General features: G+C 57.7%; 54 protein-coding genes (1 of these 54 cut by a window edge). 26 read left to right on the forward strand and 28 right to left on the reverse strand.

Going from position 1 to position 55,783, the window contains the following annotated elements:
- Positions 1-261 precede the first annotated feature (261 nt).
- On the reverse strand, positions 262-1,071 hold the full coding sequence (locus H6G07_RS21545) for a glucose 1-dehydrogenase (RefSeq protein ID WP_073610258.1): 810 nt from the start codon (positions 1,069-1,071) through the stop codon (positions 262-264).
- A 184-nt stretch (positions 1,072-1,255) separates the two neighbouring features.
- Here H6G07_RS21545 and H6G07_RS21550 point away from each other — a divergent pair, with 184 nt between their 5' ends.
- Positions 1,256-1,933: a potassium channel family protein gene (locus H6G07_RS21550; RefSeq protein ID WP_073610259.1), complete on the forward strand. Its 678-nt coding sequence runs from the start codon at positions 1,256-1,258 to the stop codon at positions 1,931-1,933.
- Positions 1,934-2,233: 300 nt separating this feature from the next.
- Positions 2,234-2,602, forward strand: a complete 369-nt coding sequence (locus H6G07_RS21555; protein ID WP_073610260.1) for a hypothetical protein — start codon at positions 2,234-2,236, stop codon at positions 2,600-2,602.
- A 79-nt stretch (positions 2,603-2,681) separates the two neighbouring features.
- Here the strand turns inward: H6G07_RS21555 and H6G07_RS21560 are convergent, their stop codons facing one another.
- Positions 2,682-4,307, reverse strand: coding sequence for a cation:proton antiporter (locus H6G07_RS21560; protein ID WP_242026935.1), 1,626 nt, complete (start codon positions 4,305-4,307; stop codon positions 2,682-2,684).
- A 282-nt stretch (positions 4,308-4,589) separates the two neighbouring features.
- On the opposite strand from H6G07_RS21560, the gene H6G07_RS21565 reads away from it, so the two are divergent.
- Positions 4,590-5,198 carry a CPP1-like family protein gene (locus tag H6G07_RS21565; RefSeq protein ID WP_073610262.1) on the forward strand — a complete coding sequence of 203 codons (609 nt, stop codon included), beginning with the start codon at positions 4,590-4,592 and terminating at the stop codon, positions 5,196-5,198.
- A 129-nt stretch (positions 5,199-5,327) separates the two neighbouring features.
- Here the strand turns inward: H6G07_RS21565 and H6G07_RS21570 are convergent, their stop codons facing one another.
- The 3 genes from H6G07_RS21570 to H6G07_RS21580 form a co-directional block, all read right to left on the reverse strand.
- Complete coding sequence (locus H6G07_RS21570) at positions 5,328-6,437, reverse strand: 4-hydroxyphenylpyruvate dioxygenase family protein (protein ID WP_073610263.1); 1,110 nt, start codon at positions 6,435-6,437, stop codon at positions 5,328-5,330.
- Between the two features lie 249 nt (positions 6,438-6,686).
- Positions 6,687-7,487 carry a hypothetical protein gene (locus H6G07_RS21575; RefSeq protein ID WP_073610264.1) on the reverse strand — a complete coding sequence of 267 codons (801 nt, stop codon included), beginning with the start codon at positions 7,485-7,487 and terminating at the stop codon, positions 6,687-6,689.
- Positions 7,488-7,623: 136 nt separating this feature from the next.
- Positions 7,624-8,724, reverse strand: coding sequence for a Gfo/Idh/MocA family protein (locus H6G07_RS21580; RefSeq protein WP_073610358.1), 1,101 nt, complete (start codon positions 8,722-8,724; stop codon positions 7,624-7,626).
- A 149-nt stretch (positions 8,725-8,873) separates the two neighbouring features.
- Here H6G07_RS21580 and H6G07_RS21585 point away from each other — a divergent pair, with 149 nt between their 5' ends.
- Genes H6G07_RS21585 through H6G07_RS21605 form a run of 5 tightly spaced genes read left to right on the forward strand, consistent with a single transcriptional unit; the run spans position 8,874 to position 13,291 of the window.
- Positions 8,874-10,214 carry an efflux RND transporter periplasmic adaptor subunit gene (locus H6G07_RS21585; RefSeq protein ID WP_073610265.1) on the forward strand — a complete coding sequence of 447 codons (1,341 nt, stop codon included), beginning with the start codon at positions 8,874-8,876 and terminating at the stop codon, positions 10,212-10,214.
- A gap of 43 nt (positions 10,215-10,257) precedes the next feature.
- Positions 10,258-10,878, forward strand: coding sequence for a Uma2 family endonuclease (locus H6G07_RS21590; RefSeq protein ID WP_073610266.1), 621 nt, complete (start codon positions 10,258-10,260; stop codon positions 10,876-10,878).
- Positions 10,879-10,891: 13 nt separating this feature from the next.
- Complete coding sequence (locus tag H6G07_RS21595; protein WP_073610267.1) at positions 10,892-12,115, forward strand: ABC transporter permease; 1,224 nt, start codon at positions 10,892-10,894, stop codon at positions 12,113-12,115.
- Between the two features lie 26 nt (positions 12,116-12,141).
- The gene (locus H6G07_RS21600) at positions 12,142-12,816 is read left to right on the forward strand and encodes a VOC family protein (RefSeq protein WP_073610359.1); all 675 of its coding nucleotides are present in this window, start codon (positions 12,142-12,144) and stop codon (positions 12,814-12,816) included.
- Positions 12,817-12,823: 7 nt separating this feature from the next.
- Complete coding sequence (locus H6G07_RS21605) at positions 12,824-13,291, forward strand: GNAT family N-acetyltransferase (protein WP_073610268.1); 468 nt, start codon at positions 12,824-12,826, stop codon at positions 13,289-13,291.
- 75 nt (positions 13,292-13,366) lie between these two features.
- On the opposite strand, the gene H6G07_RS21610 is transcribed toward H6G07_RS21605, so the two are convergent.
- Positions 13,367-14,758 carry an NAD-dependent malic enzyme gene (locus H6G07_RS21610; protein WP_073610360.1) on the reverse strand — a complete coding sequence of 464 codons (1,392 nt, stop codon included), beginning with the start codon at positions 14,756-14,758 and terminating at the stop codon, positions 13,367-13,369.
- Between the two features lie 143 nt (positions 14,759-14,901).
- Between H6G07_RS21610 and H6G07_RS21615 the strand changes: the two genes are divergently transcribed.
- On the forward strand, positions 14,902-15,396 hold the full coding sequence (locus H6G07_RS21615) for an SRPBCC domain-containing protein (RefSeq protein WP_242026936.1): 495 nt from the start codon (positions 14,902-14,904) through the stop codon (positions 15,394-15,396).
- A gap of 105 nt (positions 15,397-15,501) precedes the next feature.
- Here H6G07_RS21615 and H6G07_RS21620 read toward each other — a convergent pair whose 3' ends face one another.
- The 3 genes from H6G07_RS21620 to groES all read right to left on the reverse strand — a co-directional run bounded on the left by H6G07_RS21620 (position 15,502) and on the right by groES (position 20,225).
- Positions 15,502-17,640, reverse strand: coding sequence for a cation:proton antiporter domain-containing protein (locus tag H6G07_RS21620; RefSeq protein ID WP_073610269.1), 2,139 nt, complete (start codon positions 17,638-17,640; stop codon positions 15,502-15,504).
- Between the two features lie 413 nt (positions 17,641-18,053).
- The gene (groL, locus tag H6G07_RS21625; protein ID WP_073610270.1) at positions 18,054-19,685 is read right to left on the reverse strand and encodes a chaperonin GroEL; all 1,632 of its coding nucleotides are present in this window, start codon (positions 19,683-19,685) and stop codon (positions 18,054-18,056) included.
- A 228-nt stretch (positions 19,686-19,913) separates the two neighbouring features.
- A complete protein-coding gene (gene groES, locus H6G07_RS21630) occupies positions 19,914-20,225 on the reverse strand; it encodes a co-chaperone GroES (RefSeq protein WP_073610271.1) in 312 nt (103 codons plus the stop codon).
- A gap of 196 nt (positions 20,226-20,421) precedes the next feature.
- Between groES and H6G07_RS21635 the strand changes: the two genes are divergently transcribed.
- Positions 20,422-21,315 carry a DMT family transporter gene (locus H6G07_RS21635; protein ID WP_073610272.1) on the forward strand — a complete coding sequence of 298 codons (894 nt, stop codon included), beginning with the start codon at positions 20,422-20,424 and terminating at the stop codon, positions 21,313-21,315.
- Positions 21,316-21,387: 72 nt separating this feature from the next.
- The gene (locus H6G07_RS21640; RefSeq protein WP_073610273.1) at positions 21,388-22,866 is read left to right on the forward strand and encodes an SGNH/GDSL hydrolase family protein; all 1,479 of its coding nucleotides are present in this window, start codon (positions 21,388-21,390) and stop codon (positions 22,864-22,866) included.
- Positions 22,867-23,005: 139 nt separating this feature from the next.
- Here the strand turns inward: H6G07_RS21640 and H6G07_RS21645 are convergent, their stop codons facing one another.
- Positions 23,006-23,212: a hypothetical protein gene (locus H6G07_RS21645; protein ID WP_073610274.1), complete on the reverse strand. Its 207-nt coding sequence runs from the start codon at positions 23,210-23,212 to the stop codon at positions 23,006-23,008.
- A 479-nt stretch (positions 23,213-23,691) separates the two neighbouring features.
- Here H6G07_RS21645 and H6G07_RS21650 point away from each other — a divergent pair, with 479 nt between their 5' ends.
- Complete coding sequence (locus H6G07_RS21650) at positions 23,692-24,981, forward strand: Glu/Leu/Phe/Val family dehydrogenase (protein WP_073610362.1); 1,290 nt, start codon at positions 23,692-23,694, stop codon at positions 24,979-24,981.
- Between the two features lie 153 nt (positions 24,982-25,134).
- Here H6G07_RS21650 and aat read toward each other — a convergent pair whose 3' ends face one another.
- Positions 25,135-25,713, reverse strand: a complete 579-nt coding sequence (gene aat / locus H6G07_RS21655; protein WP_073610363.1) for a leucyl/phenylalanyl-tRNA--protein transferase — start codon at positions 25,711-25,713, stop codon at positions 25,135-25,137.
- A 151-nt stretch (positions 25,714-25,864) separates the two neighbouring features.
- On the opposite strand from aat, the gene H6G07_RS21660 reads away from it, so the two are divergent.
- Positions 25,865-26,263 (forward strand): DUF8822 family protein, encoded by a 399-nt coding sequence (locus H6G07_RS21660; protein ID WP_073610275.1) that lies wholly within the window; start codon positions 25,865-25,867, stop codon positions 26,261-26,263.
- Positions 26,264-26,293: 30 nt separating this feature from the next.
- On the forward strand, positions 26,294-26,869 hold the full coding sequence (locus tag H6G07_RS21665) for a Uma2 family endonuclease (protein WP_073610276.1): 576 nt from the start codon (positions 26,294-26,296) through the stop codon (positions 26,867-26,869).
- Positions 26,870-26,995: 126 nt separating this feature from the next.
- On the opposite strand, the gene rpsN is transcribed toward H6G07_RS21665, so the two are convergent.
- Positions 26,996-27,298: a 30S ribosomal protein S14 gene (rpsN, locus tag H6G07_RS21670; RefSeq protein WP_073610277.1), complete on the reverse strand. Its 303-nt coding sequence runs from the start codon at positions 27,296-27,298 to the stop codon at positions 26,996-26,998.
- A 345-nt stretch (positions 27,299-27,643) separates the two neighbouring features.
- Here rpsN and H6G07_RS21675 point away from each other — a divergent pair, with 345 nt between their 5' ends.
- Positions 27,644-28,420: a DUF362 domain-containing protein gene (locus H6G07_RS21675; protein WP_073610278.1), complete on the forward strand. Its 777-nt coding sequence runs from the start codon at positions 27,644-27,646 to the stop codon at positions 28,418-28,420.
- Between the two features lie 2 nt (positions 28,421-28,422).
- On the opposite strand, the gene H6G07_RS21680 is transcribed toward H6G07_RS21675, so the two are convergent.
- Positions 28,423-28,866 (reverse strand): hypothetical protein, encoded by a 444-nt coding sequence (locus H6G07_RS21680; RefSeq protein WP_073610279.1) that lies wholly within the window; start codon positions 28,864-28,866, stop codon positions 28,423-28,425.
- 297 nt (positions 28,867-29,163) lie between these two features.
- Here H6G07_RS21680 and dxs point away from each other — a divergent pair, with 297 nt between their 5' ends.
- Complete coding sequence (dxs, locus tag H6G07_RS21685; protein WP_073610280.1) at positions 29,164-31,071, forward strand: 1-deoxy-D-xylulose-5-phosphate synthase; 1,908 nt, start codon at positions 29,164-29,166, stop codon at positions 31,069-31,071.
- 61 nt (positions 31,072-31,132) lie between these two features.
- Here dxs and H6G07_RS21690 read toward each other — a convergent pair whose 3' ends face one another.
- Together H6G07_RS21690 and H6G07_RS21695 are read right to left on the reverse strand one after the other, a co-directional pair.
- Positions 31,133-31,543, reverse strand: a complete 411-nt coding sequence (locus H6G07_RS21690) for an ExbD/TolR family protein (RefSeq protein ID WP_073610281.1) — start codon at positions 31,541-31,543, stop codon at positions 31,133-31,135.
- Positions 31,544-31,709: 166 nt separating this feature from the next.
- On the reverse strand, positions 31,710-32,174 hold the full coding sequence (locus tag H6G07_RS21695) for a VOC family protein (protein ID WP_073610282.1): 465 nt from the start codon (positions 32,172-32,174) through the stop codon (positions 31,710-31,712).
- 30 nt (positions 32,175-32,204) lie between these two features.
- Between H6G07_RS21695 and H6G07_RS21700 the strand changes: the two genes are divergently transcribed.
- Together H6G07_RS21700 and H6G07_RS21705 are read left to right on the forward strand one after the other, a co-directional pair.
- Positions 32,205-33,179 (forward strand): RluA family pseudouridine synthase, encoded by a 975-nt coding sequence (locus H6G07_RS21700; protein WP_199312334.1) that lies wholly within the window; start codon positions 32,205-32,207, stop codon positions 33,177-33,179.
- Positions 33,180-33,403: 224 nt separating this feature from the next.
- Positions 33,404-34,351: a hypothetical protein gene (locus tag H6G07_RS21705; protein ID WP_073610283.1), complete on the forward strand. Its 948-nt coding sequence runs from the start codon at positions 33,404-33,406 to the stop codon at positions 34,349-34,351.
- Positions 34,352-34,392: 41 nt separating this feature from the next.
- Here H6G07_RS21705 and H6G07_RS21710 read toward each other — a convergent pair whose 3' ends face one another.
- The 3 genes from H6G07_RS21710 to H6G07_RS21720 form a co-directional block, all read right to left on the reverse strand.
- Positions 34,393-34,911 (reverse strand): hypothetical protein, encoded by a 519-nt coding sequence (locus H6G07_RS21710; protein WP_073610284.1) that lies wholly within the window; start codon positions 34,909-34,911, stop codon positions 34,393-34,395.
- A 209-nt stretch (positions 34,912-35,120) separates the two neighbouring features.
- Entirely contained in the window at positions 35,121-35,990 is an 870-nt protein-coding gene (locus tag H6G07_RS21715; RefSeq protein ID WP_073610285.1) for a hypothetical protein, read from the reverse strand.
- A gap of 134 nt (positions 35,991-36,124) precedes the next feature.
- Positions 36,125-36,430, reverse strand: a complete 306-nt coding sequence (locus tag H6G07_RS21720; protein ID WP_073610286.1) for a hypothetical protein — start codon at positions 36,428-36,430, stop codon at positions 36,125-36,127.
- A gap of 290 nt (positions 36,431-36,720) precedes the next feature.
- On the opposite strand from H6G07_RS21720, the gene thrC reads away from it, so the two are divergent.
- Entirely contained in the window at positions 36,721-37,833 is a 1,113-nt protein-coding gene (gene thrC / locus H6G07_RS21725; RefSeq protein ID WP_073610287.1) for a threonine synthase, read from the forward strand.
- A 155-nt stretch (positions 37,834-37,988) separates the two neighbouring features.
- Here thrC and H6G07_RS21730 read toward each other — a convergent pair whose 3' ends face one another.
- Complete coding sequence (locus tag H6G07_RS21730) at positions 37,989-38,942, reverse strand: LysR family transcriptional regulator (RefSeq protein WP_073610288.1); 954 nt, start codon at positions 38,940-38,942, stop codon at positions 37,989-37,991.
- Positions 38,943-39,355: 413 nt separating this feature from the next.
- On the opposite strand from H6G07_RS21730, the gene H6G07_RS21735 reads away from it, so the two are divergent.
- The gene (locus H6G07_RS21735) at positions 39,356-40,162 is read left to right on the forward strand and encodes a DUF4114 domain-containing protein (protein ID WP_084173456.1); all 807 of its coding nucleotides are present in this window, start codon (positions 39,356-39,358) and stop codon (positions 40,160-40,162) included.
- Positions 40,163-40,256: 94 nt separating this feature from the next.
- Here the strand turns inward: H6G07_RS21735 and H6G07_RS21740 are convergent, their stop codons facing one another.
- A complete protein-coding gene (locus H6G07_RS21740) occupies positions 40,257-41,069 on the reverse strand; it encodes a TIGR01548 family HAD-type hydrolase (protein ID WP_073610290.1) in 813 nt (270 codons plus the stop codon).
- 68 nt (positions 41,070-41,137) lie between these two features.
- Between H6G07_RS21740 and H6G07_RS21745 the strand changes: the two genes are divergently transcribed.
- Positions 41,138-41,455 carry a 30S ribosomal protein PSRP-3 gene (locus tag H6G07_RS21745; protein ID WP_280522658.1) on the forward strand — a complete coding sequence of 106 codons (318 nt, stop codon included), beginning with the start codon at positions 41,138-41,140 and terminating at the stop codon, positions 41,453-41,455.
- 156 nt (positions 41,456-41,611) lie between these two features.
- Here the strand turns inward: H6G07_RS21745 and atpC are convergent, their stop codons facing one another.
- Positions 41,612-42,019 (reverse strand): ATP synthase F1 subunit epsilon, encoded by a 408-nt coding sequence (gene atpC / locus H6G07_RS21750; protein WP_073610292.1) that lies wholly within the window; start codon positions 42,017-42,019, stop codon positions 41,612-41,614.
- A gap of 71 nt (positions 42,020-42,090) precedes the next feature.
- Positions 42,091-43,545 carry a F0F1 ATP synthase subunit beta gene (atpD, locus tag H6G07_RS21755; RefSeq protein WP_073610293.1) on the reverse strand — a complete coding sequence of 485 codons (1,455 nt, stop codon included), beginning with the start codon at positions 43,543-43,545 and terminating at the stop codon, positions 42,091-42,093.
- Between the two features lie 253 nt (positions 43,546-43,798).
- Between atpD and ppk1 the strand changes: the two genes are divergently transcribed.
- Complete coding sequence (ppk1, locus tag H6G07_RS21760; protein ID WP_073610294.1) at positions 43,799-45,958, forward strand: polyphosphate kinase 1; 2,160 nt, start codon at positions 43,799-43,801, stop codon at positions 45,956-45,958.
- A 252-nt stretch (positions 45,959-46,210) separates the two neighbouring features.
- Here ppk1 and H6G07_RS21765 read toward each other — a convergent pair whose 3' ends face one another.
- Positions 46,211-47,476, reverse strand: coding sequence for a DEAD/DEAH box helicase (locus H6G07_RS21765; RefSeq protein WP_073610295.1), 1,266 nt, complete (start codon positions 47,474-47,476; stop codon positions 46,211-46,213).
- Between the two features lie 504 nt (positions 47,477-47,980).
- Here H6G07_RS21765 and H6G07_RS21770 point away from each other — a divergent pair.
- Positions 47,981-48,247: a hypothetical protein gene (locus H6G07_RS21770; RefSeq protein WP_073610296.1), complete on the forward strand. Its 267-nt coding sequence runs from the start codon at positions 47,981-47,983 to the stop codon at positions 48,245-48,247.
- A gap of 241 nt (positions 48,248-48,488) precedes the next feature.
- Here the strand turns inward: H6G07_RS21770 and H6G07_RS21775 are convergent, their stop codons facing one another.
- Together H6G07_RS21775 and H6G07_RS21780 are read right to left on the reverse strand one after the other, a co-directional pair.
- Positions 48,489-49,082, reverse strand: coding sequence for a hypothetical protein (locus H6G07_RS21775; protein WP_073610297.1), 594 nt, complete (start codon positions 49,080-49,082; stop codon positions 48,489-48,491).
- Between the two features lie 202 nt (positions 49,083-49,284).
- Positions 49,285-50,769, reverse strand: coding sequence for a hypothetical protein (locus H6G07_RS21780; RefSeq protein WP_139297144.1), 1,485 nt, complete (start codon positions 50,767-50,769; stop codon positions 49,285-49,287).
- Between the two features lie 135 nt (positions 50,770-50,904).
- Here H6G07_RS21780 and H6G07_RS21785 point away from each other — a divergent pair, with 135 nt between their 5' ends.
- The 3 genes from H6G07_RS21785 to H6G07_RS21795 all read left to right on the forward strand — a co-directional run bounded on the left by H6G07_RS21785 (position 50,905) and on the right by H6G07_RS21795 (position 53,345).
- A complete protein-coding gene (locus H6G07_RS21785; protein ID WP_073610299.1) occupies positions 50,905-51,813 on the forward strand; it encodes an alpha/beta fold hydrolase in 909 nt (302 codons plus the stop codon).
- Between the two features lie 213 nt (positions 51,814-52,026).
- Positions 52,027-52,470, forward strand: a complete 444-nt coding sequence (locus H6G07_RS21790; RefSeq protein ID WP_073610300.1) for a BlaI/MecI/CopY family transcriptional regulator — start codon at positions 52,027-52,029, stop codon at positions 52,468-52,470.
- Positions 52,470-53,345: a M48 family metalloprotease gene (locus tag H6G07_RS21795; RefSeq protein ID WP_073610301.1), complete on the forward strand. Its 876-nt coding sequence runs from the start codon at positions 52,470-52,472 to the stop codon at positions 53,343-53,345. The genes H6G07_RS21790 and H6G07_RS21795 overlap by 1 nt, the downstream gene beginning before the upstream one ends.
- 2 nt (positions 53,346-53,347) lie before the next feature.
- Here H6G07_RS21795 and H6G07_RS21800 read toward each other — a convergent pair whose 3' ends face one another.
- From H6G07_RS21800 to H6G07_RS21810, 3 genes are all read right to left on the reverse strand, one after another.
- Positions 53,348-53,932 carry a hypothetical protein gene (locus H6G07_RS21800; RefSeq protein WP_084173458.1) on the reverse strand — a complete coding sequence of 195 codons (585 nt, stop codon included), beginning with the start codon at positions 53,930-53,932 and terminating at the stop codon, positions 53,348-53,350.
- A 170-nt stretch (positions 53,933-54,102) separates the two neighbouring features.
- Positions 54,103-55,275 carry a molybdopterin-synthase adenylyltransferase MoeB gene (gene moeB, locus H6G07_RS21805; RefSeq protein WP_073610366.1) on the reverse strand — a complete coding sequence of 391 codons (1,173 nt, stop codon included), beginning with the start codon at positions 55,273-55,275 and terminating at the stop codon, positions 54,103-54,105.
- A gap of 75 nt (positions 55,276-55,350) precedes the next feature.
- A protein-coding gene (locus H6G07_RS21810) for a M67 family metallopeptidase (protein ID WP_084173460.1) crosses the window boundary here: on the reverse strand, positions 55,351-55,783 show its 3' portion. The gene runs 86 nt beyond the window's last position; only the last 433 of its 519 coding nucleotides appear in the window; its start codon lies beyond the right edge, outside the window; the stop codon is at positions 55,351-55,353.

Genomic DNA, 55,783 nt, shown 5'->3' on the forward strand with positions numbered 1-55,783 from the left:
CCCAGTTGCCGATACAAACCGCGTTGCGCATACACCGTTGGCGTGAGCAGGTCGTTCAGCCGGGCTTTGACTGCTTCGTTCTCCACATACGGTTGGTTGCGTGGACGAACGTGATCTCGATGGCTGGCGCTGCGAGTCATGGCACTATATCCAAAAGGCCCTTGACGGTTAGCCTAGCGTCTTAAATTGTCACCGTTGGGTAGGGGGTGTAGGGTTCACGGCGGCCCCTTGCACCCTACACCCCATACCTCCACCCTTTTTCTAAGCTGACCACGCTTCCCGAAAGTCGGCATAGAGGGTGAGTCCGCCATCAATATAGAGGGTCTGCCCAGTGATGTAGGCGGCTTCGTCAGAGGCCAGAAACGCTACAGCAGCGGCCATTTCTTCGCTGGTGCCCGCTCGCCCCATGGGAATATGGCTCTCGACCTCGGCTTTTTTGGCAGAGTCGTCAGTCCAGTCATCGTTGATCGGGGTAACGGTGGCTCCGGGGCCGATGCCGTTGACGCGAATGCCCTTGGCCGCATATTCCAAAGCCAGGGTGCGGGTCATGTTGCCCATGCCCCCCTTGCTGATGGAGTAGCTGAGGTACTGGGGTCGGGGAATGATTTCGTGCACGCTAGAAATATTGATCACGCTGCCAGGGCGATCGCTGGCCAGCAGGTGCTTAATGGTTTCGCGAGCGCAGAGGTAGGCCCCCCGCAAGTTAACCCCCAGCACCCAATCAAAACTGTCGGACTCTAGCGCCTCTGAGGGACTGTCGGCCTGAACGCCAGCATTGTTCACCAGAATGTCGAGCTGGCCAAAGTGCTCGATGGTCTGCTGTACCAGGGCGATCGCATCGGCCTCCTTTGAGACATCACCCTTGAGCAGCAGTGCCTTAACACCACAGTTCTCTACATCGGCGCAGGCTTTCTCCATAGCCTGGCGGCGAGTGTCTTCGGCGGCGTCGGGGTTGCTGCGGTAGTTGATCACGATGTTGCAGCCTTCCTCGGCTAGGCGAATGGCGATCGCCTGGCCAATGCCCGACGAAGCGCCGGTGATCAGCGCGGTTTTGCCGACGAGTCCTTTCATGGGTTAGCTCCGGAGAATAGATGGTTGGCAGGTAACGGGGCGGGCTGCGGCCTGGGTCAGGCGAGGGGATACATCCCTACAATGGATGCGGTGAGCATACTAAAGGGCTGATTTTTGGTATATCCCCCTAGGAGGGTATATCCACCTCTCAGCATGGCGATTGAATATTAAGGAGTCGTTAACCATGTACGTATTGATTGGCGGCGCTGGCATGCTGGGCCTAGATTTGGCCAAAACCCTGTTGGCAGAAGGGCACACCGTGGCCGTGGTCGACACTGACCCGCTGGCCTGCCAATACGCCCGCGAAAAGATTGGCGTCATGGCCTTTGAGGGCAGCGCTGTAAATACCACCACCCTGCTAGAGGCGGGCATTCGCAAGGCCGACGCGGTGATCGCGGCCCTGCCGGAGGATGCGCTGAATCTAGCGATCGTCACCCTGTCGAAGCACTACGGGGTGCCCCAGACGGTAGTGCGGATGAGCGATCGCGACTTTGCCGAGCCCTACCAACTAGCTGGGGCCACCCACACCGTCAGCACCACCGAACTCACCATCAACCGCATTGTCAGCGCGATCGAATATCCCCAGGTGGAAGCGATGATGCACTTCGAGCAGGGCCAGGTAGAAGTGCTCAAGCTGCCCATTCCCCAGCAGTGCACCATCGTCGGGCGTACCGTGGCTGAAATTGCCCAAGATACTCGCTTCCCAACGGGCACGTTGATTATTGGCTACCAGGCCCACCCCCACGAAGATTTAACCATTCCCAACGGCAGCACGGTGCTGGAGAGCGGCTCCACCATTCTGGCGGTGACCAAGCCCGGTCTGGTGCGACAGATGCTCGACTTCATGGGGCTCTGCGCCTGAGGGCTGAGGGTTAGCGGCGATCTAGCCAGCGCCACAAAGGGAGGAGGTTTTTATTGGTGACTGGCGACAGCTATCCGCCAGTTCGCTACCCCAATCTTGGCTACAGGCGGTCAGTATTGGCTTAAGCACACTGGCCAACACTATATTTAGTAACCCTTGCTACCGGGGTGGGTTCAGGCAGATTATTTTTGGCAAATCTTGACGCATTTGGGCTCAACGCCGGGTACGAGCTTTAAGCCAGCACACCGATGATAGCCGTAGAGCACACCGCACAGCAGCCCCCGCTGCGAGGTTATATCTATGAAAATTCAGCGAGTCTATTGTCCCCGCTGTGACGCTTGGTTTGAATGGGTTGATGCCGATGTCACCCCCGATGACGTCGGTGCCTTAGTCGGCGGTTTGCTAGGGGGCCTAGCGACCCCGATCCTGGCCAGTGGCGGAGGACTAGCCCTGGTGAGCGGCTTGCCGGGTACGCTCTTGGGCTTGGTGCTGGGTGGGGCGCTAGGCCATTTAGCGGGGCGAACTGTTCAGCCCGAGGGGTCGCCCTGTCCGTGCTGCGACTCTAGAACTCACCCGCAAAGGTATAACTCGGCTCCCCGCCCTGACGCCGAAACTGCACCCGAGGGCTGGCGGTGTCAGGCTGAAGGGTTTGGCAGCAGCCTCAGGTGAAATCTAGATTGAGCCGCCCAAAAGGCCAAAATTCAAGCCTGTTGGCCATGGTTCGCTCTTCCATTTCCATTCTTGGAGGTCAGTCATCTTTGAGGGCCAGCAGTTTTTCGTTGAGGGCTCTGACATAGGACTGGCTGGTCGATTCGGAGAGCAATCCCTTGCGTAGGGCGTCATTGACGGCCCCTTTCTCAGCGAGGTAAAGGCGGCGGCGCAGCCCATCGAGGTGGCTTTGGTCTTCGAGGTGGGCATCGTTGAGGGTGCGCTGGTTATAGAACTCGCGCAGGTCGCGATCGGCACTGGCGATCTGGGCTTGGTAGGCGGCGAACAGTTCTTCGTAGAGGTTTTTGGGCAAACTGCCCGATCGCAGCAGGGCGGCTAGCTCTTGCTGCCCTGCTTTGGCGGCAATCAGGTTTAGCTGTAGCGTTTCGAGGCGCTGCTTGGTGGCGGAGGGGGCCGTGAGGCGCAGCCGCTTGACCAACCAGGGCAGGGTTAACCCCTGGCCCACCAGTGACACCAGTACGGTGCTAAACACGAGGGCGACCACCTGCGATCGCCCCGGCAGATCGGCGGGCAAACTCAGCGCCAGGGCCATCGACAGCGACCCCTTAACATTGCCCAAAATCAGCACGTGCTGCCAGCGCAGGGGCAGGGGGCGATCGCAAAAGCCCAGCAGATATAGCAAGGGGTAGGTAGTCAGCACGCGGCCAGTTTGGTAGGCCAGCACCACAAACAGAGCCGCCGGAATAGTTTTTAGTAGCACCCCTGGATCCACCTCAATACCCACCAGCAAAAAGATAAAGGTGTTCACCCCAAAGCCCGCATACTCCCAAAAGTTGAGCAGGGTGACCTTGGTCGAGGCCGAGGTCTGGCGAAAGCCCAGTTCACCAATTACCAGCCCGGCGACCACCACGGCGATCGCGCTCGATACCCCAATCTCGTGGCCAATCTGAAACGTGCCCAGTGACACGGCCACCGTCAGCAAAATATTGCTGAGGGCATCGTCGAGCTGTTGAAATAGCCCCACGCACAGGTAACCCAGGCCTAGGCCTAGCACCCCGCCGCCCACAAAAGCAATAATCATCTGCTGCAACCCTTCCCACACCGTGAACGATCCCTGCCCGTGAACGGTGGTAATAATGCCCAACAGCACCAGGGCCGTGCCGTCGTTAAACAGGCTCTCACCCTCAACAATGGTGGCCAACCGAGGGGGCACAGGCACCGTTCTAAAGGCGGCAATCACCGAAACCGTGTCGGTAATGGTCAAAATCACGCCAATGGCGGCAGCGGTAATCGTCGCCAGCCCCAGCCCCCACTGCAGCAGAGCAGCGGTAATCATCGCCGCCAGCACCACCCCTGGCCCCGCAATCAGGGCAATGGGCTTAATCGTGCTGCGCAACCGGCTGATGTCGGTGTTGATAGCGGCTTCAAAGATCAAAATCGGCAGGAATAGATTCAGAATCACCTCGGCGTTGAGACCTACTGACCCTGGCAGCACCGATGGAGTCAGGCAAAGCCCCGCCAGCACCAGCCCCACCACATAGGGAATACGCAGCCGTCGAGTAATCAGAGCCACCACCGTAGCCACCAGCAGCAGCACAATTAGGGCATTGACCAAGCCGGTAACATCGCTCGTGCTATCTGCTAGAGCCTCCACCCCCGGTGGCGTTTGGGCCAACCACAAACCCATCGCTAACGCTGTACCCATAGGGGCAACTATCCGCAAAACGCCAAAACTCTTTCCCATACTAGGGCTCATCCTGGGGGGCAAGCTCTGTCCTCGCCCGACGCAAACAAAAATTGCGTGGGGCTTTCTCAGTGGGGCTAGGCCGTAAGATATGCCCTAGGGAGATACCCATTTAACCGGGTGTTCCCTATTTGTGGGGTCGCTGGTTACACTGGGTCTAGGCAACTGCCGTGGGGCTTGGGTTAGATTCGGTCAGGGCAGGCTGTTGTTGTCAAGTCGTCTGGGGGTTTTGGAGTTTTGCAGATGAGCGACCAAAATTCGTACGAACTGCTGGGGCTAACCGAAGCCTCAACCTTTGAAGAAATTCAGGCGGCCCGCGATCGCCTGGTCGATCACTATGCCGAAGAGCCCAAGCAACAGGCCGCCGTCGAAGCCGCCTACGATGCCATTTTGATGGAGCGCCTACGCCTGCGCCAAGAGGGCAAAATCAAGGTGCCCGATCGCATTCGCTTTGCCGAAAACGTGCCCGAAACCCCGCCCATTGCTAAAGCCACCCCCTCCCTCCCTCGACCCGACTGGCTAAATGGCCTGGTTGACACCCCCAGTCGCGACGACATTCTCTGGCCCGGCGTGACCTACGCGGGGTTAGGACTGCTTGGTTTTGCTGCGCCGTCGCTATCGCTGGCAGTGGCCATTGGGGCCGCCATCTACTTTCTCAACCGCAAAGAAAACAAATTCTGGCGATCGGTGCTGCTCACCATCGCGGGTCTAGCCGTTGGTCTGGCCCTCGGCCTAACCGTCGGGCAGCTGCTGATTCCTCAGGGAGCGCAGTTTGCCTGGGCCACCCCCGATGCGATCGCAGCCGCAGTCACCTGCCTAGCCTTGTGGACGATCAGCAGCTTCCTACGCTAGCTGCCTGGAGAGTGTTACGGGTTTAAGGTCTCAGGTCTTTCCAGGTCTCAGGTATAAGATGCAAGGCTCAGGCTTAGCCCCATACCCTGCATCCCCCGATATTCTCTGTCATTTCCCTCCAACATGCTCCTAGGCGAGGCTGCCTCGCTTCATCTGTTCGCGCTCAATGGCCTCAAACAAGGCCCGAAAGTTGCGCTCCCCAAACCCCTGGGCCTGGGCCAGATCGCCGTTCACCCGCACTACCTGCCGCTGAATCAGCTCAAAAAAGACGGTGGGAATGCTTAAAAAGGGCTGAGTAAAGGTTTGCAGCAGGCGAGCTTGGGGCAGGCAAGGATCCCAATCCACCAAGATTTGCAGTCGAGCAATGGCGGCTTCGCGTTGGCTGAGCCAGTCTGACGACATATCGCCCTGGCTTTTGTAACCGGGACGTTGCCCTAGGGCTTCGTAATAGCTCTGGGGCACCGGCAAAAAGCTCACGCCGCCACGGCGCAGTTGCTCTACCGTATGGACAATGTCCTCGGTGTGCAGCGCCACGTGCTGAATGCCGCCGCCCCGGTTGTAGTCGAGAAATTCTTGCACCTGGGAGTTGGCGGTGGTCGGTTCATTAATGGGGAGCTGGGCACTACCTTGGGGATGGGCCAACACCTGGCTCCGCAGGCCCGATCGCGAAGTGTCAATGGCAAACTGCTGCCGGGGTTGAAAGCCCAGCTGACTGGCGTACCAAGCCACTGCCTGGGACAGTTCTCCCATGGGTACGTTGACTACGGCGTGGTCAATCGCTGTCACTAAGCTGCTGGGGTAAGCCAACGGTTGGCGATCGCTGGGGGCAATACCCGGCACCCAAGCCTCTCCCTGCCAGGATTCTACCAAGGTGTGACTCAAGGAACCCCAGCCTTGAATCTGCCCCCAGCGCCCACGTCCCCAGGCGTCGGTTTGGCTCGGCTGCATGACTTTGCCCCCCGCTGCCGTCACCTGCCGCAGCGTTTGAGCAAGGTCAGTCACCCGAAAGGCAATATCGCCAATGCCCGGCGGATGGTGTTGCAGGTACTGAGCCACGGTCGAGGGTGCAGCCACAATCAGCAGGGGCACCTGCCCCAGGTAGACCAGAGCCCTATCTGGGGCAGGTTGCGCTGGATGTAGGCCCGATGGCCCCACCCAAACCCCTCCCCAGGCATGGACAAACCAGTCGCGCCAGGGGGCCACCTCATCCACGTAAAAACTCAGATGGTTGAACTCCATAGGGCTATGTCACCGTGCTGATCCCGCTGTTATTGGAGCACAAACCTACCCCTTCAAGCCCTACCCCTGAGAATATTTTCGTTTAGCTCCTTAATATCCTGCTGTTTTGAATAGCTTTTCTACAGCTTCAAGGACTTGCTTCATCTAGGATTCCTTCCTGCCTAATTCCTCAAGCTTGGATCCCTCAGTTCGACCACAGTTAGCCTGGGCCCTTGACAGCTTTTTTCCTGTAGCCGCCCGTTGCTCTGCCTAACCAGCCGGGTTTCCTGCTACGGCGACCACCTGATCTTGGTTTTCGGCGGTGTAGCTGTTGGGGGGGTAGCGATCGATGTGACGAAAGAGGGCAATCGGCTTTTGCACGCGGCAGGTGTAAAACTCGACAATAATCTCGGCATCCTGGCGGAGCACCACTTTGGGCGAAAAGTCTTCGGGAATTTTGGTGCGCCACTGCCACGGAATTTGCTGGGGAGGTGCGGTCACAAAGCGATGGTGTACCCAGCGGGCGTAGCGGTTGAAGCGGCCAAACTCTCGCACTTCCCGAGTAAAAATTGAGGCGGCGAGAAACGACGCCAGCGAGCCATCGCCGTCGATACCGGCCATCAGGTTGGGCAGGGCTCCCATCGGTCTGGGCACCTGGTCGGGGGCCGTCACTTTGCTGATGGCCTCGTCGAGATATTCTGTGGTGCCGAGCAGGCCAGGGAGGGCAACGGTTGAGCCCATGCCGCCGTTGGCGTCTTGGCGCAGGTAGGTCACCAGGCGGATGCCAGGGCGCATCCACAGGCCGGGCAGCTTGACGAGCGCCTCGGCGGGGTCAAGGGTGCTGACAAACCAGCGCCCCTCAGCATTGGGGGCCGGAATGTTGTCCTCGGGCATATCCCCAACGCGAAATAGGTCACCGAGGGCGTTGAGGGAGTCGGGGAGGGGGCCGTCGTCGTCGTCTTGCCCACTGAGCTGACCCGGCTGTTGTTCGTGGGGGGGAAGCACCAGAGTTTCGCGAATAAACTGGCTAACTTTTTGAACCGTAGCTAGGGGATATCTTTGAAACGACATGGATCACCGGGGCGGTGGCTAGGGAGGAGGCGATGGAACTGGCTGGAACTCTGCACCGTTTATAGGTTAAGGATGCCCTGAGGATACCCCTTACCCCCAGCGCTGGAGGGCAGGCATGCCGAAATCAGGAACATTTCTACACTTGAAATAGGCGTTTGGGCACCTCCACCCAGGCGTTTTGGCGGTGGGACTGATGGGCTAAATCCATCAGGTGCTGCGATCGCACCCCATCTGCAATCGACGGCTCGGTGGCATGGCCCCGGTCAATATCATTGACCCAGTGGTTGATGACGCGCACAAAGGGGGCAATGCGGCCATCGCTGTAGGTGGTGGGAAACTGAAGGCGATCGGGAACCTGTAGTTCTGCCAGGGCTGCACCGCCTTGACTGCCCCAGAGCTTGAAGCCGTGAACGTAGTCGGTGAGGTTGTCGCTGCCCAGCACCAGGGTGCCACCGTCACCGTAGACCTCGACCCAGTGGCCCCGCCCAGCGTAGGTGACGGAACTAATCGCCACCTGGCAGGGGGCACCGCTGGCCAAATCGAGCATCAAACTACAGGTGTCGTCGGCATCTACTAGCTGAAGTTCCCCAGTCGGGTCGGGCCGCTGGGGAATGGCGGTGCTGAGGCGGGCGCTGAGCCGCTGGATGGGGCCAAATAGCCAGGTGATGTAGTCAAAGCTGTGGGAGGCAAAGGCCCCCAGGGCACCGCCCCCCTGGTCGCGCTGCGAGTACCAGTTCCAGGGGCGACTGGGGTCGGCGCGGCCCGGCACCGTCCAGGTGAGGTTGACGAAGCGCAGGTTGCCGACGTAGCCCTCGGCCAGCAGCTCGGACAGCCGCTGCCAGGCGGGCACAAAGCGGAACTCAAAGTCCATGGTGGCGATGAGGTTGCGATCGCGCGCCAGCTCAGCAATTTCCTCGGCCTCGGCCCCGGAGAGCGCCGTAGGCTTCTCCAGCAGCAGGTGTTTGCCCGCCTCAAGCACGGTTTTGGCCTGGGAGTAGTGCAGAAAGGGCGGGGTGGCGACGGTCACCGCCTGCACCTGGGGTAGAGCCACGATCGCCTCAACGCTGTCGCAGGCGTGGGGAATGCCGTGGTCGGCGGCGATCGCCTGTGCTTTGGCCAGATCGCGGTGATACACCGCGACTACCTCGGTGCGGTGGTGGGCCTGCAACCCCGGAATGTGAACCTTCAGGCCAAAGCCAGTGCCCACCACCGCCACCTGAATCGGAGTTTCTGCCATAGCGACCTCATCTGTGCCCTTAATCAATGCCGATATCAATGCAGGGGGCGGGCTAGATAGCCAATGCCCTACCCCAGAGTAAGGGGCGAGCTGCGATCGCTACAATTAAACTGAGCAGTTTAGTTCTGGCCAAAATCTAAAAAGTTTTTATGCAGGTTCCCTTAATTGGTAAGGTGCGTCGTCCACTGGTGTGGCTGTTGGCCGGGCTGGCTGCTGCTGCTGTGGTGGCAGGCTCGGTGGGGTTTGGGGTTTGGCGCAGTCGCCAGACTGCTTACGATGTCGAGGACTTTACAACCTCGGCGGCGATCGAGCCCTTGACGGTGCGGGTGGCGGCCAGCGGCACGGTGAGGCCAGTGCAGACAGTGAACCTCAGCCCTGAGAATGCCGGAATTTTAGAAGAACTCTTTGTGGAGCAGGGCGATCGCGTCGAGCAGGGCCAGATCATCGCCCGCATGAAAAGCCGCGACACCGCTACCCAGGTGGCCCAGAACCAGGCCGCTGTGGCCGAGGCCGAAGCCGCTCTAGCCGAGTTGCGCCAGGGTAGCCGCCCCGACGAAATTACCCAGGCCGAGGCGACCGTTGAGGCCAACCGCGCCCAGGTGCGTGACGCCCAAGCGCGACTCGATCTCGCCACCAGCGATCTGGCCCGCCGCCAGCAGCTGTTTGATCGGGGGGCCGTGGCAGCCACCGACCTCGACACCGCCGCCCGCGAGCAGCGCAGCGCCCAGGCATCCCTAGAGCAGGCCCAGGCCCGCGTCACCGAGTCGCAGCGGCGGGTAGATGACCTGCGCAGCGGGCCGCGACAGGAGGCGATCGCCCAGGCCGAAGCCCGTCTGGCCCAGGCCCGCGCCCAGCTCAACGGGGCCCAGATTCGCCAGGATGAAACCCTGATTCGCGCTCCCTTTGGCGGCATTGTCACCCAAAAGTTTGCCACCGAGGGCGCGTTTGTCACCCCGACCACTTCGGCCTCCGAGCTGTCGTCGGCCACCTCGACGGCGATCGTGGCCCTGGCCGAAGATTTGGAGGTGCTGGCTGAGGTGCCCGAAGCCGATATTGCTCTAATCGAGCCGGGGCAGACGGTAGAAGTGGTGGCCGACGCCTTCCCCGAGCAGACCTTTGCCGGTCGGGTCAAGCTGGTGGCCCCCGAGGCGATCGAACGCCAGAGCGTTACCCTGTTTCAGGTGCGCATTGAGCTGATCGACGGCAAAGATATTCTGCGATCGAACATGAATGTCAACGTGAATTTTGTCGGCGATCAACTAGCTGATGCTCTAGTAGTGCCGACGGTGGCGGTTGTGACCCAGGCTGGGGAGAGTGGCGTGCTGGTGCCCGGTGATGACCGCGATATCGTGTTTCAACCCGTGACCCTAGGGCCGCAGGTGGGCGATCAAATTCAAATTTTGGATGGCATTGAGGCGGGCGATCGCGTCTTTGTCGATCTGCCCCCCGGCAAATCCCTCGAAAATATCACCGTCCGCCAAGATCAGTAGCAAGCTGCCAAGTGCTCCAGCCCCGTAGATTAGGATGCCTCTGATGACTACTCAAGTCTCCTTGTCAGTACCTGCTCCATCGCCGACAGAGCAAGCCCTGATTCTGCCGGGCCGCTATCCTTGGAGCCATTTCAAAGGTCTTCAAAATTGGGCTGACCAGACGCCTGGCCTCAAAATTACCTACTTGGATGGCGCGATTGAACTCATGACGGCTGGCAAACCCCATGAGCGCATCAAAAAGTTAATGGCCATCTTGATCGAGGCCTACTGCTTTGAGCGAGGCATTCGCTTCTTTCCCCTAGGAAATGCCACCTGTGAAGCTGAGGAAAAAGGGGCCTCCTTCAACCCCGATGAATCTTACTGTTTTGAAATTGATAAAGACTATCCCGACCTGGGAATTGAGGTGGTTTTTACTAGCGGTGGCCTCGACAAACTGGAGAAGTATCGCCGGTTTAACGTGGCGGAAGTCTGGTTTTGGCAGCGCAATTGCCTTGCAATTTACCACTTCATGTCTCCTGCTGCCGATGCCTCGGCCTATCAGCTTGCCGATCGCAGCCATTGGCTTCCTGATCTCGATATTGCGCTGCTAGAACGCTGTGTTCAGCTAGAAGAAGCCGGAGAAGCCCGGTCTCAATTCTTAGCTGCTTTAAGAGCAAATCCCTAAGCAAATTTTCCCTATGAACCTGCAAGAAAGCCTGACGATGGCGACCAAGACCCTGGCGGCCAACCGTCTCCGCAGCGCCCTCACCATGCTGGGCATTATCATCGGCAATGCCTCGGTGATTACGATGGTGGGCCTGGGCGAGGGGGCGCAGCGGTTTGTCAACGCCCAGCTCGAAACCCTGGGGCCAAACGTGCTGTTTGTGGTGCCGGGCAGCCGCGAAACTCGCGAGCTGGGCTCGCTGGAGGTGCCGCGCACGCTGGTATTGGCTGATGCAGAGGCGATCGCCCAGCAGGTGCCCTCGGTGAGCGCCGTGGCGGCTGAGTCGAGCGGTCGCCAGCTCGTCACCTATCGCAACCGCAACGCCAACGTCAACACAGTGGGCATTAGCCCCGACTTTTTGACCGTGCGCAGCTTTGAGGTGGCCAGCGGTCGATTTATCAGCGATCTGGACATGACTCGCCGGGCTCAGGTGGCGGTGGTGGGCGACACCCTGCGAGAGCGTTTGTTTGACGACGAATCAGCCCTGGGGCGGCAGATTCGCGTTGGCGGCGTCACCTTCGACGTGGTTGGGGTGCTAGAGAAAAAGGGCTCTAACCTGGGCCTCGACTATGACGACGCGGTGATGGTGCCGCTGACTACCAAGGATAGCCGCCTGGCGGGGGGCGAGCGCTCGCCCTACGGCATCGAAGTTTCGTTTATTACCGTGTCGGCCCGCGATCGCGAGAGCATGGCCACCGCCGAGTTTCAGATCACCAACCTGCTGCGCCTGCGCCACAACATTCGCGACGAAGACGATTTCTACATCAGCAGTCAAGACTCGCTGCTCACCATCGCCAACACGATTACCGGGGCGCTGACCCTGATGCTGGCCGCGATCGCCGGGATTTCTCTCTTTGTCGGCGGCATCGGCATTATGAACATCATGCTGGTGTCGGTGCGCGAGCGCACTCAGGAGATCGGCTTGAGAAAGGCGATTGGGGCCTCCCAGGGCGATATTTTGGGCCAGTTTTTAATTGAGGCGATCATTCTGTCGATCGCGGGGGGCATGATTGGCACCGCCGTGGGGGTGAGCGGTATTTTGCTGATTGGGGTACTCACTCCTTTCGAAGCCGGAATTTCCGGGGGGGCGATTTTGCTGACGGTGACCGTTTCGGGCGGTATCGGCCTGTTCTTTGGCGTTTTCCCAGCGCGTCAGGCGGCTAAACTGGATCCGATTGTGGCCTTGAGAACAGCTTAATGGGGAGTGCCACTGCGGATAACGATATGGCATTTGAACTCGATCACCTGTTTATTTGCACCGAGCCCGACGCCCCTGCCGCTGAACAGCTGCTCCAGTTTGGGTTAGTGGAGGGCAGAGCCAACGTGCATGCCGGTCAGGGCACGGCTAACCGCTGCTTTTTCTTCCACAACCTGATGCTGGAGCTGCTGTGGGTGCACAATGCTGCTGAAGCACAGTCTGACGTTACCCGCCCCACTTATCTATGGGCGCGCTGGGCTGGGCGATCGCAGAATGCCTGTCCGTTTGGGGTGTGCTTGCGCCCCATTGAAGGTCAAGTTCATGAAGCTCTGCCCTTCCCCACTTGGAACTACCAGCCCGCTTACTTTCCGGGGGGCGTAGCCATACCTGTAGCGACCAATGTATCGGTGCTGAGCGAGCCGATGCTATTTTATCTGCCCTTTGCCAAGCGCCAGGATAGCTACCCTGAAGCCAAGGCACAACCCCTTGATCATGCCTTTGGGGGGCGCGAGGTGACGCGGGTTAGTCTTACCTTGACCCAACCGCCGCCGCGATCGGCGGAACTAGAGGCGATCGCCGCCACCAACTTAATCGCCATTCAAACCGGCCCCGCCTATCTAATGGAACTCGGCTTTGATGGCGAGACCCAGGCCCAGCACCACGACTTTCGCCCCGCCCTACCGCTGATCGTCCATTGGTAACTCAAGCATGAATCTTCGTACCGCCATCGAAGCCGATTTACCGGCCCTGGCCACCCTATTTAGAGAAACGGTGCTAGTCAACGGCCCGCAGCACTACAGTCCTGCCCAAGTCGAGGCCTGGGCCGCCGTCGATGCCGCCAGCCCTCGGTTTCACCAGTTCATCCTAGGGGTTACCACCTATGTGGCCGAGGATGATGATACCGCCATCCTCGGCTTTGCGGGTATTGACGACAACGGCTATGTGGCTTCTACCTACGTGCGCCACGACCGCCTGCACCAAGGCGTGGGCTCGCTGCTGCTGCAGGCGGTGCTCGCCCATGCCCAGGAGAAGCACATCCAGCGCCTCTACTCCGAGGCCAGCGAGTTTAGCCTGGGGCTATTCCAAAAATTTGGCTTTAGCCAGTACGACACTGAAGTGGTCGATCGCAACGGGGTGCAGTTTACGCGGTACTTGGTAGAGCGGGTGTTGGTCTAGGGTGGGGAGTAGGGAGTAGGGGGTAGGGGGTTAGGACTGCTCCGTACCCCCTACCCCCCACCCCCTACCCCTTGCTTACTTCCTAGCCACTCCATCCACCCGTGCCGCGTGCTTGACCGCTGAGGCGACCGCCGCCGCCACGCGCTCGTCGAACACCGAGGGAATGATGTGCTCGCGATCGATCTGGTGGGGGCTGACCAGGGCCGCGATCGCGTAGGCCGCCTCCAGATACATCGATGGCGTAATCTCCTGCGCCCTGCAATCCAGGGCACCGCGCAGCACCCCCGGAAAGGCCAGCACATTGTTGATCTGGTTGGGGTAGTCGCTACGGCCCGTGGCCATCACCGCCACCTTGCCCGCCACCAGCTCGGGCTGAATTTCGGGGATGGGGTTGGCCATGGCAAATACGATCGGGTCAGGAGCCATCGAGGCCACCATCTCCACCGATACGACCCCCGGTGCGCTGACGCCCAGGAAGATATCGGCCCCCACCATGGCGTCGGCCAGGGTGCCCGATGCAGCTATGGCAAACTCTAGTTTTTGAGGGTTCAAGTCATCGCGACTGGTGGACAGAATGCCTTTTGAGTCGCACAGCACAATGGCGGTGGCTCCAGCCTTTTGCAGCAGCTTGGCGATCGCCACCCCCGCTGCCCCAGCCCCGTTAATTACCACCTTGACCTGGGTGAGGGATTTGTTCACCAGCTTGAGCGCGTTGATCAGCGCCGCCAGGGTGACGATGGCGGTGCCGTGCTGGTCGTCGTGGAAGACGGGAATATCTAGCTCTTGGCGCAGGCGAGCCTCGATCTCAAAGCAGCGGGGGGCGCTGATGTCTTCGAGGTTGACGCCGCCAAAGACGGGGGCCAGCTGCTTCACGGCGGTGACGATCGCGTCGGTATCCTGGGTGTCCAGGCAGATCGGGAAGGCATCCAGTCCAGCAAATTTCTTAAACAGCAGTGCCTTACCCTCCATCACCGGCAGGGCGGCGGCGGGGCCAAGATTTCCTAGGCCCAGCACGGCGCTGCCGTCGGTGACGATCGCCACCGTGTTGCCTTTGATGGTGAGGTCAAAGACGCGATCGGGGTGCTCGGCAATTTCGACGCACACCCGCCCCACGCCGGGGGTGTAGGCCATGGCCAGGTCATCCTGGTTGTGCAGCTCTAGCTTGCTCTCGACGCTGATCTTGCCGCCCTCGTGGATCTTAAAGGTGCGATCGCAGATCTCCAAGATCTCGATATCTTCAACGGTTTTGACCGCCGCGATGATGTCTTCGGCATGGGCCTCGCTAGACGCATCGACGTGCAGCACGCGCACCAGGTCGTGGCGGCTGCGGCTAATCAGCTCAAAATCGCCCAGGTTGCCCCCCGCTTCGGCGATCGCTTGGGTAATGCGCGCCAGCATGCCCGTTTTATTCGGAATTTTGAGCCGTAGACTGAGACTATAACTGGGGTTAGGGGTAAGAGTTGCCATGCCAAAACCTTTGGGCGATCGCCAGCGAAACAAGACTGCTGTCTTGAGGGAATATTAAGACCAGCTCCCTAGTTTAGGCGACTAAGTCACTCCCGTCTGTGTCTCCCCAGTGTGTGTGAAGATAGCAGTAGCGTCTGTTACCTATGCACGGTTCTGGCGTTCGGTTCTTTGGCCACCCCCTCACCGCCATGCCCAGTCTCTATAGCGAAGTCACCATCAACGCCCCCCGATTTGCCGTCTGGGATGCCCTCGTTCGCAAAGAAGAGTGGCACCGTTGGAATACCTTTCTCTACGACTGCGACCCCAACCTGCCCATCCGCCCCGGTGGCGAAATTTTCCTCGCCCTGCGCCGCCTTGAGGGCGAAGACGAAACCGAGTTTCAGCCCCGCATCGTCGTGGTGCAGCCCAACCACTGCCTGCGGTGGATTGCTAAAGGCCCCGGCTTTAAGAGCGAGCACGTGTTTGAACTCGAAGATGTCGGCCCCAACCGCACTAAATATATCCACCAGGAGCGCATTTCTGGCCTGCTTTCCCAGGTGTTTTTGCCCTTCATTCGCCGCGACGAAAAGGAGGGCATTCGCCGCATGGCCCGCCAGATCAAGCGCTACGTCGAGCACCACTACCGGCGGCAGTGGTGACGGCTACAGGGGTGGATGGGTGGATGGGTAGATGGGTGGGTGGGTGTTGTATGCCTCAGCGATCTACTCTCCAGATTGGAGCTTGATCTTGGCTGCAAGCGACCTTTAGGACGAGGCCAAGAGTTTAGAGTTGCGATTGAAGGCCGCGCGATCAGAGCGGACGGGGCGATCGCTACGCAATGGATGGGGTTCGCCCACCAAAATCACCGAGCCGGTCAGCTGATCGACCAGGGAGGTAGTCTGCGAGCCCACGGTCAGCCCATTGCCGACGCGACGGCGCTGGAGGCGCAGCATCACCACGTCAAACTGCGACGCCGTTTTGACAATGGTAGACACCACGTTGTCCCCTGGCATCAGGCGAATGTCGATGTCGATATCGGCGGCGGGAAAGCGATTGACCAGCAGCTCTAGCTGCTTGGCCAACCGGCTGCGCTGAAGTTCTGAAGCTCGCGAACTGTGGACGTGCAGCAGGGTGATTTTGGCCTGATAGGTGCTGGCTAGCACCTGGGCAAAGCGCAGGGTGCGGAGGTTAGCGGGGGAGGGGTTCTCAATCGGCAGCAAAATGGTTTTGCAGGTCGTCGGCGAATCGAGCAGGCGGGCCACCACCACCGGGCAGTGGGCCGACCACAAAATATTGTCTTGAATATTGCTGAATAGTCGGGCACCGAGCCGCGATCGCTGCCCCATGCCCAGCAAAATCAGGTTGGCATTTTCCTCCCGGCTGAGGTGAGAAATGCCCTGGGCCACGTTGTAGTCAATTCTCAATTTGGGGTCAATTTCGGCTTCTAGGGCGGCGCTAATGGCTTGGGTGGCCTCTAGTCGCTGGCGGCTGTGGGCGATCGCCCGAGCTAGCTGCGGCGAATCCATTTGGGGCTGGGCCAGGGCGATCGCCAGGGGAATCACCCGCCCGTTTTCGTGGCGGGCGACCGCCGCCGCCAGCTCGATCAGCCAGCGCTCGGTGTTGGGGTTGTAGATTGGCACCACCACCGTAAACGATTCTGGAATGTCGCTGGGAGCAGGCAACCAATCAAAGGTTTCGGTTTCTCCCAAAGTGTCTACAGCGATTAGCTGTTGACCGGCCCTGGTGGTGACCAGCGGGCCTAAAATAGCCGTCACCAGCATCAGCAGAATAACGCTGTTGAACACCTGGGAGTTGATAATTTCCGCTTCGTAGCCCACCAGTGCCGCCGCCAAAGTCGCCGCCACCTGCGGAATCGACAGCGACCACATCGTCCAGGTTTCAGGCCAACTATAGCCATAGAGCATGCGGGCACCGAGAGAGGCCAGCCCCTTGGTGAGCAACAGCATGCCGACAATGATCAAGGGCAACTCAATCGATCGCAGAATATCGCCAAAGGCATTCAAATCGAGCAGCAGCCCCATGGCCACAAAAAACATCGGAATAAATAAAACGCTGCCCAAAAATTCTGTTTTTTCTTTGACTGGGCCATCGCCAATCACGCTGTTGATGGCCAGCCCTGCCAGAAAGGCACCAATGATGCTCTCTACCCCAATTAGCTGTGCTCCTAAGGCGCAGAGAAACACCGAGAGCATGACAAACAGAAACTGATTGCCTTCGTCTTTACCAGTTTTGCTGAAGAAAAACCTACCGAGCTGTTTGAGCCCCACTAAGACTGCGATCGTATACAGAATCAGTGACCCCAACAGCGTAGCCAGCTTAAGCGCTGAAAAGTCTCCCTGGTTGATACCTAGGCAAATGGCCAGCACCAGCAGCGACCCAATATCGGTAAAAATTGTCGCCCCAACGGTGACCGTTACCGCTTCGTTATTGACAATGCCAAACCGCTGCACGATGGGGTAGGCCAGCAGCGTGTGAGAGGCTAGCAGCGAGCCAATTAACACCGCCGCCAGCCAGCCAAAGTTAAAGAATAAACCAACCGCAATACCACCCAGCATCGGAATTGCAAAGGTCAGCATGCCAAAGCCGAGGGAGCGATCGCGTGTTTTTTGAAATAGGGCCATGTCGATCTCAAGACCGGCCACAAACATGAGATAGATTTTGCCGATTTCTGAAAACAGCTTCATGATGTCAGTGTCGGCATTGAGCCAGCCCAAGCCGCTGCTACCAAATAACACCCCAGCTAGCAATAGTCCGATCAGTCCGGGTAGTTTGAACCGTTCAAAAATGGGCGGCGTGATCAACACAATCGCCAGCAACAGCACAAATGTTGTAATCGGTTCCTTTAACGTTTCGGAGACAGGTTCTACTAAAAAGAGAAACATAGTGCGGCCCTTGGCATAAAGAGAGCCAGGACGGTTAAGACCTGGCTATGGGGGTTGCTTAATATTGACTTTGATGAAGTCGGCTCTCCTAAGGGTCGTACTCCTGGGTTCAGTCTGTCTCTCTGTCCAAAGAAAGAACTTTGCGCTGCTCTTATCGTGTTGGCTACTGCGCTTAGGGCACATGTAACCATCATTGGCAGAAACTGGGGCAGCGCACTAGTGTCTAGCCATCGCTTCAGGGAGTTGTGCAGGATGTCCCAATCGATCTGGCGATGGCTATAGCTGCCAACGCAAAAGCCGCCCCAGGGTTTAGGACGGCTTTTGCGTTAGCGCTATGGAGGTAGAGACCAGCTTTTACAGAGTCACAGACCTAAGGTCTGTGACTCTCCTAGTCTGGTGGTTACCTCAGCGGCTTAGTAGTCGAAGTCGCCGCCCATGCCAGCGCCAGCGGGAGCGCCTTCTTTGGGCTCGGGCAGATCGACCACGATGCACTCGGTGGTCAGCACCATACCAGCGATGGAGGCCGCGTTCTGCAGGGCAGAGCGGGTCACCTTGGCGGGGTCAACGATACCAGCTTCAAACATGTCAACGTATTCGCCGTTAGCAGCGTTATAGCCGACGTTGAAGTCCTTCTCTTTGACGCGCTCGGCGATCACGGCACCGTTTTGACCGGCGTTCTGGGCAATCCGCATCAGAGGGGCGGCCAGGGCACGAGCCACGATCGCAGCCCCAGTGTGCTCTTCAGCGGTGAGGTTGGCTTCGAGCCACTCGGTCAGGGCTGGTACTAGGTGGGCCAGGGTGGTGCCGCCGCCGGGGACGATGCCTTCTTCAACCGCTGCCTTGGTAGCGTTGATGGCGTCTTCGAGGCGCAGCTTGCGGTCTTTCATCTCGGTTTCGGTGGCGGCACCGACCTTGATTACGGCCACACCGCCGGAGAGTTTGGCCAAACGCTCTTGTAGCTTCTCTTTGTCGTAGGTCGACTCGGTTTCGTCGATCTGGCGACGGATCTGCTCGCAGCGGGCCTTGACATCCTTCTCGTTGCCTTCGGCGACGATGGTGGTGGTGTCTTTGGTGATGGTGAGGCGGCGGGCCTGACCGAGCATGTCGAGCTTGGTGTTGTCGAGCTTGAGGCCGGTGTCTTCAGAGATCACCTGACCGCCGGTGAGGACGGCGATGTCTTCGAGCATGGCTTTGCGGCGATCGCCAAACCCAGGCGCTTTCACAGCGGCCACATTCAGCACACCGCGCAGACGGTTGACCACCAAGGTAGCCAGCGCCTCTTTCTCGATGTCTTCAGCGATGATGATCAGGGGACGACCAGAGCGAGCCACTTGCTCTAGCACGGGCACTAGATCCTGCACCAGGGCAATTTTCTTGTCGGTGATCAGGATGTAGGGCTCGTCCAGCACCGCTTCCATACGCTCGGTGTCGGTGACGAAGTAGGGAGAGACATAGCCCTTGTCAAAGCGCATGCCCTCGGTGACCTCCAGTTCGGTGGTCATCGACTTGCCTTCTTCCAGGGAGATGACGCCTTCGCGGCCCACTTTCTCCATGGCTTCGGCAATCATGGCACCCACTTCTTCGTCGTTACCGGCGGAGATGGAGCCCACCTGAGCGATCGACTTAGAGTCGCCAACGGGGCGGGCGTGCTCAGCAATTTTTTCGACTAGGAAAGCGGTGGCTTTGTCGATGCCGCGCTTGAGGGAAATGGCGTTAGCGCCAGCGGCGACGTTGCGCATGCCTTCTTTGACCATGGCGTGGGCCAGGACGGTGGCGGTGGTGGTACCGTCACCAGCGGCGTCGTTGGTCTTAGAGGCGGCCTGACGAATCAGGGCGACGCCGGTGTTCTCGATGTTGTCTTCGAGTTCAATTTCTTTGGCGATGGTGACGCCGTCATTGACAATCTGGGGTGCGCCAAATTTCTTTTCGAGCACCACGTTGCGACCTTTGGGGCCGAGGGTGACGGCTACGGCCTCGGTCAGAATGTCCATACCGCGTTCGAGGGCACGACGGGCGTTTTCGTTATAAACAATGCGCTTAGCCATAGAATCGATGTTCTCCGGAAAGAAGATAAGAAGTGAATGTGAAAACGTGAAGCGAAGGAAATTGAGGAAATCTAGAACTTAGGAAATTAGCTGAGTAGGCTGGGTGAAGCGATAGCGGAACCCAACGGAACTCACTAGAGGCAATGGCAGATAATGCCTTGCAAATGGCGGAGGTCGTGGTGGGCACTGCCCACCCTACGCAGCCAAAATCCCAAATCTAAAATTGGTTTAGCCAAGCACGGCGAGGATGTCTTTCTCAGACAGCAGCACGAACTCGTCGCCGCCTAGCTTGATGTCGGTACCGGCGTACTTGGAATAGAGCACCTTGTCGCCAATTTTGACTTCCAGCGCTTGACGGGAGCCTTTGTCGTCAGTTTTGCCGGGGCCGACGGCGGTGATTTCACCCACCTGAGGCTTTTCCTTGGCGGTATCAGGTAGCAGAATGCCGCCAGCGGTGGTCTCTTCGGACGCACTTACTTTAATCAAAACTCGATCGGCTAGGGGCTTAACGCTAGACGCCGCCAAAGTGATAGCTGCCATACAATGCTTCTCCGGATTTGCTATTAAGACAGCGCCTGGGGGGAATTACACTCGGCCCCATTCAGACGCATTACACAGTTTTTCGAAGCTTAGCACTCGCAAGCTCCGAGTGCTAATTTACGATGCCAGAGGGGCGATCGCAACAAAGCTCTCTGTACGGGTTCCCGAACTGGGTTGCTCCAGATAGGATTGATCGATGCTTAAACTCAAGGTTTTGCTGCCCATTCTCACCAGCTTTCTGTTTGCGGGCAGCTTTGTGGCGGGCAAATATACGACGGTCGATTTGGGGCCGCTGACTACCTCGCTGCTGCGCTACGTCATTGCTATGGGCGTTCTGGGTCTATTTATTACCCGCAGTGCGCAGCCGATTAAAGCCCTCACCGTCGCCCGCGCCGACTGGGGAGCGATGGCGCTATTGGGTCTATTTGGGGTGGTGGGTTATCACTATTTCTTCTTTAGCAGTCTGCGCTACACGGCGACGGCCAACACCGCCATCATCAACGCCTTTAACCCGGTGGTGACGGGGGTGATGGCAGCGCTGTTTATTGGCGAACGGCTGACCCGTCGCCAGTATGGCGGCATTGTGCTGGCGCTGCTGGGGGTGCTGACCCTGCTGACTCGCGGCAATATCACGACCTTACTCACCTTGGAACTCAACCGGGGCGATGGGCTGATGCTGTGCGCGGTGCTGTGCTGGGTGGTGTATTCCTTAATTATTAAGCAGCTCAGCCAGCGCTATTCGGGGTTGACCATTACCTTCTACGCCGCCGTGGCTGGGGTGGGGCAACTGCTGGTGCTGGCTTCGCTAGAGCGCTGGTGGCTACAGTTGGCAACCCTCTCTCTCGCCTCAGCGATCGCCATTCTATATATGGGTGTAGCGGCGTCGGGGGTGGCCTATCTATTGTTTAATCTCAGCATTCAGCAGGTTGGCCCCACCCGCACGGCTAGCGTGGTCTATAGCTTGGTGCCGATCTTTGTGGCGGGGCTGGCCTGGCTGTTTTTTCGAGAACCGCTGACGGCAACGATGGTGGCCAGCATGGGGCTAATTTTGCTGGGTGTAAATGTGGTGCTCAGTCAACCTAAAGTGTGAGCCAGTCAGGTGGGCTATTCGCTACTCTGGGCATAGTTTTTCACTCAACTCACTGCACCCTCTGGAGGCGTTATGGCGTCGCTTTTACCGTCTTTTTTGAATCCGTTTCTTGCTAGTCTCAATCCCCTTGATATTTTGGGCAGCACCGTTTTGGTCAGTGGCTTTGGCGATGATGTGCTCAACGGCGGCACAGAAGACGAAATTTTAGTAGGCCTCTGGGGTAATAAACAGCTGTTTGGGGCCGAAGGCAACGATTGGCTTTTAGGTGGCCTGGGCAATGATGTTTTCGATGGAGGTTTGGGCAATAACCAGTTCTTTACCGGGCCAGGGCAGGATACTGTGGTGCTTAAAAACGATGGCCGGGTCGATACGGTGGCGGATTTTACCCCCGGCGTCGATCGCTTCTTGCTGCCAGGGGGCTTGAGTTTTGGGCAGATTGCGATCGCCCAGCAGGGGGCCAATACAACCCTGCGCTACCTAAACCAGTCAGAACCCAGCGTCATTCTGCTCAATGTGGCCGCGGCCAGTCTGACGCCTGAGAGTTTTGAAACCCAGGCGCTGGTGCCTAGCTTTAACGGCCTGACGATCTTTGGCGATAGCCTGTCAGACCCCGGCAACCTGTTTGAGCTGACGGGCTTTTTTCCGCCCCTTCCCTATTCTGAGGGCCGGTTTTCTAACGGCGATCTCTGGGTTGATTATTTAGTGGATGACCTGAGGTTTGAGCCTAGCCAGGTGCAAAACTTTGCCGTGGGGGGAGCCACTACGGGCCGAGACAATGGCCTCGACCCCTTGATTAGCTCTCTTACAAGTACAGAGGTTAATCTACCGGGCTTGCTCGACGAAGTCGATAGCTATCTGGGCAGCCTGGGCAGTGGTTCTGCCAATCCCAATGGCCTCTATGTGGTGTGGGCTGGGGCCAACGATCTGTTTAATCTGCCCAGCGATCCCGCTGCGATTCCAGCTTTTTTGGCCAATTCGGTGCAGAATATTGCCACGGCGATTAGCAGCCTGGCGGCGCGGGGGGCTGATACATTCTTGGTGCCTAACCTGCCCAACCTGGGCCTGACGCCCCGCACCCTGGGCGATGGCACTAGCCAGCAGGCGACGGCCCTGAGCCTAGGATTTAATACGGGCTTAGCCAATGCGCTGACAGCGCTAGAGCAAACCCTGCCCATCGACATTATCCCGGTCGATCTGTTTGGGCTAACCAACGAAATTATTGGGGCTCCGGCAGAGTTTGGGTTTACCAACGTCACCGACCCGCTATTCACCCAGGGGCTGCTCGACGACCCCGGCTATTTCTGGTGGGATCAGCAGCACCCCACAACCACCGTGCACGAACTGCTGGCGGATGTGTTTCAGACCAGTCTGCTAGAGGCAGGATACTTGCAGCCTGGCGATGGTGCGCTGCCAACGCTGGCAGGCGAAGGGCTGGCACTGTCTGGAGCGATCGCACCCGGTGAAGCTAGAGAAATCGTCAGCGCTGATTGGGAAAGTAGCTGGGCCGCAGATGTCTTCAGTTCAGTTCAGCCTGCGCCAGCGGTGGTTTGACGTAGGCCTGGTAGGGGCGATTGGCCCGGCCACCCTGTGGGAACGCAGCAGCAAAACGCCCGGCAGAGACTTACTCCGCCGGGCATCATTGAGCTAACCCCAGTTGTGAACGATCTGGCTCAGCCGAGGGGATTGAGATCTAGTAGCTGTCTTCGCTGGTGACGGTGTGCAGGGCCAGGTCGTGGTTGGCTCGGTTGAGGCGATCGGCGATCGCCTGTCGCCACTTGAGACTAACGGTGTCGTCTGCGAGTACTTCTTGGGCCTCTTCGCGATATAGAGCGCTCTGTAATGTACCGACCTTTTCGAGCTGCTTGAGGTGCTCAAGCACTTCTTGGGGATTGTTCATAACGATAGTCCTTATACATAGGGGCAGCCAGGCTCGCCTTGGGGCACCAGGCCTGGGTACATGACCCCATTCTCCGAGAACCCACCGCCAACGGCCACTGTTCAGGCTGAACCTTTACGCCTCGATAAAGTTTGTTGTGCTTCGCAACAGGACGTTGCACTTAACGCCAGCGAAAATTCACTAGACCGCCTCCCACCGGAGCTGTAAAGCTAGCTTGAGCCGGTCGGCATTTTCTCGGTGACTGCTTTACTCGCCGATAGGAAATCGTGGGCGGGTTCCGCTTTAGCCCGGCGGCTGAGGGCTGGAGCAGGTCAACCAGTGCGACATCATGGGGGAAGGGAGTAGGGAATAGGGGAAGAAAACGGTAGCTTACAATACAAAATATTGCTATTTGGCTGAGCTGGTTCGCCCTGGCGGCACCTTAATAACAGCAGCCCTATTTGCTGCTCACCAATCCCTTCATCCCCTGGTGTTTGTCTATGGCCTCTATTTTGTCCGATGCCAACCGCCGTCTAGAGCGGGCGCTCAAGTACGTTTCTATCTCTGAGGATGCCTCGGAGCGGCTGCGCTACCCCAAGGCCAGTCTCACCGTGTCGATTCCAGTGCGGATGGATGACGGCAGACTGAAGGTCTTTCAGGGCTACCGAGTGCGCTACGACGACACGCGCGGCCCCACCAAGGGCGGCATTCGCTTTCACCCCGATGTCAACCTCGACGAGGTACAGTCGCTGGCGTTTTGGATGACCTTCAAGTGTGCGGCGCTGAACTTGCCCTTGGGCGGGGCTAAAGGCGGCGTTACGGTGAACCCTAAGGAGCTGTCGAAGTTTGAGCTGGAGCGGCTGAGCCGGGGATATATTGATGCGATCGCCAACTTCATCGGCCCCGATGTCGATATCCCCGCCCCCGATGTCTACACCAACCCCATGATCATGGGCTGGATGATGGATCAGTACAGCATCATTTACCGCAAGCTCAGCCCGGCTGTCATCACCGGAAAACCCCTCAGCATGGGCGGCAGCCAAGGGCGCGACACCGCTACCGGCACCGGAGCATTCTACGTGCTGCAAGCCATGATGGCCAAGTTTGATCGCATTCCCCAAAACACCACCGTAGCCGTTCAGGGCTTTGGCAATGCGGGCAGCGTCATCGCCCGGCTGCTGTTCGATGCGGGATATAAAGTGGTGGCAATTAGCGATTCCCAGGGCGGTATCTATACACCCTCGGGGCTAGATATTCCTAGCATTCAGCAGTTTAAGACCTCCACCCGCAGTCTCCAGGCAGTGTACTGCGAAGGCACCGTCTGCAATACGGTGAACGACCACACCACCATCACCAACGACGAGCTGCTGGCCCTGGATGTCGATATTTTGATTCCGGCGGCGCTGGAAAATCAAATCACCGCTGAGAATGCCAATGCCATTCAAGCCCGCTACATCTTTGAGGTAGCCAACGGCCCCATCACCTCCGAAGCCGACGACATGTTGTCGGCCAAGGGGATTTACGTCTTTCCTGACATTTTGGTAAACGCAGGAGGAGTTACGGTGAGCTACTTTGAGTGGGTGCAAAACCGCAGCGGCCTCTACTGGTCGGTGGAAGATGTCAACGCCCGGCTTAAAACCATGATGGTGACCGAGGGCGAATGCATTTGGAAGATTGCCCAAGATCTTGACATTCGCCCCCGCACCGCCGCCTACGTGCACGCCCTAGAGCGCTTGGGCGACGCCCTCAACGCCAAGGGCACCCGCGACTACTACGTCAGCGGCATCTAAGCGGCTACGGGCACTTGGCTCCAGCGCTCGACGGCGGCAGCAATGCGCTGGCCAAACAACTCGGTGGTGAGGCGATCGCTCAGCTCAAGGGTGACCCAGTGCTGGTATGGCGACTTGCCCAGCTCTGGGTCGCCCCAGGCCCACCCAGATGGGCTAGAGAAAGTTACAGTTCTGCTTTAGAGCAATTTTTAGCAGGCTTTTGTAATCGCGATCGCCCACAACGTAAGCCCCAAACCGCTCCAGGTGGGGGTTCATCATCTGAGCGTCGAATAGGGCAAAGTGGCGCTGGCGCAGGTGCTCAACCAGCTTGACCATCGCCACCTTAGAGCCTTCAGAAATGCGGAAAAACATTGACTCGCCAATAAACGCGCCGCCAATTACCAAGCCGAGAATGCCCCCCGCTAGCTCATCCCCTTGCCAGGTTTCAAAACTATAGGCCCAGCCCGCCCGGTGGAGTTCGGTATAGACCTGTCGGAGTTCGCCCGAGATCCAGGTGGTATCGCGATCGGCGCAGCCGCTGACCACCTCCTCAAAGGCCTGGTTAATGGCGACTCGAAAGCGGTTTTGGTTAAGCGATCGCCGCAGTGATTTGGGATAGCGAAAGCGATCGTCGAGCGGAATCAGCGTGCGCTGACGGCTAGAGTACCAGCCCAGGTCGTCGCCTTCGCCATCGGCCATCAGAAAATACCCCTGGGAGTAACCGCGAATGATGGCGTCTAGGTCGTACTTGATGGAGGTCACAATGGTTTGAGTAGATGGGTGCTCAAGGGGCGGGTGAGTAATGTTTCTTGACGCTCAGCCGCCTTCACTCTAAGGCAGGAATCTGAGACGGTAGTATTGAGTGTACAGAAGGTTTTCCTCGGTTTCCTCACCCCTCACCTCGATGACTGACCCCCTTAGCCCCATTATGCTGCCGCCGCCAGAGGATGCTCAACAGGAGGGGCAGTGGCTCAAGGCCGCGTTGTTGACCTGGCTGAATGCAGAATATTTGCCCGAGCCAGCCAATCGCAAAATCGCCGATCGCGTTTCCCAGGTGTTTGTGCGTCAGCGCATGGAGGGCGAAAACGATGTCGGCTCGCTCGTGATGGCGATCTTGACTGAGCTGCAAGCCTATGATTTTTCTGACAGTTTCTACGGCGAGTTTACTGTCGCAAACGCCGTGGGCGATCTGCTTTTCGACAGCTTGGGGATCGATCGCTGCTGCGGTCGATCCACCACCCTGGAGGCCAGCCGCGTGGGCAGGCTATCCGATGGCGGCGATGCCGAGAGCGATATCCCCTAACCTACAGCGATCAGCCGTTATTCTAGGGCTATGACTTCACTGACCCTAACCCTCGACCCAGTGGTGCGGCTCACCCGCGAACAGTTCTATGCGCTGTGCGAAGTCAACCACGACATTCGCCTCGAACGCAGCAGTACAGGAGATTTAATTCTCATGCCACCGACAGGCTGGGAGTCTGGTAAGCGCAACGCAGACTTGACGACAAATTTGAATGTTTGGAATCGTCAAGCTCGGTTGGGCATCGTGTTTGACTCTTCCACTGGGTTCTCGCTCCCCAATGGGGCCGATCGCTCGCCCGATGTCGCCTGGGTAGCAAAAGCCCGCATCGAAGCCCTGGCCCCCGACCCCGCCCGGTTTTTACCCCTGGCTCCCGATTTTGTGGTCGAGCTGCGATCGGCGACGGATAAACTGGCCACCCTTCAGCACAAGATGTCTGAATACCGCGATTGCGGTGTGCGGCTAGGGTGGCTAATCGATCCCCAGGAAAAACGGGTGGAAATCTATCGCCTGGGTCGCCCTACAGAATATCTGAGCCAGCCAGAACAGCTTTCTGGGAAAGAGGTTCTGCCCGGTTTTGTTCTAGTGATGGCCGAGATTTGGGGGTAGGTAGGTGCGCGATCTCCAGAAACTCCCAATCAAAAGGGGATTGAGCATTGCTCAATCCCCTTTTGAAGAACAGTTCTAAAGCTCTTTGCAGAAACCTTAGGTGGGTTCAAAAAGCGAAAATTTATCTTACCAGCTCGACTTGACAACCCCAGGCAGCAAACCTTGGTGAGCCATCTCGCGCAGCTTGTTGCGGCAGAGGCCAAAGTCGCGATAGTAGCCACGAGGGCGACCGGTCATCCAGCAGCGATTGTGCAGGCGAGTCGGCGCGCTGTTGCGGGGAAGTTGCTGAATTTTGCGGTGGATTGCCACCTTTTCTTGCTGGTTGGCAGCTTTGTCAAACTCTTCTAGCAGGGCCTCACGCTTCTTGGCGTATTGCGCTACAATCTTTTCCCGCTTGCGCTCCCGCGCAATCATGCTTTTCTTAGCCATTTGGTTTCTCTAGCCGTAAGACCTTTTTATCACAGACACAGTCTACTACTATACGCGACTCAACCTAGGAGAGTAAACCCCGACGCCCATTTTTCTTTCTGGCCTTGAATAGCTTTCCCTATGGAGAGTTTTGCGAACGACTCGGCGCAGTGACGAGTTCGGTTTTCTGCCCTCGGAATGGCTTCAGTACCCGACTACATTGGGATGAGAGCTATTTTATTGTCAAGAGAGTTATTTGGCAGGAGTAACGATGACAAGCTTGATCACCTGGATTTTCTTTGCCTGGGCCATTGGCATTATTGTGGTGCAGTTCATCAGCTAGCACCTGTGTTGTAGGGCAACCCTATGTCTGTTTTAGCCTCGGTGGTGGCGACTCCCAGCGATCGCTTCTGCTACATTCCTCCCGCTGCGGCCCAGCAAGCCCAGCGAATCCTAGTTAAACCCAATCTCGGCTATCCCGTCGGGCCACCCGCCACCGTCAGTATGGCGGTGTTATCAGAAGTTATCCGAGGGCTTCAGGAACACAGTCCTAGCGCTGAAATTTTTATTGTGGAAGGGGTTTGCTCTAAGGTCGCCTTCGACACCATCATGGCTCAGATTGGCGTCCACCAGCTTTTGTCGGAAGGCATTCAGCTCCTCAACGCTGATGAGCTAGAGCTAGCCGAATACCCCAACCGCTCCCCCAGCCCAGTGCGGTTCAAAACCATGTGGGCACCCAAACTGCTGCAAGAGGTCGATTGCTGCCTCTCGGTCAGCGCCTTCAAGCGCACCCAGCTCAAAGGGTCGCCGTTGATTTCGGCTTCCCTAAAAAACCTTTATGGCCTCTTTCCCAGAGCAAAGTATAAAGCCCGCAGTGCCAGCTCGCGTGGGCAGCTCCACCGTCCGTCGGTGCCCCTGGTGTTGCAGGACGTCTACTACACCCTGGGCCACTTCTTCGCCGGTGGAGTAGTGGACTGTACCGAAAAATTTGTCAGCCGCGACTGGCAGCCCGATCGCGGCAACGGCATCCCCATCGGCCAAGTGATTTACGGCAACGACCTGCTGGTGGTAGATAGAACCGCCTGCCAGGTGGGGCAAGAAGACATCCCAGACTACATCACTGCCCTGGAGAGTCAGCGCTAGAGCTAGCGAGAAAAAATGAAGGTGGGAACGACATCCTCTGGGCGGTAGCCAGCGGCAATGCACTGGCTCATGGAGTCGGTCACGGCGAGGCTAGCGGCGGTAGCCACACCCACAACACAGTCAGAAAACCGCACGGGCAGCACGCTGCGGCGACAGTTATTCAGCACGGCGGTGGAGTTGGCAACCTCTAGACCCTGGTGAATGTCACTGACGCAGGTGGCCAGCTCTTGGGGGCGGCGATCGCTCTGGCAAGCCACTAGCGCCTGCTCGGCATCGACTTCAGCAACACCGATGACATCAACAGTGCAGCTAGCCAGATCGACGGGGTGTAAGGCTTGACCGCAGGCTCCAGCAGCGGCAGGCCCGGCAATGCCCGCCCCAATTAGGCGGCTAGCGCAGGCTTCAAAATCGTTGGCGATCGCTGGTGGGGCGGAGAGTATCACCATGGAAGTCGTCAGCCCTGTGATCACAGCAAACGGTATTGCAAGGCACTGGCGATGGGTAATAGAAGCTAGAAAATGAACCATAACAGAACGTTAAAGGTTATATCGCTTGGTTAACGGGCGCAATTAGCGGTTACAGTCTGTTGATCAATTAATTACAGAGGATTAGTCCTCTAGATTAGCCTGGGCAGCACTGGCTTTAACCAATGCTTGCCCTCCTCAATGTTTCTGGTCGTTGAATCTTCTACAGTGAAGAGTAGCAGGAAAAACTCAATTTCGTGACGCAGAGGTTAAGGCAGTATGCACCTGAGTGACGTAACTCACCCCAATCAACTCCACGGTCTATCCATTCGCCAGCTCGAAGACGTGGCCCGCCAGATTCGCGAAAAGCACTTGGAAACCGTGGCGGCGAGCGGGGGGCACTTAGGCCCAGGGCTAGGGGTCGTGGAGCTAACTCTGGCTCTGTATCAGACCCTCGACCTCGATCGCGACAAAGTCACCTGGGATGTGGGCCACCAGGCCTACCCCCACAAGCTGATTACCGGTCGCTACCACGACTTTCACACCCTGCGCCAAAAGGACGGCGTGGCGGGCTACCTCAAGCGCAGCGAGAGCAAGTTTGACCACTTTGGCGCGGGTCATGCCTCCACCAGTATTTCGGCGGCGCTGGGTATGGCCCTGGCCCGCGACCTGAGCGGTGATAACTACAAGGTGGCCGCCATCATCGGCGACGGTGCGCTCACCGGGGGGATGGCGCTGGAAGCTATCAACCACGCCGGGCACCTGCCCCACACCAACCTGCTGGTGGTGCTCAACGACAACGAAATGTCGATCTCGCCCAACGTGGGGGCGATCCCGCGCTACCTCAACAAAATGCGCCTCAGCCCGCCAGTGCAGTTTCTCACCGACAACCTCGAAGAGCAGTTCAAGCACCTGCCTTTCGTCGGTGAATCGCTGTCGCCAGAACTCGATCGCGTCAAGGAAGGCATGAAGCGCCTGGCGGTGCCCAAGGTGGGGGCCGTGTTTGAGGAGCTGGGCTTTACCTACATGGGGCCGGTGGATGGCCACAACCTGCAAGAGCTGATCGCCACCTTCAAAGAAGCTCACAAGCACACCGGCCCCGTGCTGGTGCATGTGGCGACTACCAAGGGCAAGGGCTATGCGATCGCCGAAAAAGACCAGGTTGGCTACCACGCTCAGTCGCCCTTTAACCTCTCTACCGGCAAGGGCATTCCTTCCACCAAGCCCAAACCCCCCAGCTACTCGAAGGTGTTCGCCGAAACCCTGATCAAATTAGCTGAAGACAACCCCAAAATTGTCGGCATCACCGCCGCCATGGCCACAGGTACCGGGTTAGATAAGCTCCAGCAGGCGCTGCCCAAGCAGTACATCGACGTGGGCATTGCCGAACAGCACGCCATCACCCTGGCGGCTGGTATGGCCTGCGAAGGCATGCGCCCTGTCGCGGCCATCTACTCCACCTTCCTGCAGCGCGGCTTCGACCAGATTGTCCACGACGTCTGCATTCAAAAGCTGCCGGTGTTCTTCTGCCTCGACCGAGCGGGCATTGTCGGGGCCGATGGGCCAACCCACCAGGGGCTCTACGACATCGCTTACCTGCGCTGCATTCCTAACATCGTGCTGATGGCCCCCAAAGACGAGGCCGAGATGCAGCGGATGATGGTGACCGGGATTGACTATAAAGCGGGTGCGATCGCTATGCGCTATCCCCGAGGCAGTGGCTACGGTGCTCCCTTAATGGAAGAGGGCTGGGAGCCGCTGCCCATTGGTGAAGCGGAGGTGCTGCGCCAGGGTGACGACGTACTGCTGCTGGGCTACGGCTCGATGGTGTACCCCGCCATGCAAACCGCTGAAATCCTCAGTGAGCATGGCATTGAGGCTACTGTGGTCAACGCCCGCTTTGCCAAACCCCTTGACGAGGCGCTGATTTTGCCCCTGGCTCGAGAAATTGGCAAGATCGTCACCCTCGAAGAGGGCTGCCTAATGGGCGGCTTTGGTTCCGCCGTGGCCGAGTCGATTTTGGATGCCCAGGTGCCTGCCTCGGTGCTGCGCATCGGCGTGCCCGACGTGCTGGTGGATCATGCCTCCCCCGACCAGTCGAAGGCGGCGCTGGGGTTGACCCCACCCCAGATGGCTGAGCGCATTCTCGCCACCTACCAGGTCGAAAAACCCGTCCTGGTTCGGTAAACTGCCCAACATTGTCCCTCAGTGAGTCACTCACTGGGGGACGATGCTTTGTGCTGATTTATTATTCGATCGCTAGGGAAACCTGAGCACCGCCCACGGCTCGCATGGGTCCCAGCACTTCAACAATTTGCTGATAGCTCAACTGATAGTCGGCTTTCAAGACAATAACGCCCTTCGGATCTTCAGCGAGATACTGCTGAATTTGCTGAGCCATGGTGGCTGAATCAACGGGCTGCCCCGCCAAGTAAAGCTGCTCTTGTTGATCTAGCTCAACGATCAGCGGGTCTGGTTGGCCAACGGCACTACCGCCCGATTCGGTTGAGGGCAGCTGAACATCGACCGCCTGCTGATTAAACTCAGCCGTCATCGAAATAATGATGAAAAATACCAGGATCGTCATCAAGACGTCCATCATGGGCACGAGGTTGACCTCGGGCAAATCACGCTTGTCAGATTTAGCCTTAAACCGCATGGAATGTCCTTCAGGCGTTATTGAAAGAGTAAACGAGTCAAGTCAACTCCAATCCTGACCGCTTCATCATAGCAATCCTTTAGCTGCCCCAAGGCTGCCTCTAGCCGTGCTCAGTCCTGGCGATCGAGCCAGCCCTACAGGACTTTCTGCTCGATAGTTCCATGCTCTAGGACTCAACCGGGTCGCAGCGAATTTCTACCATAAAGCCGTCGGGGTCGTAAAAGTAGACGCCGCGCCCGGTGGGTCGGGTGACGGGGCCATGGGCGATCGCCACCCCATTCACCTCCAGCACCGCCAAGGCCTGATCGAACTGCGCGGGGTCAATATCAAAGGCCAGATGGTAGGCCCGGGTAAAGGATTTCTCGGGGTCGGGGTCGGGAGGTTCCAAATCGGGGGCTCCAAACAAATCGAGAATCAGGCCATCAGGGGTGACAAAGTTGGCGACCTTGCCCGTAGCTACCAGTTCTTTGAGCGTGTCGTCCACCTCATCCCCGGTTAACTCCTTGAGGCCCAGCAGTCCGCTGTAGAAGCGCCGCGAGGCATCCATATCCTTTACATTCAGCGCCAGGTGGTGAATGCGGCGCAGTTGACCGGGTAGCAAGGCGGCTAACGTTGCAGGGCTGGTGCTCATAGAACGCGTCCGAGAAAAGAGCGAATTATGATGGATTATAGAACTCCTACCGCGCTCAGTCTCTCAGCCATCGCCGACCAAACCCTCGAACTCACCGTCACTGTCCCCGACCCGGATCGGCTCGATCGCTGGCTGACCGCCAATGTGGACGAACTCTCCCGCAACCGCGTCCAAAAGCTGATCGATTGGGAACATGTGCAGATCAACGGGCAGCTCTGCACCAACAAGAAAACGGCGGTGCAGGTGGGCGATCGCATTCGTCTCACCATCCCCGCACCCCGCCCGCTGGAGCTAACGGCTGAGGCTATTCCCCTCGACATCCTCTACGAAGACGAGCATTTAATTATTCTCAACAAGCCCGCTGGACTGGTAGTGCATCCCGCCCCTGGCAACCTGAGCGGCACCCTGGTCAACGCTATACTGGCCCACTGCGGCGACCAGCTGTTGGGCATTGGCGGCGTGCAGCGCCCCGGCATTGTGCACCGGCTCGACAAAGACACCACTGGGGCGATCGTGGTGGCCAAAACCGATCTGGCCCACAGCGACCTGCAAGCTCAGATGAAGGCCAAAACCGCCCGCCGCGAATACCTGGGTCTGGTCTACGGCGCGCCCAAAACTAACTCTGGCACCATTGATGCGCCCCTGGGTCGCCACCCCGCCGATCGCAAAAAGCATGCTGTCGTTCCCCTAGACAAAGGCCGCACCGCCGTTACCCACTGGCAGGTGGAAGAACGCTTGGGCAATTTCTCGCTGCTGCGCTTTCGTCTAGAAACCGGGCGCACCCACCAGATTCGCGTCCACAGCGCTCACATGGGCCATCCCATTGTTGGCGATCCCACCTACGGCACAGGGCGCGATGTGGGAGTGAATCTGCCCGGTCAGGCGCTCCATGCCGAGCGACTAGAGCTGCGCCATCCAGCGACGGGGGAGACAGTGGTGGCGATCGCCCCCCTGCCTGAGCACTTTCTCAAGTTGTTGACTGTGCTCAGGAGCCGGTCGGTTTAGAAAAGTAAATCGGTGAGTTGGCGTTAGCGGCAATTACAGATACAGAACATTTCATGGGCAACAGTGTGGCATCGGTCACAATGGAGTTAAGTGTTGGTCAAGCTAGCCCAACCAGCGGCTCACCGTAGGCTGCCTAAACCATAATCGAGTCGGTCTAGGGCAGCCCGACTGCGATCGCAGTCGGGCTGCTACCAAGTTCTGACAGTTACCCTCCCCCAGTTGTCATGGCTATGCGTCCCCTCCTGTCTCAGCCGCTACGCCCTTTGGGCCATGCTTCAGAACACAACAGCCTAGGCCGTTTGGGTCAGAGGCTCGCCTTTGCGATCGGGTTCATAGCCACCACCGCGTTGGGAACGGCTACAGCCAGCCTCCTCTGGGCGGCACCAGAACCACCGTCTGTCACCCAAGACCTTCAGGGTAAGCAAGACGCTGCACCCAGTTCGCCGCCCCTACCAGCCCTGCTTCCCGAACCCATCATTCCGGAGGCAACGGGCATTATCGGCCTTACCCCAGCCCCCAATGATGCTGTTGGAGTAGGGCATCTGCGCCCCATCAACCGGCTCTCAGCCAATGCCATGGACACCCTCTCGGGTGCTAGCTGGCTGCGAGATGTAGCCCTCCCCATTTATCCCAGCCCAGACAGTGCCCACTGGGGATGGCTGATCAACGGCTGGCTCGTGCCTAACGACGCAGCCCCCCTGGCCATTGGCCGCGATGCGGCATTCTCCATGGTGCAAACCGAGCAGCAGATCTACACCTTTCCGGTCTTAGAAATTCGCCCCGACGGCTGGTTTCGTTTTCAATACACCTCAGCCGGAGCCGCCTGGGCCCACACCTCCCACCTGGAGCTAGGCACCCTCTCTCTCACCGTTGAGACTTGGGAGGCATCTATGCAAGATGCCTCTCGGGTTGAGTTTCGGCGACCGGGATTGGCCCAACCCATGCGATTGGCTCCCAACGGTACTGCCCCACTTCAGGCCCTGGTGGGGTCGAACAGCATTATTCAACCCCTCGATCTCGAAGGCGACTGGCTGCGGGTGCGGGTCACTCAACCAGCCCAAGGATGTACCCCGCTGCCCGGCTCTAGTATCTCAGAGGGCTGGGTGCGCTGGCGCAGCGACGCCGATATTCCCCTGATTTGGTTTTCATCAACCGCATGCCCTGAGGAATGAGAGGCCAATGAGGGCAAGCTACCATCATTTACCCTGGCAAGCTACCCTGGCAAACGTTCGAGCAATCGTTGTAACCGAATTTTAGCCATCACATAGAGCGGAAATTGATAATGTTCGGCAATCAGCCAGCCCACTATGGCACCGTGGGCAGCCAACGTGCCGATCGCCCAAACCAGAGACCAGTTCACTCCCGGCGTAGCCTCTAGCGGCGGAAACACATAGCCCCCTAGGGCCACCAGACCCGCTGGCAGAATGACCAAGGCCAAGCCCACCAACCAGAGGATCAGAGTGATGTCTCCCCGGCTTTGGTAAAGTGGTTGCCAGCGCCAGCCCTGCCAGCGCCAACCCATGGGCTGCACGCTATCGACCACATGCACCGTTTGCTGGTCGAGGTTGACTTCAAAAATGTGGCGGCAAAAGCTACAGGCGTAGGCATCCATTAGCGCCATCGGTTGAATCTGCCCATGGCGACAGACCGGGCATTCGTAGGCGTTGTCGCCGTCAAGCTCCAGCGATCGCGGCGCGCCTTTTTGCCTAAACGATGTCTGACTACCGCCCATGGGCAACCCCCCTAAGCCAACTGACTATCGCTAGGGTGACAGCACCGTCAACCGATCTGATTCGATCGGCGCGATCGGCTCCTAGCCACCTGGCCACCCCTTCTATATATCAACCCTGAATCGAGTGAGCCGCCAAACTTAAGCAAAACTTTGCCTTGCCAGCATCAACAGCTAGGGCCGGGAAGCCATTGTCGGGGGTGCCAAATAAACTAAAGGGCACTCACCATGGGAGCCCCAACAGTACGAGTGTAGTCTCTACCGTCGTAGGTCAGCACAACCATGGGCTCTTGCCCAGACATATCTACCGACTTGAGTTTGATCCGGCCACCCGCCAGCATGTCGCCCTGGGCAACGCGACGGCTGACGGTGCTACCGGGTTCGGTGATAATCACGCTGATGCCGCTGCCGACTTGAACTACGCCGCTAACCACAACCTGATCGACCAGGTTTTGAAAGGCTGGACTGCCGGTGGGTGCAACAGCAAGGTCTGTGGGAATAGGCGGCACGCTACCGGGCAGGAAGGGGGCTGGCAGGTTAGGCAAAGCTACCGTCTGGGTCGCCACTTGGGGCAGCGGCGGCAGGCTCTGGGTCGCCGACACGGGCACCGTTGGCAGTGCTTGACGAGAAGTCGCAGCAGGTGCTGGCGTCAACGCGGCGGCGGCCCTGCTAGGACGCGATACTTTGGGGCCTGGCAGCACCACCGAGGCAAACGGATCAGAACGACCAGCGGCGATCGCCTCTACCCGAGCCTGGGGAGAGGTCGAGCGCAGCAGGCTGGGGTCGGCCAAGCGTAGCGGTGTCGAGGCCGCATAGAAAGGCTTTGATTGAAAGGGAGTAGCGGCTTCACCAGTAGCGGGGGTCAGAGCACCATCGGTGGCTGGGTCAGAGACGACCGCATCGTTGATTGGAGCGACCGCATCGACCTCGTTGCTGCGGGAGTCGGCTGTGGTGAGTCTGATGGTAGCCCCGGCTGCGATCGCCAGCAGCAAGCCCCCCGCGATCGCAGAGTACAGCTTTCGGTTGGCTAGGCCTTTTAGCTTGGGCTCTCTAGCTTGCCCCGGCTTGGCAGAGTAGGTCATCGCAGCATCTCCCCACAAAATCCCCCTAACCATAGCGAATTCTTCAGAAAGTGGCGCATTTTCGCTAGAGATTAAAGAGGCATTACTCACCTGTGATTCCCGCAGGTGAGCAACGCCATTTCATTTAATTAAATTTAGACAGTAGAAGGTTCTATAACATCGTCAAGGGTTCTCTGCCGCCGCTGGTGTTTAGCCTGCAACTGCAACAGTAGAGCCTCAGCCTCGGCCTGCAAGTGCAGCAGCTCCACCTGTTGATTGGGGTGGTAGGGAGCTTGACGCACCTCGAGCCAGCAAATTTTATCGGCAGTGGCGGGGGCTGTTTCACGGGCCATTGGGACTACAGCCGCCAGAGCTTGATGGGTGGCTGCCGCTGGTTGCAGGGCCGATTCATTGGTTAGAGCCGTTGCCTGAACGTTAGCGCGGTCTACGGAGGCGTTCATGGGCGAAGTTGGGTAGAGAATTGTACTCAGTCAGAAAGTTAAGACATTTTAACCATCCTGTCTAGCAACTAATCTTAAACCAGGCGATCGCAAACAGCGGAGCCAGCTTGGAGCAGTTTGCCAACTGGGAGATCCTCCCTGGGACAGAAATCTTAACCTCGTCGGCGCTAAAAGCACGGCTCTTGATCGGTTGAGGTCAAGGCTCACGGTAAACTAGGAAACAAAGGCTGAGCCTTGGGCCAGGTCTCGCTCCATCGTTTTTAGCCTTCCATCCTACCTGTCAACCTACCGTGACCCTAAGCGTAAACCCTGCCGCCACCGCCGTTTCCCGCTCTCTCGTCGCCGGGCTCCAGCCCTGGCCAGGGCTGATTGAAGCCTATCGAAGCTATCTGCCCGTCTCCGATCAGACTCCGGTAGTGACCCTGTGTGAGGGCAACACCCCGCTGATTCCCATGCCCGTTCTGGCCCAGCACATCGGCAAAGACGTCAAGGTGTGGGTCAAGTACGACGGCCTCAACCCCACCGGCAGCTTCAAAGACCGGGGCATGACCATGGCCATCTCCAAGGCCAAAGAAGCCGGGGCCGAAGCGGTGATTTGCGCCAGCACGGGCAACACCTCTGCCGCTGCCGCCGCCTACGCCCGCCGAGGCGGCATGCGCGCCTTTGTGTTGATTCCCGATGGCTATGTGGCCTTGGGCAAGCTGGCCCAGGCATTGCTCTACGGGGCCGAAGTGCTGGCCATCAACGGCAATTTTGACGATGCACTCGCCATGGTGCAGGAATTGGCGAAAGATTACCCCATCACCTTGGTTAACTCAGTCAACCCCTACCGCCTAGAGGGGCAGAAAACTGGAGCCTTTGAAATTGTTGATGCCATGGGCGATGCCCCCGACTGGCTGTGCATTCCAGTGGGCAACGCGGGCAATATTACCGCTTACTGGATGGGGTTCTGTGAGTACCATCAGCAGCGCAAATGCAGCCGCCTACCCCGCATGATGGGCTTTCAGGCCGCTGGGGCCGCCCCCTTAGTCAATGGTCACGTGGTGCGCGACCCGCAAACCCTCGCCACCGCCATTCGCATTGGCAACCCCGCTAGCTGGACTAAGGCCGAAGCCGTGCGCGACGCCAGCCAGGGTGAGTTTAACGCTGTCACCGATGCAGAAATTTTGGACGCCTATCGCCTACTGGCTCTGGAGGGGGTGTTCTGTGAACCCGCTAGCGCCGCTTCGGTAGCCGGGTTGCTGAAAGTCAAAGACCAGGTGCCCGCTGGCATCAATATTGTCTGTGTGCTGACCGGCAACGGCTTGAAAGACCCTGACACTGCGATCGCCCACAGCAACAACCAGGTCAAAGGGGGGCTGAACCCAGACCCTGATATCCTAGCCAAGGCCATGGGCTTTTAACGCTAGCTGATTTTGCTACTGTCCGAAATCGGTAATCGTGCTGCTGTAGTCAACATCTGGAGAATGTGAACCGCGTTCAACGTCCTTCCAGAGCAACAACGACCTGTGTGCCTCGGCCTAGCGCCGAGGCATTTTTTGTGGCGGTGGGCACCGAGCTACCGGCTCCCTGGGGCTAGATCAGAGGCAGGCTGGGCCGCATGGGACTGGAGCCAAACCGCCTTAAGCCGCTCCAAAAAGGCATAGACCGGCGGGGTCAAGAGCGCATCCCGCAGCACAATTACCCCAATCACACGCTCTAGGGGCTGGGGCAACTCCGCTACCCGTAACCCCGCAGGGATAGGCTCTGCTGCCAAGGATGCCATGATGGTAGCCCCCAACCCCCGCTCTACCATGCTGAGAATAGTGGAGTCCTCACGGACGACGTAGGCGGGCTGCAACTGCTGATCCCAGCCGTGCAGCAGGCGATCGAGGTACTGGCGATCGCCGTCATCATTGGGAGTCAAAATCAGCGGATAAGCCGCCAAGTCTTGCCAGGTGAAGGGCTGGGGAAGGGGGGCGTGGGGTGGGGAGCTCGGCGGCAAGATGATGATGTAGCGATCGCGCAGCAGTTCCCACTGCTCAAACTCATCGCGGCTGGGCAAATAGGTAAACCCCACATCGGCCCGCCCCTGGCGCAGATCGCTTTCCACCATTTCATAGTGGGATTTCTCATCGATGGCAATCACTACCTCAGGGTACTGCTGTCGAAACTGGCGAATCACCTCCGGTAGAATGTGGGTCGCCACGCTGCGAAAGGCCGCAATCCGCACTTCGCCGGTTTGCAGCCCCTTGGCTTCGTCAGCTCGACGGCAAAGAGCGTAGAGCGATCGCAACACCTGCCGGGCTTCCTCAGTGATTTGTTCACCCACCGGCGTCAGCACTGCTCCCTGGCGGCCCCGGTTGAGCAATGACACCCCCAGTTCTTCTTCCAGAGTGGCGATGGCGTGGCTCACTGCCGATTGGGAAAGCTCCATGTGCAGGGCAGCATCGCTAAACGAACCCCGGTCGGCAATAGCCACGAGCGCTCGCAGTTGGGAGAGCTTCAGGCGATGGGGGTCAGCTTTAGCCATTGTGCTGTCCTACTCGACGTGGATAAGCTAGACACTAACCCTTGCTTGCCACTCAGCGAAAGAGACCCCTCGCAATTTCTGCGGTTCTCTAGATTTCTGCCCAGCCCTTACGGTGTGTTGGCCACCCCCGCATCAGTTTTAGAGACCCTAGCAGGACGGGATATGCCTCAGTATTTTTGGCAATATTTTTTACCTAGACAGGGTAAGTTTACTGAAGTTTTATCCATCTACCCGGGTATCTACTCAGGCTCTCGCCGCAGCGGTCAATTAGATTAGACACGGGCCACACCAGTTCGACTCGCCCTGGAACAGATCCACTCGCTACTGCGACGCGGCCTGCTCCTCCCAAGGCCCTCCCCATGGGGTAGGTGTCCTATGTAACCCGATTGAACCTCTTAGCCAGGTACCAGGAGATGTTGATCAACCGTCACCCTTTAAAAGCCGGACTTGCCGCTGCCGTCATAGCTGTTGGCCTTGGAGCTGCGGCACCAGTCCAGGCCCAAATGTCCGCTGCTAGCCTCACCCCCAATCAGTTTTCCACTGACCTCGGGTTTGACAACCTCAACAGCCTTAATATCACCAAGCCTTCTACCAGCCTAGAGGAGCTTAAAAAACTCATCAACAACGAGGCCAACGCCCTATCCCAGGGATTTTTGGCCCAGTACGAACTCGATACCAGCAAGCTGTTTTGGAATGGCGTTGACCCGGTTGAGGTCTACTTCATCAATGAAGGGGCAGGGTATCGCAACCAGCTCTTCTACACTGCTTCTGATGCCAACGGCGGTTTGACCAGCGGTGGCAAAATCTTCGACGATATTTCGTCTCGCGATAGCAAGCTCAGCGAGAGCAACGGCCCCCTCGCCCTAGGGCAGGGCGTTAGCCTCGGGGCGTTCGTCGGTGCCACTCAGCTCGATTTTATGATTAAGTCGAACGGCAAAAACGGCGGCAACACGATGCTAGGCACCGACGCTGCGGCCAACCCCAACGGACTACAGCACGTAGTGGCCTTCCAGCACCAAGACTGGATCATCCTAGGCTTTGAGGATATTGTCGGCGGCGGCGATCGCGACTACAACGACGTGATCTTTGCCGTGCGCGGCATTCAGCACGGCGCACCCCCCGCTGAAGATGTGCCTGAACCCTCGGCTTTGCTCGGCATAGCAGCCCTGGGCATCGGTGGGTTTACCACCCTGCGCCGCCGTAAGGCCACCGCCGCGTAGTTTGGCTGGCCTCGGCGAATAGAACCGCCGGATAGTTTTTGGATATGCACCCTGATGGTAATCGGGAGGTGAGATGTCTCACCTCCCGTTTTTTTTAGCGCTCTAGTGCATGAATAACGCCAGCCGTTAGCTCTGTTATGCCGCTTACAACTTCGTTAGCCCCAGCCTTTTTGAGGGCATCGCGGTAGGCATCACGGTAGGCGACTATCCCTGCCACCACGTGGGGCGGTAGAATGCCCACCCCTAGCCATCGCCGCTGGGGGTAGTTGGCCTGGGCCTGCACAACGGTCTGCATATCGGCGACGGTATCGCCAGCGTAGATCACCGGCAGGTCAGCGGGGAGACTGTGTTGAGCCGTTAGCTGCTCCACCACTGCTAGCAGCCCGGTAGGGTCAGGTTTACCGGGAGCATCTTCCATGGCTACGAGCACCGGATTGCTCAGCCCCAGTCGCCGCTCCAGCACAAAGCGAGCCGACCCTTGGGTAGCCCCGCTAAAGAATCCCCAGGGAATGCGATCGCGCGTCAGCCCTTCAAAGTAAGCTGCATCCACCAGCAGAGGCTCCTGGGTAATGTAGCCTGTCCATTGGTTAGGGTCTTCGAGGTCAGGCCCCCGGTAGCGACCCTGAAAGAACTCGACGATCTGGTCGTAGTTGAGGGCGATCGCATCCCGACTTTTCCCCTGGGCCTCAAAATAGCGATAGACCAGTTCCTGGGAGCCTTCCCAGTCGTTATTCCACTGTCCCTCGCCTTTTAATTCGTCAATTTCCTCCGACGTGGGCCGATATTGACCACCGGTAAACTCTTCCACAGTATCGGCCAGGGCGCGGCGATAAGAATTGCCTACATCCCGCAGTACGCCGTCAATATCAAACACTGCGATCGCCCGAGGGGCAGCCAAAGAGGTCATAGAATGCAGACTTAGGGTAGAGAGCAGGGAAGCAAGGTGATAGAATTATAGACTGTAGTATTTTTGGAATTGCAGCGGAGGTTTACTTGTCCAGATTTGTCCTAAAAGTACTCTGGCTAGAAGGCGACGTTGCGCTGGCGGTTGATCAGGTGGTAGGTAAGGGCACTAGCCCGCTCACCTCTTATTTCTTCTGGCCCCGTAACGATGCCTGGGAACAAATGAAAACAGAGCTTGAGAGCAAGCCCTGGATTGAAGAAGAGGAGCGGGTTGAAATTCTCAACCAGGCTACCGAGATTATTAACTACTGGCAGGAAGAAGGTAAGGGCAAACCCCTAACCGAGGCTCAGGATCGTTTCCCCGAAATTACCTTTACCGGTAGTTCGTGATGGTTAGATCTAGCATTTAACTAAGCATTAAAGCTTGGCTAAGAGCTTCGGTTTAGAACATCCCTCGCTGCTAAACCTCCAATTAGATGAACTCATTCAAAAGCCCACCGATTAAACAGTCGGTGGGCTTTTGAATACTTGGTCATTGCCAGCAGGCTACTTGAGACCGCCAGCCGCCTGAAGCTTGGCTCTGGCACGCTTGAGACCTTGACGGGCCTGCATCGTAGCCGACTTGTCTTCTGAATCAACCTCGCTCAGGCGAGCTTCGGCTTCCTGATAAGCAGTCTGGGCTTGGGCGAGATCGATCGCATCGCCCCGCTCGGCACCGTTGACCAGAATAATGACTTCGTTGCTGTCAACTTCAGCAAAACCACCCATCAGTGCGATGGGCACCCACTCTTTGTCAGCTCTCACCCGCATCACCCCGATATCGAGGGCGGTGAGGAGAGGAGCGTGGCCAGCCAAGATGCCTAGCTGACCAGTGGTGCTGGGCAAAATGACCTCTTCTGCCTCAGAGTCCCAGACGGTTTTGTCTGGGGCAATTACACGAACGGTTAATGCCATAGCAAGAATGCAATAGGGATTATGACAGGATGTCGGGGGCCAGAACTATTTCAAGCCCCCAACAGCAGAAGCTACTTCTCGGCCTTGATCTTTTCAGCGGCTTCGAACACTTCTTCAATGCCGCCCTTGAGGTAGAAGCACTGCTCAGGGATGTCATCTAGCTCCCCAGAGAGAATCTGGTTGAAGGCTTTGATGTTGTCTTCCAAAGAAACGTACTTACCAGGCGCACCGGTAAACACTTCAGCCACAAAGAAGGGTTGGGAGAGGAAACGCTCGATCTTGCGGGCGCGGGCCACCACAGTGCGATCGTCCTCAGACAGCTCATCTAGACCCAGAATGGCGATGATGTCTTGCAGTTCTTTGTAGCGCTGGAGGGTAGACTGCACGGCCCGAGCGGTTCTGTAGTGCTCTTCGCCCACAACGCTGGGCTGCAGCATAGTGGAAGCAGAGTCTAGGGGATCCACAGCGGGGTAGATGCCCTTGGAGGCCAAAGCCCGAGACAGCACGGTGGTAGCGTCAAGGTGGGCAAAGGTGGTCGCCGGAGCGGGGTCGGTAAGGTCGTCCGCAGGCACGTATACCGCTTGAATAGAGGTGATGGAGCCCTCTAGGGTAGAGGTAATGCGCTCTTGCAGGTCACCCATGTCGGTACCCAGGGTGGGCTGATAGCCCACAGCGGAGGGCATGCGGCCCAGCAGTGCCGATACTTCAGAACCGGCCTGCACAAAGCGGAAGATATTGTCGATGAACAGCAGCACGTCTTGCTTGTTGACATCGCGGAAGTATTCGGCCATGGTCAGCGCCGACAGCGCCACGCGCATGCGTGCCCCGGGGGGTTCGTTCATTTGGCCGTAGACCAGGGCGACCTTAGACTTGCCCAGGTCGTCGGCGTTGATCACGCCAGACTCGATGAATTCGTTGTAGAGGTCGTTGCCTTCGCGAGTGCGCTCGCCGACACCGCCAAACACCGACACACCACCGTGCTCTTTAGCGATGTTGTTGATCAGTTCTTGAATCAGTACAGTTTTGCCAACGCCCGCACCGCCAAACAGCCCTACTTTGCCGCCGCGACGGTAGGGTGCCAGCAGGTCAATCACCTTAATGCCGGTCTCAAACACCGAGGGCTGAGTCTCTAGCTCGGTGAACTTAGGAGCAGAGCGGTGAATAGGGGAAGTGGTGTCAACATTGACAGGCCCTTTTTCGTCTACGGGCTCACCCAGCACGTTGAAAATTCGGCCCAGGGTAGCAGCGCCTACGGGCACGCTAATGGGAAGGCCAGTATCGACAACTTTCATGCCCCGCACTAGACCGTCGGTGGTGCTCATCGAAACGGCCCGCACCTGGGAATCGCCCAGGAGCTGCTGCACTTCGCAGGTAACGGCAACTTCGTTGCCAGCGGGGTTTGTGCCCTGAATTTTCAGAGCGTTGTAGATCTTTGGCATTTCACCAGCCGTAAACTTAATGTCTACAACTGGGCCAATAACTTGAGTAATGTAGCCAACGTTGGTTTGTTCTGCTGTGGTGACCATGCTTGCGCCTATTCCGTATGATCAGCTGTCTCGGTCGCTTTTAATTTACTGTTACATTCTAAAGCGCCATCATTCAGAGTATCACTAGAGCGTTACCGCCACGACGATCGCGCCGACTTTATCTGAACCTCGGTTTGTTAGGGTAAAGGCATTCCTAGGTTTCGATGATCGGTATAGCGCTGCGCCTTAACCAAACCATTAGGTTGCATCGCTAAAATGCCCTGACAACACAATTGGGGGGTTAAGGAAAGCCATGGCAAAAGTGAAGGTGGCCGACCAGAGCGCTGATTTAAGTGCCCCGCAGTACTACATCAATCGCGAAGTTAGCTGGCTGGGATTCAACGAGCGTGTGCTCCATGAGGCTCTTGACCCTCGCACGCCGCTGCTGGAACGTCTGAAGCTTTTGGCGATCTACAGCGACAATCTGGACGAGTTTTTTATGGTGCGCATCTCGGGCGTCATGGAGCAGGCTGAGGCGGACGTGCATCCTGAGACGCCTGATAAGCTGACGCCGATTAAGCAGCTAGAGATCATGCGATCGCACCTAATTGAAAAGATCGCGCTTCAGCAGCGCACCTTTGAGCACGAGCTGCGCCCAGCTCTAACTAAGCACGGGGTTTACCTGCAAAACTATCGCGACCTCACCAAAGAGCAGCTCTTCTTTTTAAAGGACTACTTTGAGAAGCGGATCTTTCCGGTGCTGACGCCGCTCAGCGTTGACCCGTCCCACCCGTTTCCGCGGATGTCGAACCTGAGCTTGAACCTGGCGGTCAAGGTGGCCGACCCCGATACTGGAGTTGAGCGCTTTGCCCGCGTTAAAGTGCCCAGCAACCTACCCCGTTTTGTAGGCATGCCCGAGCCGCTGTGCACCTACAAAGGCAAACCCTGCGTCTGGATTGGCGTGCCCCTGGAGCAGGTGATTGCCGAAAATCTGGGCTATCTGTTTCCGGGCATGACAATCGTCAGCCATCACTTGTTTCGAATTACCCGTGATGCCGACTTCCCAGTGTTAGAGGATGAAGCCGACGACCTGCTGCTGGCGATTGCAAAAGAAATCAGCAAGCGGCGACTGGAGGGGTTTATCTGCCGGGTTGAGATCGAAAGCACGATGCCCGCTGATCTAAAAGAAGGGTTGATGCGCGAGTTAGGGGTAGGCAGCGATCGCATCTATGAGATTGATGGCCTATTGAATCTGAGAGATCTATTCTTTTTTCTATCGCTGCCCTTGCCAGAACTCAAAGATAAACCCTGGACGCGCCTAGTTCCCCCGCGGCTCAAGCCGGTGATGATGCTCGATGACGAGGGCAACCGCAACTATTCTGAGCACCCGCCCAATTTCTTTGCCGCCCTGCGAGATGGCGATATCTTGGTCCACCACCCCTACGAATCGTTTCGGGCCTCGGTGCAGGAGTTTATTACCCAGGCGGCTGTCGACCCCAAGGTGCTGACGATTAAAATAACGCTCTACCGCACATCTGGTGACTCACCCATTATCAAAGCACTGATCACAGCGGCAGAAAATCGCAAGCAGGTGGTGGCCCTGGTCGAACTCAAGGCCCGCTTCGATGAGGCCAACAATATAGAGTGGGCTAAAAAGCTGGAAGATGCCGGGGTGCACGTGGTCTACGGCATTGTGGGGCTTAAAACCCACACCAAAACCACCCTGGTAGTGCGCGAAGAGGGCGACAACATTCGCCGCTATGTGCATATTGGCACCGGCAACTACAACTCCAAAACGTCGAGGCTCTACACTGACCTCAGTTTGTTTAGCGGTCAGGAGGAACTGGGGGCTGACCTCAGCGATTTGTTCAACTTTCTCACCGGCTACTCGCGCCAGAAGGCTTACCGCAAGCTGCTGGTGGCCCCGCTGACGCTGCGCGATCGCATGGAAGCCCTGATTCGCCGCGAAATTGACCATGCCCAGGGCGGTGGCCAGGGCAAAATTGTGGCCAAGATGAATTCCCTGGTCGATGGTCGCATTATTCGGTTGCTCTATGAAGCATCCCAGGCGGGGGTCGAAATTGACTTGATTGTGCGCGGCATCTGCTGTCTGCGACCCGGTATACCTGGCGTCAGCGAGAACATCCGCGTGATTAGCGTCATCGGTCGGTTCTTAGAGCACTCCCGCATCTTCTGCTTCCACAACAGTGGACAGCCCGAGTACTACATCGGCAGCGCCGACTGGATGACCCGCAACCTCGATCGCCGAGTGGAAGCGGTTGTGCCGATTGAAGACCCGAAGTTGATCAAGGAACTGCAAAACATTCTCGACATTTTGCAGGCCGACAACCGCCAGGCTTGGGAGATGGCTGCTGACGGTACCTATACCCAGCGCCGCCCCCTCGATGGGGAGGAGGAGCGCGGCACCCACGCCATGCTGATGGCCTATGCCCTAAAGCGCGACACAATGTAGGGGTTTAGGCCGCATCCTGGTGAAAACCGGGTCGGAGGTCGCGAACGGCAGTTCGTCTAGGGATGTTTTTGGACTGGAAGCGATTGGATTTGAACCTGGCTTGGGGTTAAGGATGCGATCGCTCAGCCAGTCCCCAAGCGACCTTTCCATCAAAAATCCCCTCTGCTTTCTCAATTGAGAAGGCAAAGGGGATTTTTGTCAGCGCAGTTTAGCTGGCCAAGGGAAAGTTAAGTCATCCCTTGGCAAGGCCAATTAGCCTCTGGCACCAGCAGCGCCAGCGCGGCGGGGAGCGCTAGGGCTGCTGCCGCCACTGCGGCGACGGGGACGCTGGCGACGGGGGCTAGCTGGAGCCGCAGCCGATCTAACCCGAGTCGTATCAGAGGAAAAGGACGGCTCGTAACCAGGCACGATGTCTTGGGTAATCGTCTGCTTGAGCATGCGCTCAATGCTGATCAGTAGAGGTAGCTCATCGTCGCTAATGAGCGACACGGCGCGACCCTCGTTGCCCGCCCGGCCAGTGCGGCCAATGCGGTGCACATAGTCTTCGGGCACGTTGGGCATCTCAAAGTTGACCACGTAGGGCAGCTGATCGATATCAATGCCGCGAGAGGCAACGTCAGTTGCTACCAGCACGCGCACCCGACCCTGTTTGAAATCTTTCAGGGCGCGGGCGCGGGCCGCCTGGGTCTTGTTGCCGTGAATAGCGGCGGTTTTCAGGCCGTCTTTAGCTAGCTGCTCAGCCAGGCGGTTGGCACCGTGCTTAGTGCGGGTAAACACCAGCACCTGCTGCCAGTTGTGGAAACCAATGATGTGGGACAGCAATTCCCGCTTGCGGTGGCGATCGACGGGGTGCACGACCTGTTCAACGCGTTCAGCCGTAGTGTTGCGCTGGGCGACCTCAATCTGCACTGGCGACTTCAGCAAGGTGTGAGCCAGCTGCTGAATCGGCTTAGAGAAAGTGGCCGAGAACATCAAAGTCTGACGCTCGTCGGGCAGACGACCCATGATCTTGCGAATGTCGTGGATGAAGCCCATGTCGAGCATGCGATCGCACTCATCCAGCACCAAAATCTCCACGGCACTGAGGTCAATGGTGCCCTGGCTGACGTGGTCAAGCAAACGGCCCGGGGTGGCGATCAAAATATCGACTCCCTGGCGCAACTGGCGAATTTGGCCGCCAAAGCTAACGCCGCCGTAAATCATTGCTGCACGAAAGGGCAGGTGCTTGCCGTAGGTCGTGACACTATCGCCCACCTGAGCGGCCAGCTCACGGGTAGGAGTCAGAATTAGCGCACGGGGCAGGCGTCGCCCTGTGCTCTTGTTTTCGGCTAACCGCTGCAACATCGGCAGCGTAAAGCCTGCCGTTTTGCCCGTACCCGTTTGGGCACTGGCTAAGATGTCTTGCCCGTCTAAAATCGCGGGGATTGCCTTTAGCTGAATCGGCGTGGGTTCGGTGTAACCCTGATCGGCAACCGCACGCAGAAGACCGGCCGCAAGACCGAGTTGCTCAAAAGTCATTTAGTTTTTTGCTCCGAATGGTGCCCCTATCCCAAATCAACTACCTGGGCCCAGTCATAAGAGCAGTGAATTTAATCAAAAGAACGGCTGCTAAGCAAATTCTGTTGGCCAGCGCAGACCGGATGGCTGGACGAAGCTACATCCTAGCAGATAAGTCGCAGGATTGACGCCGGGCAGGCAAACGCCTTAGTCAGTCAGCTTTGGCAAAGCTCTGATGAGGCCTTAGAGATCAGGGGCACCGCCAGTTTTAGAACGGATTTCATCTTTAGAAAGAATTATTGGCCTAATCTGACCAGAAGACCGCCCTCGCCAACTTTAAAGTCTCCGTAAATTCACTGATGTAAAGCACCGTTAGCCAGTACTGTGAATACGCTAGGGATAGGTGTACCTCCATGCCTTGGGAACGTGGCTCTAGCCATTTCCTCACTGGGTTATTCAACGTTTTGATCACTGCCTGAGTCGTCACCGCAGCTATATGTTGAACTCCCTATCCCGTAAGCCACTATGCCTAAAACTTTTTTGTATGCCAACGCCTCGTCCGAGCATGAGGCTACGCCTTCGGGCAGCGATCGCCCCGAGGGGTCAGCCTCTGAGCATCGCGACAAGGTTCGCATTCTCGTCATTGGCCGCCCCACGGCCATAAACCGAGTCATTTTGGAAATGAGCCACGTGGGTTTTTCTGACTCAATCGAATGGAGCAAAGCCATCCCCACCGATCGCCAACGGGAATCAATGCGAGTGCTAACTCGCTACGTGTTCGCCGACTCATAACGCTTAGAGCAGATCGAAGTCCATAGCTGTTTGCCCCTACGGTTTCTGTCTCCAGAATCCTAGGGGCAACGGTCTAAACAAATTTCGCTCGGCCATAGCCGCTGTCAAATTTGAACCGTCACCATAGCAAAAAGGAGAACCGTCATAGACAGTTCTCCATAACCTGTGCAAGTCGCAACTAATCGAGACTTCTCTGCGAATGTCTTAGACTTAGCCGATCAAACGGCCAAGTTTGGCGTAGCTACTGGGGCTGAGTATCTTGGGTTGCCGGTTGATTAGCCTCAGCTTCAGGCTGGGCCGGGCTTTCGGGAGCCGCGCTGGGAGCCTCGGGGGCGGCGCTAGGAGCCGGTGCGACAGGATTGTTTAGCTCAACGTTAATGTCGGGAGGCTGAACGGTGGGAGCGGGAGCACTAGGAGCAGGAGCGGTAGGAACGGGCACAGCTTCCTGGGTGCGCTCGATGGTGCGCTCAATAATGGTGGTCTCGTTGGTGGGTTCTGGGGTTTGGGTCTCCGGGGCCGGGGCCGTAGGGACAGGGATAAGGGTGCCGTCGTTGGCATCGCTGTAGACGTAGACAACGGCACCAACTACAACAGCTACAGCCGCTAGTACCAAACCTAGAATGAGACCCGTAGAAACGCCGTTGTCGGCCCGGAGCCTAGCGTTTTCTTCGTAAATTCTGGCTTCTTCGGCCCGACGGCGCTCCTGCTCTAGCTGCTCGGTTGACTTACCACTGACGTAGCCGTCACGGTAGGCAACTTCGTCTGGGGTTGCTGGTCGCGCGTTAACTGATGCTTCAAAATCTTGGTTACGAGGATTGGTATTGCGAGTAGACATAATAGTATTGGCCTCTTTATCGGACGATTTAGATAGGGGTTCTTATCTGTAGATGTCCCTTTCAACTGTGCCAAATGTAACAATCGACATGGCAAGATCCTCTCTACCCAAGTGAATAGCTAGGGGGAATAAATGGGTGCCCGATCGCGTCTCTCTCAAGGAAGACAAGCGTTATGCCGATAGGGGAGGTGCAGAGGCTGGATTAGCGATCGCCTTTAAGGTTGCCCTGAGACACGTTGTAGAGCTGGTAGCGCTCTTCGATCAGGCGATCGACATCCGCTGTAGCCAAGCGTTTGACGTAGTTGAGCTTAAATTCTTCGAGAAAATCTACTAATAGGGCTTCGATCTCTTCAACATTCTCGTTTTCTTTGAGCTGAGCTTTAAAGGTCTCGCCCAGCTTTTGCACTAGAGCTTGGGTCAGATCTCCGCCCGACTTGTTTTCTAATGATCCCTTTACAGCACTATAGAGGTTGGCTGAGAGCTGTGAAACCACCTGCTCGGCCATCTGGTCGGGCAGATTGCCAATCCCTGGCAATTGGCGAAACCCTTGGTAGCCGGGGGTGCGATCGAAGGCTTGGGTAACGGTGTGCTTGAGCAGGGCGTCGACCTCGGGCTTGACCTGGGGCAGCACGTTATAGACCGTTAGGGCGGCCAGCCGTTGCGAAATCACTTCTAGCTCATTGACGCCACCAACTTCGATATAACGTCGGGAGCTAGGCTCCAAGAGGGCCTTAGAAACGCTGCCATCGCGCACCAGCGACTGCATTTGATCAATAATGCGCAGCACTACCATTTCGGTGATTTCGACGGCGACCTGGCTGATGATAAAGCGGCTGATGCGGCTTTGAATGGGCTCTAAATTGATCAGATTGGACTGGTTGATGCGAATGGTGACTGGAATCAGGCGCGCTAGGGCCAGCCAGGGTAATCGCAGGGCGCTGAAGGGAATAATCAGCAGAATGTCGAACCAGCGCCACAGGATAGCATCACGCCAGGTGAAGTTTTTGTAGCGGCGATCGAGGTAGATGCTGCGAGCCAACAACTCTAGGCCAAACAGCAGATTAAACCAAATGTCGATGCGCCAAAACAGGTTCACAAACCCACCGTGGACGGCAATGCGCCGAAAAAAATTGGTCTCAACTAGAGGCTGCACGTCGCTTCTAAAAAAGGCCATCTCGGCAGCAAAACCAGCTTCGCTGAGGTGGTCAACGCTCCAAAACTCAGTCATCGATTCGGTGGCGGATTCTGATCCGATGCGATCGCGCATTTCGTTCTTAATCTGCTCTAGATTGCCGGAGCGATTGGCAGATTGAAACGGATTCTCAGAGATCATGGCAGCACTCTGTTGTTGCAAGTCGCTCAAAATCGACTGTGCCTGGATCGAGGTCAGCCCAGTTTGGGCCACCTGTTCTTCCAGCCTGTCAACCGTGTCGAGGTAGTTGGCGGTAAAGCGGTGAGGCTCAATGCCTTTAAAAGTTTCGCCATACCAGGTCGTCAAACCTGGCAGCAATCGCAGGTACAAATCTCGCAGGGGAATGTAGCTCAGATCGCCGATCACTAATGCCAAGTTGAGCAGGGCAATCATCGCCATGATGCGCTCAAACCAGCGTCTCCTCAGACGACGGGCATCATACTTAGAAAATTCGCGGCTGTTCGGCGATCGGCGGGGGCGAGAAAGGGCGGCCATGGCACCAGGCTTACAAGCGTGTCTCTGCAACAATGCCTGGTATTCGCCTGTTTGTCACCACTCAGGGTTTGAGCGGCTCAGATTCGCTACCATCATAATTAATATATGTTTACAAGCTGATTCCCTGAAGCCGCCATGACCGCTACCGTCTTTGCCCCTCAGCCCCTCAACAATCCTCCCAGCACCTACTGGACTTGGCGTGACCAGGCCATTCACTACGTGGTGGCTGGAGAAGCTCATAGCGACCGCCCTCCCCTGCTGCTGGTGCACGGTTTTGGGGCGTCTACCGACCACTGGCGCAAAAATATTCAGGGCCTACAGGCCGACTTTCAGGTATGGGCGATCGATCTGCTGGGGTTTGGGCGATCGGCTAAGCCCAACTGGCAGTACAGCGGCGACCTGTGGCAGGCGCAGCTCCACGATTTCATTACTGAAGTAATCGGTCGTCCGGCAGTACTGGCGGGCAATTCCCTCGGTGGATATGCGTCGATGTGCGTAGCGGCAAACCACCCCGAATCTGCGGCGGGCTTGGTGTTGCTAAACAGCGCTGGCCCATTTTCTTCCCCCGCTCAAACCCCTCCCCCAGCGCCCAATCCGATCGCAAAACTAATTCAATCGCTCATGCTACAGCCGCTGCCGAGCTGGCTGCTATTTCAGTATGTGCGCCAACCCGCTATTATTCGCCGCACCCTGCAACAGGTCTACCTCGATAAATCGGTGATTACCGACCAACTGGTCGAAGATATTCGCCGTCCTGCCCTCGACCCCGGTGCTCCCAGGGTGTTTGCTTCGGTTTTTAAGTCGCGCCAGGGCGAAAACGTGGACGTGCTGCTGCAAAAGCTCACCTGCCCCCTGCTTATGCTCTGGGGCGAAGGCGACCCCTGGATGAACTGTCGCGCAAAGGGAGCGCAGTTCCGTCAGTACTATCCCACGCTGACGGAGCACTACCTACAGGCGGGTCACTGCCCCCACGACGAGGTTCCCGACCAGGTGAATAGCCTGCTGCGAGAATGGGTGTTAAAGACGGTGATTGAGGGAGCGTGAAGCTGCGTTTGTGCTGGCGTTTATCCCAAGAACAGAAAGGGAATTTGCCACTCGTTGAGCAGGGTCAGGCTGTAGTGGTGCTACTAAGGTTGGCTTTGGGACTGGGCGCAGTCGAAAGACAGCCGGTCAACCATTACAGAATACAAACTTGTGCTTTGGGCAGTGCCTCCCGCTTCCCCTAAACTGGGGCTTATTCTCCCTAGCCATCCACTCATGTCTCCCCTTCCCCGCCATCGCCCTAACCGGCTCTCCTTAGGGCCACTAGAGGCTGAGATTTTAGCCATCGTTTGGGACAAAAACGGAGCCACCGTCAAAGATATCCACGACCATATTTTGGCTGACCCCGATCGCGACCTGACTCAGGCTTCGGTGACTACGGTGCTCCAGCGCTTGGCTAAGAAAGGCTGGCTGCGGCGCGAGGCCGTGCAGCAAGAAAAAACCCGTTGCGCTTTTCGTTGGCAGCCCATAGTCTCGCAGCAAGAGGCTGAGCTGCTGACCGCCCACCAGCAACTGCAAAGCTTTTTGGCGGTGGGTAGTCCCGATCTGGTGGCCGCCTTTGCCGATAGCCTGGATGTTGCCGAGCTAGATAAGATAGACGCGATCGCCGCTCGCCTACGTGCCCTGCGCCATACCCAAACCCAGGGAGAGGATGCGTAATGCACAGCAGTCTACTGGTGCTCACGATTGTGGTGGCCACGGTCTGGCGGTGGCGGTGGCGACCGTGCGATGGGTCTTGGCCAGTCCGCTGGGAGTCTGCCCTCAATGCCTTTTGTCTGCCACCGCTGATGATTGCGCTGGCTGCCGTGGCGGTGCTTTCCATGGGCCATCATGGCACCATGATCGGACAAGCGGTCAGTCCGGTGGGGTGCTGGGCTAGCCTCGGGATCTTGTCCTTTGCCGCTGGCGTTCTAGCTTATGCGCAGGGCCAGGCGGTGCGCACTACCCGGGGGCTGCGCCAATATGCCGTGGTCTCGCTTCCCCAGGGAGCACAGGCTCGCTGTTTGCCCATCGACCTACCGCTGGCGGCTCAGGTGGGGCTGTGGCGCTCGTCGTTGCTGGTCAGCCGGGGCTGGTTAGAGCAGCTGACAGCGATCGAACAGCAGGCCATGCTAGCCCACGAACAGGCCCACGCTGACCATCGTGACCCGTTCTGGTTTTTCTGGCTGGGTGCCGTGCGGCGCTTCACCTGTTGGCTACCCAACACCGAACCGCTGTGGGAAGAACTGCTGCTGCTGCGAGAGCTGCGCGCCGATCGCCAGGCCGCCAGCACTAGCGATCCCCTTTTGCTGGCAGAGCTATTGGTTAAACTCGCTCGGCAGATGGCTTTGGCCACCCATTCACAGTCCTCAAAGCACTGGCTTGAGACCGGAGTGGGCTTCAATCAAGATTTGTCACTCACGCGCCTAGAGCAGCGGGTCAACGCTCTGGTTGCACCAGACACCGAAGTCAAAATTGCTGAAAAACGTCAGGTCAGACTGGCTTGGCTAATGGTTGCGATGCTGCCCTTAGCGGTCACCTGGCTGCATACGTGAGCTCATTCCCTATAGGGAGCAAGCTGAGCTTGTAAAGCGGGCAGGTCTTCTGGAACGAAAACAGCCATGCGGCCTAGGTAGGCGGTGCCATCGCGATCGTAGGCAATTTCCTGCCAGTAGGCAAATCGCTCTCCCTGTCGCACCTCACCCCGCAGCACCAGGTTGGGGTTGTCGGTCGGGTTTGTCCTAGCGCCTCGGGCCGGATAGCGCAACAGCACCGTTGCCTGGCGATAGTCGTTGAAAATCTCCTGCCCATAGATAGCCCGCAACGACTCATCGAGCCGGTCAACGGTAATGGGGTTGGCGTGGTCAGATACGCTAAAGCGCTCGGAACGAATCTGGCGCGGGTCTTGGTTGGGCACCACCCCACTGATCGGAAACACTGACGCCTGGAAGGTAAACCGCTGCCCTGGGGCAACTAGGCGATTGATGGCCAGGCGATCGCCGGGGCCAGGCTTGAGGGTAGGGTTATTGCGAATCCACGTCTCGGTTAGATTCACCGTTTGCCCTGGCAGTGCCCAGCCGGGATAGGCGGTGAGGGCTAGAGCCGCAAGGGCTAGAGAGCCACCCTTTATAGCGATCGCCAAAAGCCTGCTTTTTGGAAGGATCGCACACCCAAAACCACGTTTAAGCCGCATCATCTGCCCTGTCTCCCAAGGAACCCGTGACCGATGATAACAACTCTGGAAGAGAACGAATCAACAGAAATACCCCGGCGGAGAAAATTCCACCGGGGCATTTGACTAACGCTGGGGGTTTAGTATTCGGGAACTGAGGAGTCTACCTCTTTACTCCAGGCAGTGATGCCGCCTTTGACATTGGTGCCTTCAATGCCGTGCTGCTTGAGAATGCCCAGGGCTTTGGCCGATCGCCCGCCCATTTTGCAGTGCACAATCAGGCGATGGCCATTGACTAAGTTCTTGACCTGATCAACCCCGTCGCCATTCTCAATATCGGGCAGAGGCACTAGCACAGAGCCAGGGATGCGAGCAATTTCGTACTCGTTGGGGTTGCGCACGTCGAGCAGCAGCACGTTGTCGGCCCCGCTGTCGAGCACCTGCTTTAGCTCGGTGACGGTCATTTCGGAGATTTCAGCCAACTCTTTCTCTGCCTCCATACGCGCCTGGGGAATGCCGCAGAACTCTTCGTAGTCGATCAGCTCTTCGATCACTGGGCGTACGGGATTGGGCCGCAGCTTCAGCTCTCTAAAGGTCATCTCAAGGGCATTGTAGAGCAGCAGGCGACCGCTGAGCGTCTTGCCCGTACCCAAAATTACCTTGATGGTTTCATTGGCCTGAATGACGCCAATGATGCCGGGCAGCACACCCAGCACGCCACCCTCTGCGCAGGAGGGCACTAGCCCCGGCGGTGGCGGTTCGGGGTAGAGGTCACGGTAGTTGGGGCCGTCCTGGTAGTTGAAGACCGTGGCCTGGCCCTCAAAGCGAAAGATGGAGCCGTAGACGTTGGGCTTGCCCAGCAGCACGCAGGCGTCGTTAACCAGGTAGCGGGTCGGGAAGTTGTCGGTGCCGTCAACTACCACGTCGTAGGGTTCAAAAATGCCCAGGGCATTTTCGGCGCTGAGGCGGGTTTCGTAAAGGTCAACCTGGCAGTGGGGATTGATTTCAAGAATGCGGCTCTTGGCCGACTCAATTTTGGGCTTGCCCACCCACGACTCGCTGTGGATCACCTGACGGTGGAGGTTCGACTGATCGACGGTGTCAAAGTCGACGATGCCAATGCGGCCAATGCCAGCGGCGGCCAAATACAGCAGCAGCGGTGAACCCAGCCCGCCGGTACCCACACAGAGCACGCTGGCGGCCTTGAGCTTCTTCTGCCCGTCGAGACCCACCTCCGGCAGAATGATGTGGCGGGAGTAGCGCTCGTACTCCTCTTTTGTGAGCTGAATGTCGTCCAGGTTTGGGTTGAGCATGGCCTCGGCAGAGAAACTGTGGCGGTAAAAACAAAAAACGGTCTGGGGCACGACCGTTTTTTACATCATCTAAGCTTAGGACAAGAATGAGGCTTTGTTGGCAGATGATCCAATCATTTTCACAGGCTCGGGCTCGAACTGATTCTGGTCGTTGAGCCGCCAGCTTTTGAGGTCGGCAACTTCGCCCTTGACCACAGACACAATTACGTAGGAATAGACGGGCCAGGCGAGGGTGCGATCGCACTCCGACGGCACCGCTACATGGTCAGGATGCGAGTGAAACACGCCAATAATCTCCAGCCCTCGCTCCCGCGCCGATCGCTGTACGGCCAGCATATCGGCGGGGTCGATCCAGTAGCGATCGCGCAGACTGTGGGCTCCATCGCCTGCGGGGTCGGTATAGTCCAGGAGCGAGGGTTCCCAGGCATTGTTTAAGGCGACAACCTCAACCACAGTGCGATCGGCCTCGCCGGGCTGCGCTTCCCCAGACCCACGCCGACCCACTAGC

Source organism: Phormidium tenue FACHB-1052 (assembly GCF_014696675.1).
In the GTDB taxonomy this organism is placed as follows: domain Bacteria; phylum Cyanobacteriota; class Cyanobacteriia; order Phormidesmidales; family Phormidesmidaceae; genus Nodosilinea; species Nodosilinea tenuis_A.

Bases quoted from the DNA above. Each gene is read 5' to 3' on its own strand.
- H6G07_RS21545 (WP_073610258.1), bottom strand. From the start codon at position 1,071: ATGAAAGGACTCGTCGGCAAAACCGCGCTGATCACCGGCGCTTCGTCG.
- H6G07_RS21550 (WP_073610259.1), top strand. From the start codon at position 1,256: ATGTACGTATTGATTGGCGGCGCTGGCATGCTGGGCCTAGATTTGGCC.
- H6G07_RS21555 (WP_073610260.1), top strand. From the start codon at position 2,234: ATGAAAATTCAGCGAGTCTATTGTCCCCGCTGTGACGCTTGGTTTGAA.
- H6G07_RS21560 (WP_242026935.1), bottom strand. From the start codon at position 4,307: ATGGGTACAGCGTTAGCGATGGGTTTGTGGTTGGCCCAAACGCCACCG.
- H6G07_RS21565 (WP_073610262.1), top strand. From the start codon at position 4,590: ATGAGCGACCAAAATTCGTACGAACTGCTGGGGCTAACCGAAGCCTCA.
- H6G07_RS21570 (WP_073610263.1), bottom strand. From the start codon at position 6,437: ATGGAGTTCAACCATCTGAGTTTTTACGTGGATGAGGTGGCCCCCTGG.
- H6G07_RS21575 (WP_073610264.1), bottom strand. From the start codon at position 7,487: ATGTCGTTTCAAAGATATCCCCTAGCTACGGTTCAAAAAGTTAGCCAG.
- H6G07_RS21580 (WP_073610358.1), bottom strand. From the start codon at position 8,724: ATGGCAGAAACTCCGATTCAGGTGGCGGTGGTGGGCACTGGCTTTGGC.
- H6G07_RS21585 (WP_073610265.1), top strand. From the start codon at position 8,874: ATGCAGGTTCCCTTAATTGGTAAGGTGCGTCGTCCACTGGTGTGGCTG.
- H6G07_RS21590 (WP_073610266.1), top strand. From the start codon at position 10,258: ATGACTACTCAAGTCTCCTTGTCAGTACCTGCTCCATCGCCGACAGAG.
- H6G07_RS21595 (WP_073610267.1), top strand. From the start codon at position 10,892: ATGAACCTGCAAGAAAGCCTGACGATGGCGACCAAGACCCTGGCGGCC.
- H6G07_RS21600 (WP_073610359.1), top strand. From the start codon at position 12,142: ATGGCATTTGAACTCGATCACCTGTTTATTTGCACCGAGCCCGACGCC.
- H6G07_RS21605 (WP_073610268.1), top strand. From the start codon at position 12,824: ATGAATCTTCGTACCGCCATCGAAGCCGATTTACCGGCCCTGGCCACC.
- H6G07_RS21610 (WP_073610360.1), bottom strand. From the start codon at position 14,758: ATGGCAACTCTTACCCCTAACCCCAGTTATAGTCTCAGTCTACGGCTC.
- H6G07_RS21615 (WP_242026936.1), top strand. From the start codon at position 14,902: ATGCACGGTTCTGGCGTTCGGTTCTTTGGCCACCCCCTCACCGCCATG.
- H6G07_RS21620 (WP_073610269.1), bottom strand. From the start codon at position 17,640: ATGTTTCTCTTTTTAGTAGAACCTGTCTCCGAAACGTTAAAGGAACCG.
- groL (WP_073610270.1), bottom strand. From the start codon at position 19,685: ATGGCTAAGCGCATTGTTTATAACGAAAACGCCCGTCGTGCCCTCGAA.
- groES (WP_073610271.1), bottom strand. From the start codon at position 20,225: ATGGCAGCTATCACTTTGGCGGCGTCTAGCGTTAAGCCCCTAGCCGAT.
- H6G07_RS21635 (WP_073610272.1), top strand. From the start codon at position 20,422: ATGCTTAAACTCAAGGTTTTGCTGCCCATTCTCACCAGCTTTCTGTTT.
- H6G07_RS21640 (WP_073610273.1), top strand. From the start codon at position 21,388: ATGGCGTCGCTTTTACCGTCTTTTTTGAATCCGTTTCTTGCTAGTCTC.
- H6G07_RS21645 (WP_073610274.1), bottom strand. From the start codon at position 23,212: ATGAACAATCCCCAAGAAGTGCTTGAGCACCTCAAGCAGCTCGAAAAG.
- H6G07_RS21650 (WP_073610362.1), top strand. From the start codon at position 23,692: ATGGCCTCTATTTTGTCCGATGCCAACCGCCGTCTAGAGCGGGCGCTC.
- H6G07_RS21660 (WP_073610275.1), top strand. From the start codon at position 25,865: ATGACTGACCCCCTTAGCCCCATTATGCTGCCGCCGCCAGAGGATGCT.
- H6G07_RS21665 (WP_073610276.1), top strand. From the start codon at position 26,294: ATGACTTCACTGACCCTAACCCTCGACCCAGTGGTGCGGCTCACCCGC.
- rpsN (WP_073610277.1), bottom strand. From the start codon at position 27,298: ATGGCTAAGAAAAGCATGATTGCGCGGGAGCGCAAGCGGGAAAAGATT.
- H6G07_RS21675 (WP_073610278.1), top strand. From the start codon at position 27,644: ATGTCTGTTTTAGCCTCGGTGGTGGCGACTCCCAGCGATCGCTTCTGC.
- H6G07_RS21680 (WP_073610279.1), bottom strand. From the start codon at position 28,866: ATGGTGATACTCTCCGCCCCACCAGCGATCGCCAACGATTTTGAAGCC.
- dxs (WP_073610280.1), top strand. From the start codon at position 29,164: ATGCACCTGAGTGACGTAACTCACCCCAATCAACTCCACGGTCTATCC.
- H6G07_RS21690 (WP_073610281.1), bottom strand. From the start codon at position 31,543: ATGCGGTTTAAGGCTAAATCTGACAAGCGTGATTTGCCCGAGGTCAAC.
- H6G07_RS21695 (WP_073610282.1), bottom strand. From the start codon at position 32,174: ATGAGCACCAGCCCTGCAACGTTAGCCGCCTTGCTACCCGGTCAACTG.
- H6G07_RS21700 (WP_199312334.1), top strand. From the start codon at position 32,205: ATGGATTATAGAACTCCTACCGCGCTCAGTCTCTCAGCCATCGCCGAC.
- H6G07_RS21705 (WP_073610283.1), top strand. From the start codon at position 33,404: ATGGCTATGCGTCCCCTCCTGTCTCAGCCGCTACGCCCTTTGGGCCAT.
- H6G07_RS21710 (WP_073610284.1), bottom strand. From the start codon at position 34,911: ATGGGCGGTAGTCAGACATCGTTTAGGCAAAAAGGCGCGCCGCGATCG.
- H6G07_RS21715 (WP_073610285.1), bottom strand. From the start codon at position 35,990: ATGACCTACTCTGCCAAGCCGGGGCAAGCTAGAGAGCCCAAGCTAAAA.
- H6G07_RS21720 (WP_073610286.1), bottom strand. From the start codon at position 36,430: ATGAACGCCTCCGTAGACCGCGCTAACGTTCAGGCAACGGCTCTAACC.
- H6G07_RS21730 (WP_073610288.1), bottom strand. From the start codon at position 38,942: ATGGCTAAAGCTGACCCCCATCGCCTGAAGCTCTCCCAACTGCGAGCG.
- H6G07_RS21735 (WP_084173456.1), top strand. From the start codon at position 39,356: ATGTTGATCAACCGTCACCCTTTAAAAGCCGGACTTGCCGCTGCCGTC.
- H6G07_RS21740 (WP_073610290.1), bottom strand. From the start codon at position 41,069: ATGACCTCTTTGGCTGCCCCTCGGGCGATCGCAGTGTTTGATATTGAC.
- atpC (WP_073610292.1), bottom strand. From the start codon at position 42,019: ATGGCATTAACCGTTCGTGTAATTGCCCCAGACAAAACCGTCTGGGAC.
- atpD (WP_073610293.1), bottom strand. From the start codon at position 43,545: ATGGTCACCACAGCAGAACAAACCAACGTTGGCTACATTACTCAAGTT.
- ppk1 (WP_073610294.1), top strand. From the start codon at position 43,799: ATGGCAAAAGTGAAGGTGGCCGACCAGAGCGCTGATTTAAGTGCCCCG.
- H6G07_RS21765 (WP_073610295.1), bottom strand. From the start codon at position 47,476: ATGACTTTTGAGCAACTCGGTCTTGCGGCCGGTCTTCTGCGTGCGGTT.
- H6G07_RS21770 (WP_073610296.1), top strand. From the start codon at position 47,981: ATGCCTAAAACTTTTTTGTATGCCAACGCCTCGTCCGAGCATGAGGCT.
- H6G07_RS21775 (WP_073610297.1), bottom strand. From the start codon at position 49,082: ATGTCTACTCGCAATACCAATCCTCGTAACCAAGATTTTGAAGCATCA.
- H6G07_RS21780 (WP_139297144.1), bottom strand. From the start codon at position 50,769: ATGGCCGCCCTTTCTCGCCCCCGCCGATCGCCGAACAGCCGCGAATTT.
- H6G07_RS21785 (WP_073610299.1), top strand. From the start codon at position 50,905: ATGACCGCTACCGTCTTTGCCCCTCAGCCCCTCAACAATCCTCCCAGC.
- H6G07_RS21790 (WP_073610300.1), top strand. From the start codon at position 52,027: ATGTCTCCCCTTCCCCGCCATCGCCCTAACCGGCTCTCCTTAGGGCCA.
- H6G07_RS21795 (WP_073610301.1), top strand. From the start codon at position 52,470: ATGCACAGCAGTCTACTGGTGCTCACGATTGTGGTGGCCACGGTCTGG.
- moeB (WP_073610366.1), bottom strand. From the start codon at position 55,275: ATGCTCAACCCAAACCTGGACGACATTCAGCTCACAAAAGAGGAGTAC.